We start from the raw sequence: 57,671 nt of genomic DNA on the forward strand, positions 1-57,671 counted from the left end.
GACCGTGCCGATGATGCGCTTTACAAAGCAAAGAAAACAGGTCGTGATAGGTTATGTATTAATAAATAACAACGACTTAACCAAGCAGTTACAGCAAGGAATTTGCCTATGTTAATACAGTTAAACCCGACAGGTGTGTTAGATTTACTGTCGCAATTAGAAGTTGATTTATTAGAGCAATCCTCAGCCAGTGAGCGTTACAAGCTTTTTAGAAATTGCGCCTTGGCCGTTTTAAATGTTGGCAGTCATACTGATTCAAGCCTAGAAATTTATAACAAATACGAAGACTTTGATATCCGTTTGCTAAGTCGTGAACGCGGTATTAAAATTGAACTAGAAAACCCGCCTGCCACAGCATTTGTTGATGGCGAAATTATTGCCGGTATTCATGAGCACATTTTTTCTGTTATTCGCGATATTCTCTTTATCTGTCAAAAATATGAAAAAGATCTTACCGAGCAAAAAACCATTACCCATATGGTGTTTGACATGCTACGTAATGCGGGGGCATTAAGGGTTAATAGCGAACCGAGTATGATTGTGTGTTGGGGTGGTCACTCGATTAACGAAGTTGAATACAAATACACTAAGCAGGTCGGATACGAGTTAGGTTTACGAGGTTTAAATATATGTACCGGCTGCGGTCCCGGTGCGATGAAAGGCCCTATGAAAGGGGCAACAATTGGTCATGCAAAACAACGTAATACAAATAACCGATATTTAGGGTTAACAGAGCCAAGCATTATCGCTGCTGAGCCACCTAACCCTATTGTTAACGAGTTAGTGATACTACCCGATATAGAAAAACGCTTAGAAGCATTCATCCGAACAGCCCACGCCATTATCATCTTCCCTGGGGGTGCAGGTACTGCTGAGGAACTGCTCTATTTATTAGGTATTTTATTACACCCAGATAACCAAAAACAATCGTTACCGGTTATTCTCACTGGTCCTAAAGAAAGTGAAAGTTATTTTACTGAATTGTGTAAATTCATTGAGCTGACATTAGGCCATGAAGCATTAACGAAATTTGAAGTAATCATCGACGACCCACAATTAGTGGGTGTCAAACTAAAGTCAGCTATGGCTAATGTTCGCGATTACCGTAAAAGCCAAGGTGATGCTTATTACTTTAATTGGACTTTAAAAATAGATAATGATTTTCAACAACCCTTTGCCCCAACCCACGAAAATATGGCAGGGTTAGATTTGCATTTAAATCAGCCAAAACAAATTTTAGCCGCTAATTTACGTCGCGCATTTTCTGGTATCGTGGCAGGGAATGTTAAAGATGAAGGTATTCAAGCAATTAAAAACCATGGTCGATTTGTGCTCAGTGGCGAACCTGCATTAATGAAAGATATGGATAAATTACTCCAAGCGTTCGTCGAGCAAGGTCGAATGAAATTACCAGGGAGTAAATATATTCCTTGTTACGAAATAAAAGCTTAAAAGGTTATATGTGTCCGGACAATTACTTTTAATAGATGCGCTAAATTTAATAAGGCGCATCTATGCAGTTGATAGTAACCAAAACAAAGGTAGCGAAGAGCAAATGATTATGACCTGCTGCCAACGCGTTGCACAGGCTTGCCAAAAACTCATTCGCTCGTCGCAAGCAACCCACGCCATTGCGGTATTCGATGGTGATAGAAGTTGGCGTTATCACTATTACCCACAATATAAAAATAGCCGTTCACCAATGCCCCAAACACTCAAAGATAATTTAACCAAATTTAGTAAAGCAATTGAGGAAACCGGCATTGTTGTATTTACCCCTGAAAATGATGAAGCCGATGATATAATTGCAACACTTGCTTTTAAAGCCGCAAAGCACCGCGTATCAAGCACTATCGTTTCAACCGATAAGGGGTTTTTGCCTGCATTAAGTCGCACGATTCATATTTATGACTATTTTAAAAAAGACTACATAGAGCAACAAAGCATCCTCGCTAGATTTAATGTAGAGCAACACAGATTGGTCGACTTTTGGGCGCTTGCTGGCGATAAAACCAATGACATTCCTGGCGTAAAAGGAATTGGCAGCAAAAGTGCGCAGGAGATCATTAATAAACACCAAGATATTACCCAAGCCCTCGATGATGACACTCTCTCTGCAGCTATTCGTAACAAGCTAAGTACAGGAATGGAAATGTTTATTATATCAAAACAACTTGTTAGCTTACGAACAGATATCCATTTAGGCTTTAGTTTAAAGCAATTAAGACTCAATTTATCGCATTAACATAGCTGTTAGTAGCGGCTAGGCGTATACTTGATCACAGAACTTATCTTCATACGATCAATGTAGTGGCGCAGATGTGTCAGACTTTAAGAGAGTAAAATGTTTAAAAAGGTTTTTCGTTACATCATACTAGGCCTAGGTGTTTATGCACTTATAGCCACTTTAGTGATTACCTTTTATAAAGATGATCCTCAGGCTATGATTTGGCAAGACAGAGAAGCATTTAACAAACGTTTTATTGCAAAGTTGAGTATTGAACAACCGACAAATTTAAATCATGTACTAGATGATTTAGGCAGCCCTGATCTAACTTATGCAAAACGCGCCGACGATAACGTATGGCAAGTTATTTTTTATCGCACTCAGCATGTAAAGTCTGACGGCATTACCACTATGGATGAGTGTACTGGGTTACTATTTAAAAATGGTGAGCTAATTTTATGGGGACCAAGTGCTTATGAAACCTATATGCGCCAGGGTTGATTAACTTAATGCAAAATTCATCTTCTGAGCAACTCATTTCCCTATATGAAAAAACGCATCAATTATTACGTTTATATAATGATAAAGAGCAATGGCCTCACGCTTACCCACTATTGAATCAGCTGGCTGAGCAATATTATCTGCTCTATAAAACAAACCCAAACGCCCTACAAGCGCAACTAAGTTTGTATGTTGAAAGTTATGGTTACACCACGAATTTAGTTGTTACTCAATGCACTCTGATCGCCGCTTTTTGTAAGAGCCTTAGTTATAACACACACGTATCTCAACTACTCATCTGTGTGTGTCTCACTAATTACCTATGCGTTCAAGTACAAACAAATAAATTAGCTAAACAACTAACACTCAATTTGCAGGAAAAAAAACAGTGGCAAGCGCGCCACCAATTAGCCATAAAGTTATTACAGACTGCAAAAGTAACCACCCCACACATAGCTCGTATATTGGCACCATTGAATAAATATAAACAAGCTTTATTGAGCACGCCCAAAATCATGATTTATGATGGTGCAACCACGCTTGTCGCACTGGCCAACATTATTGCTATGAACATTACTTGTCGTGATGCAAACGACCATGTAAGTCTATACAAAGCCGTTGCAGATATTTACGTACGTACACCAAATAATTTTGCCCAGCACGCATTAAAATCTCTGATTAGTGAAATTGGCCCTTACCTACCAGGCAGTATAGCTATATTTTCTGATCAGCAATTGATTTATGTGGGTAAAACTACTAATAATAAAACACTCATCGTTAACTTAAACGATGAGAAACGAGCTCGCTGGCATGCAATTTCTGGTAAAATTAATTGTCAAGACAAGCAGCGCCCAACGAAAGATAAACGTTTGATTTACGGCGTTTGGTTTAATGAACACCTTGCAGCCCCTGTAAACACGTCTGTCTATACCCACCAGCAAATTGTTTTATTAATTAGTCAGCTTAAAATCCAAAAAGAATATTCATATCGCGCACTAGAAAAACTGTTAAATAATCACACTGACACCATAAGCAATTTACGAGAAGCCGTTAAACCCTACAACAAAGAACACCTAGCAGGAAAAGATCTACGCCACTGCCTATCTATGGTGGGAATCGATAATGCACCAGCAATTATACAGCGAGTTCTTTTTCAGCAACTTGTACAAATACAAAACCATCCGTTGCAACAACACATACAAATTAGAACAGAAGCAATTATTAAAGTATTAGCATTGCTAGTAAGTAAACATACTAGTTTTCAATTTGAACAACTTGCATTACCGATTTATGCATATGTCGCCTATTTATTCGAGCACTGTAGTAACGCTTTAAGCCGTAAAACCATCAGTGAAGAAGAACCCAAAAGTGATATCAGTCGCCCTCTGGCATGGTTATTTGGTGTAGAAAGTCATAATAGTGAGCAATTATCAATTTCATTATTAAATTTAGTTGGTGACAATCCATGGACCCAACCTTTACTTGATGCTGAGCAGAGTAAAAAACAAAAGCTCAGTGTGGAATCCCAGTTGTGGGTAACGTTAAAACTCGTAATTTTTAATGTTTATCGACCTCAAGTAGCCCTTAGTAGTTGGCAAAAGCAAACTCTTAATGGTGTCTTAGAGAGTTTAGGATGGCAGAGCACTCAGCATTTTTATGCGCACTTGCCAGACTTAAATTTGTCATCTAGCGTCTGATGCCACCATATTATTAGACATATTGCCTATTTTAGCGGATTTTAGTGGAAATTTATTGAATAAATTGTTATAAAAGCCGCTTAAATTTTCATATTCATTCATGTAAATAAATCTAACAAGCAATCGCATAGCTCTTTGCGAATTATTTATGTGCATTTCTAACTTTAATAGGAAAACTTCATGGCTAAACAAACCATCACAGTGATCAAAGGCGACGGTATCGGTCCAAGTATTATTGACTCAGCTCTTGAGATCTTACAAGCCGCAGGATGCGATTTTGATTATGAATTCGTTGATGCTGGTCTAGCCGCGTTAGAAAAAACGGGTGAGTTATTACCGCAAGAGACAATTGAGACTATTGCACGTAATAAAATCACACTTAAAGGCCCGTTAACAACGCCTGTTGGTGAAGGTTTTACTTCAATTAACGTAACACTGCGCAAGCAGTTTGGTCTATACGCTAACGTACGCCCTGTTAAATCATTTGTTGGTACTAAAGCACGTTACGAAGACATTGATATCATAACAGTACGTGAAAACACCCAAGGTATGTACTCAGGCTTAGGTCAGGTGGTATCTGAAGACGGTAATGAAGCCCAAGCTATGTCAATGATCACGCGCGAAGGCGCAGAAAAGATCTTAACATTTGCTTATGAGCTTGCAGTACGTGAAGGCCGTAAAAAAGTAACAGCGGTACATAAAGCAAATATCTTAAAATCAACTTCAGGCTTATTCTTAAAAGTAGCCCGTGAAGTTGCTGAGCGCTACCCTGAGATTGAATCAACTGAAATGATCGTTGATGCAACGTGCATGAAACTTGTTATGAGCCCTGAAGAGTTTGATGTAATGGTCACTACAAACCTATTTGGTGATATCTTATCTGACTTATGTGCGGGTCTTGTAGGCGGTTTAGGAATGGCTCCTGGTGCTAACATTGGTGAAGATGCCGCTATCTTTGAAGCTGTACACGGCAGTGCTCCAGATATCGCAGGTAAAAACCTTGCGAACCCAACATCAGTTATTTTAGCATCTATCCAAATGCTTGAGCATTTAGAAATGGCTGATACAGCTGAACGTATTCGTAGCGCAGTTGCTGACGTTATTAAAACGGGTGACCGTACCACACGTGATTTAGGTGGTAGCCACGGTACAACCGACTTCACTCAAGCTGTGATTGATCGTCTATAATTTAAAACATCGTTTTGAATATAAAAAAGCCAGTTTTCACTGGCTTTTTTCTTACTAATTTCATGCTATTTTCTTCTTAAGCACACACCTAGCAAACCGAGTAATACCCAGCCTAATGAGCCGCCACTTGAACCTGAACTTGTAACTTGTTTTTGTACTGTGACCAATAAGGTAAATTCAGTTGTTTGCGCGCTTGTATCATCAGTAACAGTTAGCGTAACCGTATAACTACCAGCTTGCTGATAAGTATGGCTTGGGTTTGGTGTATCTGCTGTTTCGCTGTCACCAAAATCCCATAAATAACTATAAACTCCGTAACCACCGCGCGTATCACTGTTAAACACAACGGTTAAATCATTTGCAGAGTATTCTCCTTGTGAGATTAATGGCACCTCAGCTACTATATTTTTATTTAAAGTTACATGTTCACCTTGGCTATCTATGACACTTAGAGATAAAGCGTAATTACCGCTCAAGCCATAGTTATGAGACACTGATTTAGTGGTTGCTGTGTTTCCATCTCCGTAATCCCAAGCATAGCTGTATGGTGCTTGACCGCCAGCTACAACAGCCGTTGCAGTTAGTAGGCCTTGATCGATCTCGCTGTTAAGACTTGTGAGTTCTAATGGCTGGACTAGTGTAATAGTAACTTGTTCTTGAGTCGTTTCACCTAATTCAGTAGTGCGTGAAAAAATGATGTTATAGCTGCCATAGTCTGAAAATGTCACGCTTGGATTAAGCTCATTACTTTGTTGCTCGTCACCTAACTGCCAATGAAAGCTATCTGTGGGGCTCAGCTCCATTCCCTTAGATTCAAACGATACCGTTAAGTCATTCACTGAATACGTGATACCAGTTTGAGCACTGTAATTTAAGATAAATTCAACTTGTGAATTATCAGTAGCTTGATCAACTATAGAAAAACTAAAACCAAATGGGCTAAGTGCTACACCCGACTCGGGCTGCGCAGCAAAGCTATAATCAGATGTATCTTTAAATTCACTGATAGCTGTTAAGTGCTCATCGCCCAAACCTTGTCGCTGTGTGTACAAACTAAATGCAGCATCACGTACCTGAATACTTGTTGTTGCCGGTGTTTGCGTAGTGCCTTTTTTGATTGCATTTTGATCAGCATCAACCACAAGAATTAAGCCCTCACCTGCATGATCTGAGGTATTATTATTTTCATAACCAGTATTTGCTAACCATAATATTAAGCCCGGTGAATATTGCTCTGTTTGCAAACCACTATCAATGCCTTCGTAACTACGTAGCTGTAAATAGTAGTGCTCTGGAGTGTCATAAATATACTCACCGATACGGCTGAAACCATTGAGTATAAATGAGCTTTTCAGTTCTGCGTTATCTTGCCAGATTACATTAGCATCTTGACTTATTTTCATATCATCGACGACAAAACCATAGTATTCAACAAGGTTGTCTGTCACATACTTTATTGCAAGATCCACGCTTTGCCCGGCAAATTTAGAAAGATCAAAAATATGTTCCAGGTAATTATTTGGCTGTTGTGCATCAGGGTGAAATAATGAATCCCCTGTAATAAAATGCTGCACACTTGGGTAGTAAGCATTTATCTCAGAAGTGTATTGAGAAGCTATTGCTTGCCCATTAACAGTAACTTGAACGTAATCATATTCATTTTCAATACTATAATGCGCTTTTAGAGTGAGTAAGGTTTGCTTATCTGTCGCAGGAATTGTGATGCCCTGCTCCATTATATTATTTAGGTTATTACCTCTACCGGAGTAATATTGAAATTTTCCTTCTACAGGATGCTTAAATCTTTTTAATGTAGCAGGTAGCACAACTTTAACTTGGTTCAACAATGTATCAGTTCCACTGGCATGACTAATAACGTGGTTATTCATCTCATTCACTTCACTTAAATCTAACGTGAGCTGATTGAGCCAGTTTCCACTATAGCGGTTTTGCAAGTATTCCAGTGCATAAGGGCTGAACATAACTGGCTCTGAACCTTGTGGCGAGCCAGCCCAGCTACCACTTGACATAACTGACCAAGCAGCAACAGGTTCGCCAATATCAGTGTTTGTTAAGTCGTATTCATCTGGCAAACCTAAATCGTGACCAAACTCATGGACAACCACGCCAATACCCGCATCAATGGGGTTAATGGTGTAACCTAATAAATCAATGGGGCTGCTTGATAAATCTGTTGGCTGAAATTGTTCATTATAAACATAGAATCTATGGGACCATATAGCATCAGTTCCTAATATACCCCCACCGACTTCTTCACCAACACTCGAGTGGAAAATCATAACATGATCGATAATTCCATTAGGTTCATTGGTTATCCCATCGCCATCAATATCATCTAAGTCCGTTAAATCATATTCGCTTAAATCTATATCAAATTGGGTTACTGCTTTTTCTACGGCTTCTTTAACTAAACTAGGTGCATCAATATCTTTATCATCGCCTTGTCGTTCACCATAGGCCTTCGCGTTTTTATCCGCCCGCACCCAGCCATAAACTTGTCCTGTAAAGTTAAAACTATTGCCTGATGCTTGTTGGTAGTATTGATACGCACTATTTAAGGTTTGTCCGCTAGGTCCTTCATAACCGGATGTGGAGAACAGCATTTGTTGATAATGTTGCACATCATAGTCGTTATAATACATAGCTGTATCACTGATTTCTAAACCATTATCGTTATAAGGTAAATCGGGAAAATCAACTAAAATAGCCAACACTTTAACGGTTGTTTTTGTATCTGTAGGTAAAAGTGCTGAACTATATGCTTGTTGTTTAAATCTCGTTTGCGCAACTAGTCCAGCATGTTTTTTCACATATTTGGCAGCATGAATAGGAGTTGGTTTACCGATGAACTCAGTAACGGCATCATTTTTATCTGAGGACTCTACCAATTCGTTACGTTTTTCAAGCCAATAGAGAATGCGTTCTTTATTAACAACACCAATATCAGTTGGGCTCGATGAGTATGCTTTGGCATTAACGAAGCCTGTAAACAATGACAAAACAAGTGTGGCACTTAACTTTATATATTTCACAATGAACCCTGATTCATGCTTTTAATAATTTTTATAATAACAAAAAATAGACCGTACACATAACAGTAACATCTGCAGCAACAATCAAAAACACAAAACGCATAACTTCTGCTTTTTTTCAGTGATTTGAAATGCATTTTATTAAAAACAAAATCAAAAACAGAGAAAAAAGAAAAATTAATGCAGATCACACAATTTAATTGTTGACATTAGGTGTTAAAAGACTTAAAAATAAACTATTAAAATAAGTTATGATTTAGTTAAGTGTTATGTACATGCTTCGCTAATCTTTATAAATTAAAAGACACTTATAATGAAATATCAAATTCGCCTTTTTAACGTACTCGTACTGGTCTTAGTCTTAAGCCCAGTGGGGATGTATTGAAAAGTGAATTCGCTTTTTAAAAACCCCCGCCACAAACGGGGGTTTTTTTATGCTTTTAAATTAAATACCTTAGCTACTTTTAAGTAAGGGTCGATGGCACGCAGAGGAATGAGGATGAGTACACAACAATATAATGGATCTGAGCTAGTTGTTCAGTCATTAAAAGAATTAAAGGTAAAGTATATCTTTGGCTACCCTGGTGGGTCTGTTCTTGATTTATACGATGCCTTGTTTCAACAAGATGAAGTAGAGCATATTTTAGTCCGTCACGAACAAGCAGCAACACACATGGCCGATGGTTATGCCCGTGCTACTGGCGAAGTAGGCGTCGTTTTGGCAACCTCAGGTCCAGGCGCAACAAATTGCATTACAGGTATCGCAACCGCCTATATGGATTCAATCCCAATGGTGGTTTTATCTGGCCAAGTGCCGACGAGCTTAATTGGTGATGATGCTTTCCAAGAGACCGATATTGTTGGCTGCTCACGACCTATTGTAAAGCATAGCTTTAACTGTCGTAGTGCAGAAGAAATCCCAGCAATTATGGCAAAGGCCTTTTATATAGCCAGTACTGGGCGTCCAGGTCCGGTTGTCGTCGAGCTGCCAAAGGATATGCTTAATCCTGCACTTAAATATGATTTTAAATTCCCTGCAACGACTGACCTTCGTACCTATAACCCTAATACCAAAGGCCATTCTAAGCAAATTCGTAAAGCTGTCACTGCTATTTTAGAAGCTAAGAAATTAGTAATCTATTCTGGTGGCGGTATTGTTATCTCTAACACCTCAGAGCAGCTTACTCACTTAGTTGAATCTTTAAATGCACCTATCACCAATACATTAATGGGGCTTGGCGGTATTTCGGGCGTACACCCTAATTTTATTGGTATGTTAGGAATGCACGGCAGCCTAGAAGCAAATAAAGCAATGGCCAACGCCGATGTAATTTTAGCGCTGGGTGCGCGTTTTGATGATCGTGTAACAAATAACGTTAAAAAATTCTGCCCCAACGCGACCATTGTGCATGTAGATGTTGACCCTACATCTATTTCTAAAACAATTAAAGCACATATACCCGTTGTAGGTTGCTTAGCCACGGTACTTGAACAATTACAAACCGCCATAGATAAAAGCCCTATAAATATCGATCGCAGTGCACAAGAAGATTGGTGGCGACAAATTATCAGCTGGCGTGAGCAAAAGTGCCTAAGCTATAGTACCGAAGGTGATAAAATTAAGCCTCAAGCGGTTATTGAAGCCATTTATAAAGCAACGAACGGTGATGCCTATGTTAGCTCTGATGTTGGCCAGCATCAGATGTTTGCGGCTCAGTATTATCCATTCAAACACCCTAGACAATGGATCAACTCAGGTGGCTTAGGTACTATGGGCTTTGGCCTACCCGCGGCGATGGGTGTTAAACTGGCATTTCCTGATAAAGAGTCAATTTGTGTTACGGGTGATGGCTCAATTCAAATGAATATTCAAGAGCTCTCAACCTGCTTACAATATAACCTAGCAGTAAAAGTTGTATCGCTGAATAATCGTTCACTGGGCATGGTTCGTCAATGGCAAGATATGATGTATAACGGCAGACACTCGTCTTCTTACATGGAATCATTACCCGACTTTGTCAAACTGGCCGAAAGCTATGGGCATGTAGGTATTCGTGTCGATACGCTCGAAGAGTTACAACCTGCGATAGATAAAGCCATGTCTATCAATGACAAGTTAGTGTTTTTAGATATCTGTGTTGACGAAAAAGAACATGTCTACCCAATGCAAATTAAGCTCGGTGCTATAGATGAAATGTGGTTACGTAAAGGAGTTAAAGCATAATGCGACGTATATTATCAATCTTACTAGAAAATGAGCCTGGTTCACTATCACGTATTGTCGGCCTTTTCTCGCAACGTGCCTATAATATAGATAGCTTAACCGTTGGCACAACTGACGATCATTCATTATCCCGTATAACAATTACGACTATGGGTGATGATAGAATTGTCGAGCAGATCACCAAACAGGTGAATAAGCTCGTTGATGTGCTCAAGATAATCGACTTAACAGAAATGGCGCATATTGAACGTGAACTACTTTTAGTGAAAGTATTTGCGCAAGATGAAACAAAGCGCGCAGCGGTAACGCGTGTAGTGGATGTGTTTCAAGGTGCAATATTAGATATGGGCCGTAATAGTTATACATTACAGCTTGTTAGTAGTATTGATAAAATCGAATCATTTTTAGATACCTTGCGTCATGAGACTGATATTATCGAAGTGGTGCGATCTGGTGCTGTAGGTATTGGCCGAGGAGATAAAGCCTTAAAAGCTTAGTATTTATAAGCTTACAAAAAAAGGGCTAATTAGCCCTTTTTTTATTAATAAGATAAAAGTGCTTATTAAGGATTAACTTGATCTTTAAGACCTTTACCCGCTTTAAAGCTTGGGATAGTTGCCGCTGAAATTTGGATTTCCGCACCAGTTTGTGGGTTACGGCCAGTACGTGCTGCACGCTCTTTTACAGAGAAAGTACCAAAACCAACTAGTGCAACTGAATTACCTTCTTTTAAAGAATTCGTTACTGCGCCAGTGAATGCGTCAAGTGCGCGAGTTGCTGCTGCTTTAGAGATTTCTGCATCAGTAGCGATTTTTTCAACTAATTGAGCTTTATTCATTTGTTAAATTCCTATTCGTTATTATTTTGCCTTCGCAAAACCTATCTTTATGCATTTTTAAAGTATTGGCAACAGCAAATTGCCATTTTTGCTTAAATTCTTAAAAAATGGGTAAAATTTAAATAAATTGCCGATAAAAGTATGATTTTTCATTAATCAATACTGAATAAAGAGGCTTGAAAGCCGTTCAGTTTAGCAATTTCTGTATCATTCAACTTTTTCGATAACTAAGGTCACTTCCCCAACCTCAACGCCAAACTTATCAATAGCTGTGCGGTTAATCAAGCGAGATTGTGTTACCAAGTACATCCAATCATCAAAATCCACTTCTATTTCGCTATCATCCACTTCTAAAACTAGAGAATAAGTCCAATGAAACACACTGCCACTGCTTTTCCCTTGCGCTATACCCAATACATCACTGGCTGTACCCGTTAAGGTATTATCATCGTTTAGTGTAATGTGCCATACACGGCGCTGGGTTTCGCCATCGTCATAAACGAAGTCTTCTTCGATAGTGCCCTTGTTACCTTCCCAAGAGGCATTCATGTCAACAACGAGCTTTCGGGTTAACTCACCTTTATAGTCTTGCACAACACCATACGCTTTGAGTTTACCACTAAAGAATTGCTTAAAATTAAACTCAGGGCTTGTGCCTTGATAGTGTTCAACATCAGGCGCTGCACAACTGACCAATAAAAAACATAAAGTTAAAACAAATACCTTGTTTAAGTATTTCATTATTGCTCTCCTATGAGTTGTTTGCGCATTTGAGGTTGCGAGGTTTTAGGGGATAACCAAATTGCTAAAAAGTCGTTAGCAAAATTGGCATCATCGACACTGCCAAGTTTTTCTCCTTGATGGTAAAAAACACCCACTCCTTTTTTGTCAGTGATAAATGCAAGGGTTTCACCTTCTTTAATATCAGGCCATAGATTAAGTAGCAATTGATCAAATCGGCCAACTAGGTCAGTTTTACCCAGCTGTTGCCATTGTTCATTGGTGGCTTTTACAATGTCTTTGGCAGCAAAATCCCGTAAATAAGTGAGTGATAGTTTCATTGGGTGGTTCTCCGCTTCATAAACACCTGAGGGGGTGAAAAGTTTTGCATCGTATACATCCCAAAAGTAATACTCTAAGCGGCTCTCACCAACTGGTTTAAACTCAGTGGCTACTGCCGGCAACGAGAGAAATAAAATAGGGAAAAACAAAGTAGAGAGTAAATTTTTACGCATATTAGCTCCTTAAAACGGCTGCTACTGATGCAAACTTAATTATTGTGAGGCTTAGCTGGCGCAACATAGAGAGCAACTTTATTATTTACAAAAATAATAAAATTAAACATAGCCGCCCATGCTAAGCCGTAAACTAACCAAAAAAACCATAATGGTTCAGCGATTGTTATCACTTCAAATCGGGCACCAGCCCAATAGCTCATTGGCGCAAATAAAGCGCACACAGCAATAGCTGAGTACCACGGCAACCGCGCTATAAACTGCATAGATGTATTTATAGTCAGCAACAGCGCAGACCAAAGCAATACAAACCATAAAGGATATGGATGAGTGTTAAAACCAATGAGTTCAAGCTTCACCATCATGTACTCAAATAACAAGGCAATCATTAAGCCAATGACTAGAATTAAACTGTCACGTTTGATTTGCCTTGATAAATAGAGCATCAATCCAATAATACAGAGCACGGGGATAACAGCACTGTTCTCAAAAAGTAAGGCCAAAAACCATACCCCTTGAAACAGCAAAAAATTAATAACCGAGTGCAATGTCATCACTTGAATGGGTAAATCGAGGCTTACGTGCAACTAAGTGGACAGTACTCGTAACACGCGTTCTAAAAGCACCTTCGCAGTAGGCTAAATAAAATAACCATAATCGATAAAAACGTTGATCGAATTTTACTTTATCTATTTCAGGCCAGCTCGCGATGAATCGGGTACGCCAATCCGCTAAAGTCCGTGCATAATGAACACCAATGTCTTTAACGCTATGCACAACCATGTCAGACTGTTGCATAATTTGTTTGTTCATTTCATCAATGCATGGCAGACAACCACCTGGAAAAATATATTGCTGAATAAAATCAGAGTTTTTTAAGTAATGTTGATATCGTTGATCTGCAATAGTGATTGCTTGGATCAACATAGCACCTGAATCTTTAAGTAACTCATTACATTTTTTGAAAAAACTTGGTAAAAACTCGTGACCAACAGCCTCAATCATTTCAATCGATACAAGCTTGTCGAAACGCCCTTCTAGTAAGCGGTAATCTTGTTTTAACAACGTGATTTTTTCAGTTAAACCTAGCTGATTAATTTTCGCTTCAACATAAGCATGTTGCTCATCAGAAATAGTGGTGGTTGTTACATGACAGCCATAGTGAGTCGCTGCATAAATTGCGAAAGCGCCCCAACCAGTGCCAATTTCAATGACTGAATCACCTTGTTGTAAGTCGACCTGCTGGCAAATCAGATCTAATTTATGGCTTTGTGCTTGCTCTAATGTTGCATCTTTTGACGGGTATACCGCACTGGAGTACAACATTTCCGTACTTAAAAAAGAAGAATACAATTCATTGCCTAAATCGTAATGAGCAACAATATTCTTTTTAGATCCTGTTTCTGAATTTTTATTTTTTAAATGATTTAACCTAAAGTGAATGTTACTGAGGAAGGCAAATTTTTTCTCAAAAGCATCAAGTTGTGCCTGATTAATGGCAAAGATTTCGATAAGTTTGGTCAAGTCATCGCAATCCCAATGACCTAAAATATAAGATTCACCAGCTCCTACACTTCCGGATAGTGCAAAAGCTTTATACATTGCAACATTATTAACGTTTAGTTTTACTGCACGATGACTATCTGCTTTGTTACCAAAGTGAACAACATCATTGCTTTCTATCAAGGTAATATGGCCCTCTTCAATACTATTAAACGCGCCAAATACCAGCTTTTTATATATTTTTTGTAGCCAACTGTTGCTTTGGCTATTTGACAAACTGGATACTTTTTCCATTACATCACCTAACTAGTTATGGAGCAGGCTTAAATGCCGCTTCCTGAGTGACCTATAAACGGCACTCGCTTTAAAAACAACTTAAAGGCATGAATATAAATACCTTTAAAAATACTCCAAGTCATCGCTGGAAACTGCTTTAAAACAGCGCTTACATGCTGTTTATTTAACGACTGGCGTTTAAGTCTTAGAGTTGCATCAAACAACAGCTCTCGCTCTTTTTTGTTTTCAATATGAATAAGTACATGATCGTTACTAAATCGCGTAGACCAGTGATAATTCATATCTAAATCCATAAAAGGTGATACGGAAAAAACCTTTTTAAAGTTCACTTTCTTTTCAAGTTCAACTAAATAGTAATGGCGTTCATTCCACGGTGTATTGCTTACCTCAGCAACCATGTGCGTATAATCGCCTTCAGCTGTTTGGTACACAAAAAAGTTAACAGGGCTAAAGTAAATACCAAAGCAACGAAGTTGCCCCAACATATATATATTGCTAAATAACTCTGTGACACCAAGCTCGGCTATTTTTTTGAGTGCTCGGGTATAAATAGAATCATTATTTAAGTTTGCGGATTTTAGGTAATCTGATTGCTCAAATTTTAATGCTTTAAAACCTTTCGTACCAAGTTGAGGGTGTATATTATTGAGCATTTCAGGGGCTGATAGATCAACCCACATCATATACAAAGGATATTTAAATTGATGCGATTTCACCGCAAACCGGCGATGCCTGACATCCCCGGTGTAAATCGCGCTATTCAAATTCGATACCTAGTTGGCGAGCTACATCAACAGCACTCTTAACGCCATCTTCATGAAAACCGTTATACCAATACGCCCCACAAAAATAGCTATTATTGTTACCATCTATTTGGTGTTTTTGCTGCTGAGCGGCAATAGATGCTTTGTTAAATACGGGATGATGATAGGTAAATTCACGAAGAATTTTATCTTTATCAATGCCCTCTTTGTGGTTTAAGGTAACGCAAAACTGAGTGGCGCTTTCAATACCCTGCAAAATATTCATTTGGTAAGTCACCACCGCCGCTTTATCGGTATTGTCATTTAGTAAGTAGTTCCAACTTGCCCACGCCGCTTTTCGTTTTGGTAAAATACTCGTATCAGTATGCAATATCACAGAGTTTTCTGAGTATGGGATGGCCCCTAAAATGGTCTTTTCATCATCTGTTGGCGCCTGTAATAGCTTGAGCGCTTGATCTGAATGACAGGCAAAAATCACTTTATCAAACTGCTCAGATTGACCACCTGTAAAATGAATAGTCACTTTATCCACTGTCCTTGAGACCGTTTCAATATGACTGTTTAAGCGAATTTTATCTGAAAAGCCATCAATCAAGGGGGTTATATATTCGCGTGATCCGCCTGGGATCACATACCATTGTGGTCTGTTTGTGATATCTAATAGGCCATGGTTGTAGAAAAACTTAACAAAAAACTCAACACCAACACTACTCATCTCTTTTATGCTGGTTGACCAAATTGCTGCCCCCATAGGCAAAATATAATGATACCTAAAAAACTCATTGAAACCGTGTACATCTAAAAGCTGGCCAAGAGTTTGCTCTTGCTTGTAACTGTTATCACTGTGTAACGCCTTACATAGCTTATTAAAACGAACAATATCGCTGAGTAGCTTATAAAAACGAGGCCGTAATATATTGCGTTTTTGAGCAAACAGACTAGCAAACGTGTGACCATTATATTCAAAACCCGTTTGTTCATTATGAACACTAAAACTCATTTCAGTGGGTTTTCTTTCAATTCCAATACGTGTTAATAGTTTTTCAAAATAAGGGTAAGTGCGGTCGTTAAATACAATAAACCCGGTATCAATCGCATACTCAATGCCTTCTACGTTCACATCAACCGTGGCAGTATGGCCGCCAATATAATTGTTCTTCTCAAAAACAGTGACGTCATGGTACTTATGAAGTAAGTGAGCACAACTTAAACCTGATATACCAGAGCCTATTATTGCTATTTTTTTCAACGGGATAATCCTTTTGCAAGTTTAAGCCAAAGCGGCAAAGGTAAAATACGTAAACATTTTAAAATAAGGGTAAAACGGTATGGAAAATGAACTTCTTTGCGGCGTTTATTTACCCCAGAGACAATGTATTCAGCGGCTTTTTGTGCGCTTACAGCCATAGGCATGGGAAAATCATTTTTATCGGTTAAAGGCGTTTTGACAAAACCAGGGTGAACCAGTGTAACATCAACATCGTTTAGGTCTACCGCTAAGCTTTTAGCTAGGTAGCTTACACCCGCTTTTGACGCGCCATAAGCCTCTGAACGCGGCAATGGAAGATAGGTAACACTTGAACTAACTAGAACAAGTTGCCCACCCGATTTAATTTTAGGCAGTAATGCATCTAAACAGTAACCCATTGACAATAAATTAGTCGTCACAACGCGAGTAAATAAGCTACTGTCAAAGTTTCTTGCATCATCAACGTATTCACAATTTCCTGCATTGAGAATAACTCTATCAAAGTGAGGGTAAGCAATTGTTGCGCTTTTTATAGCCTGTAAGTCTGTCGCATCAAATTCGCAAGCTTCAATGTTGTCATGCTTAGCAAGTTGCATAAGTTTTTGTGTATTTCGCCCGCAAGCAATAACGGTATCGCCCAAATTTGCATACTTCCTAGCTAACTGTTCGCCTATACCGGAAGTCGCACCTGTAATTAAAGTAATCATACGCCAGTTGCTCGCTTATCAATAAGTTTAATAACAGAGCCAATGATTGGAATGTGACGATAAAGTAGCTCCCCTACATCAAAGTAATCTTGATGAGTTATTATTTTATCGCCGTTAAAAACAAGATGGCTGTGACCATTAACGTTTATTTGCTTATGAGCTGCCAATTTCGGGTGGCGATAACTCATAACCCAATACACAAATGCATTATCACCACTACAATGAGACGATTTGATATCAAACTGACACTCAGTGACATTACTGTATAAATCAGCAAAGTATTCATGCAATTGACTCAATCCAGAAACCTTATGAAGGGGATCTGAAAAAACAATATCATGATGGTAAATATCATCTAACAAATGCAACGTGTATTTATTTAACTGCTGGTAAATATTGACGAACGGTTCAACTTTGGCTGTGCTCATCTTAATCCTTGTTATACCTTAAATGCATCAAGTGCTCTTTGTCGTGCTGCTTTGTGGTCAACAATCGCTGGCCAATACACAGAATCGCACCCAATACTTGCTAAATATTTATGCGGAAAATGTATCTGTTTGTCAGGTACATTTTTTAGCTCTGGTACATATTTACGGATAAATTCGCCGTTTGGATCAAAGCGTTCACTTTGAGTAATAGGATTAAAAATTCTAAAATACGGTTGCGCATCACAACCGGTGCTTGCCGCCCATTGCCAGCCACCATTATTTGAGGCTAAATCGCCATCTATTAAATGCTTCATAAAAAAGCGTTCACCTTTTCGCCAATCAATTAGCAGGTGCTTAGTTAAAAAACTCGCGACAACCATGCGTAAGCGATTATGCATCCAGCCAGTTTCTTTTAATTGGCGCATTGCAGCATCCACTAGCGGATAACCTGTCTTTCCTTCACACCACGCATTAAATTCAGGCTCATTTTCACGCCATTGCACACTATCGTATTTTTGATTAAAGTTTTGGTATTTATTTAGTTGTGGGAAAGCAACGAGCAAGTGACGATAAAACTCACGCCACACCAATTCATTCACCCAGGTGAACAGGTTGCTTTTAGCACTGGTTAACACATCAACATGTTGTTGCTGCACCATGGCGACCAGTTGATACGTGCTGACAATACCCAGCGCTAAATAAGGACTTAACCCTGATGTTCCCTTAATCGCGGGGAAATCTCGTGATTCTTTATAGCTGGATAGTTTCTCGTCGATAAAACGCTGAATAACATGACTTAAAGACTCATCATCAACGGGCCACTTTTGTGAACTGTTATCGCTTTTAAGTAGTTCTGGCTCAATCCATTCAATTTCAGAAAAAGTGTCTGGCAATGCTTTGAAATAAAAATGACTATCTTGATGCTGCTTTAACCACTCGTTTTTAAACGGCGTAAATACTTTATACATGTCACCGGATTTTGTCGTAACAGTACCTGGTGGGGCAATAAGATCGCCATCGTATAAATAAACTGAACAATCTTGCTTATCCGCTAAGGATAAAAATTGCGTATCGCGTAGCTGCTCGTTTATTTCATACTCTTTATTAGCAAATATTTTTTTTACCTGATTAGCAGCACAGAACTTTATCAATTGCTCTACACAGCTTTGGTAATCATCACTTTGCAAAACATGCAATTTGATACCATGCTTTGCAAGTAAGTTGCCTAAATAAACGAGACGGCGCTTAAGTAAATCAACTTGTATCGCCGCCACACCATGATTTTTCCACTGCACAGGCGTAATATAAAACACAGCGTGTTTAGCGCCTTGCTCAATCGCATCGTATAAAGCAAAGTTGTTAAAAAGGCGCAAATCGCGCCTAAACCAAAAAATTGTATCCATTATTAAATGCCGTACCGTAATTTGAGCTCATTGGGATATGGGTTAAAAAATACCTGCTTTTCAAGATACTCATTCGGGTGTACTTTTAGATGGTGCTTAACTAATGTGAGTGGCACATATAATGGCACTAGCCCTTCTCTATACTCATCAATCGCATCGCGAAGTTCTTGTTTTTCAACCTTAGAAAGCACTTTTTTAAAGTACCCCTGTAAGTGCATTAATGTATTACTATTATTTTTTCGTGATGCGGGCTTCTTAAGCGCCGTCATCAAACCTAAAATGTAGTCATCTGCCAGTTGATCAAAATCACTGCCTTCATACGTACCGAGTAAATTTCCAAGATCTTTATAAGCTTGATAGTTATGTGCCATCAAAAGATACTTATATTGCGCATGAAACTGCGTTAAACGGTGAACACTAATTGGTTGCTCTGTAAGTTGTTGCCAATTTTTGTATGCGTAAACCCGCATAACAAAATTTTCACGCAGATGCATGTCGTTTAAACGGCCGTTTTCTTCACAAGGTAAGAGTGGGTTATGTGCCATTATTTGCTCTGCAAAAAAACCAACTCCTTCAGAGGTATTACCCGTTCCCGCCTCATTGTAGATTTTTATACGCTCCATACCACAGCTCGGACTTTTTGCGCAAAACACAAAACCGCTCAGCTCTGAAGATTCCTCTGTGGCAACTTTTTTACCATACTCAGTTAATTGCGGCCCAACATCACCACTGCCATCAGGGCGGCAAACTTTAATGGTATCACCTACTCTCACTTGTCTAATGGTAGGCCTTGGTATCGGTAAACCAACGGCGACCTCAGGACAAAAACGTTTATATTCAACATGTTTACCTAATTCATCCATACAGAAGTTAGATTTTTTATGACCTGTATCAAACCGTACTTTTTCCCCGGCAAGACAGGCACTAATGCCAATTTTTATTGTAGATTGCTGCATAGACACCCCTAGTAGATAAAGTTACCAATTGGGTTTAATAGTTTACTCAACCCTTTATTAAAGTGTAGTGCACTACTTACAACTGTGTAGCATAAACACCCTTCTTTGGTAATTGGAGTGTGATTATGTCGTCCATCTAACCACATAAAGTCACCAGCGACATAGTCGCACGTCTCATCGCTGAACTCACCAGCCAATAATAGGGTTAGCTCAAAACCTGTGTGCGTATGTTCTGGTATTTCGCCACCTGCAGCAATATGAAATAGGCTTGATCTTAACGGCCCATCTTCCAGCGCTATACGCGAACGAGATAATTTACCCATTTGCATAAACTTACTGTGGGCGATACGAGAAAGTGCGCGAGGTAACTGGTAACTTTGCTTATTAATAGTTACCTGCTTTGGTTGCACGTCGTAAATATCGTCAACGCCTTCATCCATCATGATGGCTTCGAGCATTAGTGAGCTATTTTCAATTTCATCATCTTGTTCAAAATGAGTATCAGGTTCAGTAAAAATTGCCTTTGCATTTTTTGCTTCAATGGCGGCAACTTTCGCTTTACAGCAAGGGCACATATCAACGTGTATTGCTACAGCAACATTTAAACTGGCAGGTAAAGCAGCACTTGCGTACTGTGCAAGTAAAGCGTCTGATGGATGGTGTTTAATCATGGCTATCTCCCATCTCATTGCGGAGTTTTTGAAGTGCTAAACGTAATCTTGATTTTACAGTACCAACGGGAATACCTAGTTGATCTGCTAATTGCTCTTGCGACATATCTTGAAAATATACACCACGTACTACATCTCTTTGCGCCTGTGGCAAGTTTTCAAGGTACTGTTTAATTTGTTTGTCTTCTAAGTGGTCGCTGAATTCATAGTTTTCGCTTTCATTTTGTTCAATTAGAGGCCAAATATCTTCACTGATACACTCCTCTTTGGTACTTTTCATTTTTCTGAGCATATCAAAAGATGCATTACGCATTACTGTGTAAATCCAAGTAGTAGCAGCGCCTTTGTCATTGTTGTATAGGTGAGCCTTGCGCCATACTGATGTTAGAGTTTCTTGTACAAGCTCCATAGCTTGAGCTTCAGAGTTAAACTGCTTAATACCGAAGCGTTTTATTTTTGGCGAAAAATATGAGAACAAGTAAGCAAACGCTTTTTTGTCTCTGTGTGTTGCAACTGCAAATAGAGCTTCTGCTAGCTCTTTGCTTGGTGTTTGTGCCATGGCAGTGAAGTTACCTGTGTCAGGTGTACAACGTGTTGAGTGTTGTTGACTTACCATTGTTAGTTCCCCTTTGTATTCACTACAAAACAATACGCAGCAAAAAATCTAAAGGATCACTTTATTCAGTAAGTTCGTTATTAATAACAGTATGGAGGAAATTTTGGATGTTGGCAAAGCTAGAACTAAACGCAAGTTGTTGTTTTTTATCATGGGAGATAGGTAGAAGTTCCAACCAACGTGCAGTCACCCAAGATAAATTATCAAAATCAGTTTTCTTGTATAATCCAGAAATATCAGTATCCTGATTAAAAACATGTTCAAGAGATGACTTTAGGTAATCATCTTTTGTAGATACCTGCTGTGGTTGATATAGCCAATTTGGAAGCTCTACAGTACTGACCTCACCATAACGTAATTGATTTTTGTCCTGCATGACATTGGTAAGTTTAACTAAAGATTGAGCAACAATATCAATGAGTAATTGCCCGCTTTCATCTTTATCAAAATCAACTATTTTCACTAAGCAACCATGCTCTGGTACATTTAAATAGGCGTCTTGATCATAATGGCAAAGCACAAAGCTTGAATCAGTTTTAAAAGAGTCTTTAACCATATCGAGGTAGCGCGTCTCAAAAATTCTCAAACGCGTATAGCCCTGCGGTAAAATGAACACCGGTAATGGAAAGATTGCACGTATCATATTGCCCTACTTCTTTAATAAACTATGCATTACGTTACGTGCACCGCAGTGTATAAGATCAACATCAAAACATGTTTTAGTCAATTAGCCTATATTCAACCATTGCCCAACATTACGCAATAATTCAAAAGAGGCATACGCACTTAATAAACTTAATACAGGCGCAATCATTAAAACAAATAATCCTAGCTCACTGCTCATCGTCTTATTCCTCAACGCTTATTGTGTTTGCAACTACAAGTTGATTATCATCCTCAGTCGCAGCATCTGCCGTAAACTGCTCAGTTTGCTGTTGTAATAATTCATTGAGTGTATTTTGTGAATCAGTGAATAAAGACTGTTTTAGTTTTGCTTTTAATTCGTTACTTGAACTTTCAATGTAACTTGCAATGCTATTAGAAAGTGTTTGTGTTAGGTCAAACTGACCGTCATTTGCACTTACTTGTGTAGAGCCAACAACCAAAAGCGCTGCAACCGATAATTTGATAAAGCTTTTCATAATGGTATTCCTTATTGAGTTATTAAGTTAGTCGCTATTACTTAATCAAAGGTTGTGCCAAGTGAAAAATAAAAATTAACTCATTGAAAATTAAAGGTTATAATTTATTAGTTTTAAGCACACGTTCATCGCGTGGTTATTTTAACCAGTGAATTTGGTTAAAATAACTAAAAAATAGTCGAATTTATTGCATTGATAATTTCAGCGTACACTTGTACACTGAAACCACTTTATTTATGTTATGAGTATTTTATGAGTGCTGTACCAGCATATTCTCAAAAAGAAGAACAATTAAATGCCCTTTCGCATGGGGCAGGGGTCATTTTTTCAGTTTATGTCCTGTGGAATTTACTAACAAAATCAAGCAGTTCAGCACACATTGCCAGTGCTTTAATTTATGGAACCAGCTTATTTTTATTGTTTTTATCATCTACGCTTTATCACAGCAGTGTAAGTACACGGGCACGAGCTTTTTACAAAAAATGTGATCACTGTGCAATATATATTCTTATTGCAGGTACCTATACGCCTTTTCTCGTGCTCTCACTAAGCGGCATGTGGTCGGTGCTAACATTGTTATTTATTTGGTCATTAGCCATAGGCGGGCTATGCTATAAGCTCTTAGTTAAAAACCAAAATAAGCGCGTATCGTTGGCCACATATCTATTAATGGGTTGGTTTGCTGTAGCGATTATTTACCCACTTTATATAAACGTCGATGTAAATGCGCTGTGGTGGCTATTAAGTGGCGGCCTATTTTATAGTTTAGGTACTATTTTTTACAGTGCGAAAGAACGTCAATTTAGCCATGCTATCTGGCATATTTTTGTAATTTTGGGGTGTGTTTGCCACTATGTTTCGATTACTAACTATATATTTTAGTTTTACTCCCAGCGGTAAATACGCATATTCACTTTACCATTTTTAAAAATCACTCCCTCACTTTGCAATAACTGAAACTGCTTAACATATTGAGGCGAACCAGGTGCAAAAGAAATTTTCCCTTGGCTATTAATAACACGATGCCAAGGGATACTTGAATCTTTAGGCATTAATTTTAATAGCCTTCCAACTAAGCGAGCATTGCTTGGTAGGCCAGCCATAGCTGCAACTTGACCATAACTTGCCACACAGCCTAGGGGAATATTGGCCATAACGGTGTAAATTTTATCTTCTTTTGATACTTCATTTTCAATCATTTAAAAATTGTTCACTTGCTTGCTTAAAACCCTGCCAAATAGCACGAGCTACCGGGCCATGATGAATAGAGTACTGTCTGAACACCCTAATTTGTGCACTAAATGTGTGCTCTCTATCAAGTACTTCAACTTGTTGTAATAATCCTGACTCAATCTCCGCTTGGCAATGAACTATACTTATCATAGCCCAGCCAGCACCTGACACTAAAAATGACTTCAAAGTTGCTATGTCGTCTATTTTCATCATGGCAGAGCCTTTTGAATATGATAACCGCTCCGAATCAAAACTCAATTCACTCTCAAACATCGCCAAACATGGGTAATGTTGCAGCTGTTCATACTTTACTCGTTTTGGGACCAAGTTACTGGCACATACAATACCAATATCGAGCTTACCAATGGGCAAACTTTCCAAATCACCCGTCGCATGAAATAGATCAAACCAAGGTCCGATCCCCAAATCAGCTTGACCTTTATTGACTTGCTCTAAAGATGTAAAGCGCTTTCCGCTACTTACGCTAAACTCTGTACTTTGATACTGCATAAAAGCATCACAAATAATATCGTTATAATGCGGTGCATGACATAGCTGCTCATAGCAAATCTTAAAATTTGCTTCGTTCCCTAAGGCTAGCTCATTAGCCAGTTGGGTTAAATGAGATTGTGCATTAAGTAATTGCGCTGCCTCTCGGTGAAATAATTTCCCTTTTTCAGTGAGCGTTAACCGGTACTGATTACGATCTAGTAATTGAAAACCGAGTTCCGCCTCTAGCTTTTTTATAGCCAGTGTTAGTGCCGGCTGTGATTTATGCAGCTCACTTGCCGCCCTTGATAAACTTTGGGTACGCGATATAGCATCAAGCATTTTTAGTTGAACTAGGTTCATAGAACACCAAATTTAAATTTCATAATTTTTATTTATGATCTTTTTAAAATTTAATAATTTTTATTTTATATGTTTGCGGCGTATGCTGCACCTAATTTATGTTTTCATAGCCACGGAGAAGACCATGAAACTGTCGCCAGTTTTAATTATATCGGCATTTTTACTGAGCTTAGTCGCCTGTAAAGAATCAAATACCGATACCCCTGTAGAACAACCCGTTCGCCCAGTTAAGTTATTTAAAATTGACGCTAATTCAGACGAAACTATTCGCAGTTTTCCCGCAGAGGTTGTGGCAAATCAAGGGTCGTACTTAGCGTTTAGAGTCAATGGTGAGTTGCTTGAGTTCCCTGCTCTTGCAGGTCAACATGTTGAAAAGGGGGAGCTACTTGCCAAACTAGACCCCGAAGACTTTGAATTACAATATGATGAACGTAAAGCACGCTTCGAACTGGCGCAATCACAGCTAGAGCGAGTTGAAAAATTATTCGAGAAATCCATAACCAGCCAATCAGAACTGGACCAAGCGTTGGCCAATAAGCAAGTTGCTGAGTCGGCATTAAAAATAGCAAAAACTAATTTAGATAACAGTGAATTACGGGCACCTTTTAGTGGCACTGTGGCAAAGGTCTTTGTTAAAAACTATGAAAACATTCAAGCAAAACAAAATATTTTACGCTTAGAAACCCGTGATTTAATGGACGTAATAATCCAAGTACCAGAAAAACTTATCGCCCGCATTGATAAAGACGCAACGTATCAACCAACCGTAGTATTTGATGGTTACCCAGATAAATCATATACACTGACAATTAAAGAATTTGACACCCAGGCAGACCCAGCCACGCTCACTTACAAAGTGGTATTTTCATTACCCGTTCCTGAAGACTTTAACCTACTTGCAGGGATGACGGGACGTGTAGATATTGATTTGAGCAAAATAACCCATTCACAGTCGCATTATACGCTATTACCTGTTGAAGCCGTTTTCTCCGAACCTACAGAATCTGCCAATAGCAGCTACGTATGGCTCTATGACAAAGCAACAGGAAAAGTAACCAAACAAGCCGTTAAGGTTGGGCAACTTCATCGCAGCGGTATTGAAATACTATCAGGCATTGAAAAAGGTCAAACAGTCGTTGCTGGCGGCGTACATTACCTTGAAGAAGGAATGCAAGTTCGCCCTTGGCAAAAAGAGCGAGGCTTATAAAATGAGTTTTGCTGAAGTTGCCATAAAACACAAAGTCGTTAGTTGGATGTTTGCACTGCTGTTACTCATTGGCGGTGCGGTGTCGTATTTAGGCCTTGGCCAACTTGAAGACCCGGAGTTTACCTTAAAAAAAGCCATGGTGATCACTCTCTACCCTGGTGCATCGCCGCAACAAGTTGAAGAAGAAGTCACTTTTCCAATTGAAAATGCCATTCAACAATTGCCATACGTAGACTACGTTACCAGTATTTCATCACCCGGAAAATCACAAATATCCGTGGAAATGAAAAGCACCTATCGCAAACAAGATTTACGACAAATTTGGGATGAGCTCAGACGCAAAATAAATGATAACGCATCATCCCTGCCAAGCGGTGTATACCCAAGCACTGTATTAGATGATTTTGGTGATGTGTACGGTGTTATGTATGCAGTCACTGGCGATGGCTATTCTTATGATGAATTAAAAGACTATGTCGATTATTTAAAGCGTGAACTCGTACTCGTTGAAGGCGTGAGTAAAGTGACCGTTAGCGGTGAGCAACAAGCGCAAGTTATGGTAGAAATATCAACACGCAAACTGGCTCAACTAGGTATTGCTCCCAATCGAATCTATCAGTTGTTGCAATCACAAAATACCGTATCAAACGCAGGTAAAGTGCGCGTGGGCGATGAGTCTATCCGCTTGCACCCTACTGGCGAATTTAACGATGTGACAGAGCTTGAAAATTTACTTATTTCAAAACCAGGCGCAAGCGAATTAATCTACTTAGGTGATGTTGCAACGGTATACCGTGAATACGCAGAAGTACCAAGCAATGTCATGCGTTTTAATCAGCAACAAGCCTTATTAGTCGGTGTTTCCTTTAGTACCGGTGTCAACGTGGTGGATGTAGGCGATAACATTCAAGCGCATTTAGCATCACTAGAATACCAGCGCCCACATGGTATGGAAATTAACACGGTTTACAACCAACCTGTTGAAGTAGAAAAGTCTGTAAGTGGGTTTATTATCAGTTTGCTAGAAGCCGTCGCAATTGTAATCATTGTGTTGCTGGTATTTATGGGCTTTAAAAGTGGTGTATTAATCGGGATAATTTTGTTATTGACCGTACTTGGCACTTTTATTTTTATGAAGCTATTCGCTATTGATTTACAGCGTATTTCACTTGGTGCCTTGATCATTGCATTGGGGATGTTGGTCGATAACGCCATCGTTGTAACCGAAGGTATATTGATTAACTTAAAGCGCGGCCAAACCAAAGTTAAAGCGGCAGCTAATATTGTGCAGCAAACAAAATGGCCTTTGCTCGGCGCAACAGTCATTGCTATCACCGCTTTTGCACCTATAGGTTTGAGCTCTGATGCCAGTGGTGAATTTGCTGGCAGCTTATTTTGGGTATTACTTATTTCATTGCTGTTAAGCTGGATCACCGCAATCACGCTTACTCCATTCTTTGCTGATTTAATGTTTAAACAATCTGAGGTCAAAGAACAAAGCCATGATGAAGACCCTTACCAAGGCTTCATCTTTAATATTTATAAAAGCCTTTTAGGCAATGCTATGCGCTTTCGTAAAACGACCTTGCTATTGATGGTGGTGTTGCTTGTAAGCTCAGTATTTGGCTTTAAATTTATTAAACAAGCTTTCTTTCCGGCATCAAACACCCCTATGTTCTATGTAGATTACTGGCATACACAAGGTGCAGATATTCATGCCACCATGGATGGTGTTGCCAAGCTTGAAGCCTTTTTACAAAAAGATGAGCTAGTCGAAGAAGTCACCTCAACCATAGGCCAAGGCGCGCCACGCTTTATGCTGACCTACGCACCAGAAAAGTCTTACCCAGCCTACGGGCAATTGATTATAAGAGTGAAAGACCGTGAAGCCGTTGCCACTATGATTGCCAAAGTTCGCGACTATGAGTACAGCCATGTTTTTGATGCCAAGCTTAAAATAAAACGGATGGAAATTGGCCCATCCACAGACGCTAAAATAGAAGCCCGTTTTTCAGGTGCAGACCCAGTCGTGCTTCGTAAACTCGCTAAAGAAGCCAAAGAAGTACTCAGCCAAGATGCTGGTGCGTTTAATATTCGTGATGATTGGCGCGAGCGCTCAAAACTAATTCGCCCTCAACTAAATGAGCAAAAAGCACGCCGCTTAGGCATTGCTAAAACAGACTTAGATCAACTCTTACTAACTAGTTTGTCAGGCAAAAAAGTTGGCGTTTATAAAGACGGTACTCAGCAATTACCGATCATTGCCCGCTCCCCTGCTGAAGAACGTTTGAACGTTGAAAGCCTACGCGACTTACAAATATACAGCCCTGTACTTGGCGTGTTTGTACCCGTCACCCAAGTGGTTGATGAGTTTGTAGTAGAGTGGGAAGACAGCCTAATAATGCGTCGCGACCGCAAACGCACCATCACAGTCATGGCCGACCACGATGTCATTGGCGATGAAACGCCTGCTAAACTGTTTGCTAGAGTAAGAGGAGGCATTGAAGCTATAAAACTCCCCCATGGCTATGAGCTACAATGGGGCGGTGAGTATGAATCCTCAACTAAAGCACAAAAAGCCATATTTGGTTCACTGCCTCTTGGCTACCTTGCCATGTTTGCAGTGACTGTGTTGCTATTTAACTCAGTTAAAAAGCCATTAGTGATTTGGGCAACTGTGCCACTGGCCATCATTGGTGTTAGCGCGGGTTTATTATTGATGAATGCAGCATTTAGTTTTATGGCCTTGCTTGGCTTACTGAGCTTAAGCGGCATGCTGATCAAAAATGGCATTGTGTTAGTCGATCAAATAAACCTTGAACTCAGCGAAGGAAAAGCCCCCTACCAAGCTGTATTTGATTCCGGAGTAAGCCGTGTCCGCCCTGTAGCTATGGCCGCTATCACCACAATTCTAGGTATGATCCCACTGTTATTTGATGTGTTCTTCCAGTCAATGGCGGTCACCATCATGTTTGGTTTAGGCTTTGCTACTATACTCACATTAATCGTAGTGCCAGTGCTTTATACCATGGTGTTTAGGATTGAAGTGCCTAAGAACAGCTAACAAAAAAAAGGCCAAGTAATTCACATTACTTGGCCTTGTTCAAAGCTTATCTAACCTGAACTCTAGTTACCGAGTTACTTTTTTAAACTCAGTGTACCTGTTCTGCGTTTTGCAGTTGCACGAGGTTTATTAAAAGACTTATTGGCGCTAGACGGCTGTTGTGACTTTGCTTTTTCAACATGTTTTTGAAAGTCGCGTTTTTTAACTTCGGCTGTGCCCTGTTTGTTTTGATCTACTGAGCGTTCTTCTGTTTTACCAGAATCCGCAATTGAATCATTAATTAACGCCATTTCATGTTCAGTTAAATGACGCCATTGGCCTACCTTTAATCCTTTTAGCGTCACATTCATAATACGCGTACGTTTTAGCGTGACCACCTCATAGCCTAGGTATTCACACATTCTACGTATTTGACGATTCAGGCCTTGGGTCAAAATAATGGTGAACTCTTTAGCGCCTGTTTGAGTCACTTTACATTTTTTTGTGACTGTATCCAGAATGGGGATACCACCACCCATCTTATTAACAAACTGACGGTTAAGGGGTTTATCAACAGTCACTACGTATTCTTTTTCATGATTATTACCAGCACGAAGGATTTTATTAACGATATCACCTTCGTTGGTTAAAAAGATAAGTCCTTCAGAGGGGCGATCAAGACGACCTATAGGGAAAATTCGGTCAGGGTAGTTAACCGCTTTGACAATATTACTTTGAATTTTTCGCTCAGTAGTACAGGTAATACCCACCGGTTTGTTGTAGGCAATGTACGCGCGTTTAGGCACTTTTTTAAGTGGTTTACCGTCAACTAATACATCGTCAGTGACCGCAACTTTTACACCCATTTCAGGGCGTTTACCATTGACAGTTACACGACCATCTTCAATATACTTATCAGCTTCACGTCGAGAACAAAAACCAGTGTCACTTATAAATTTATTTAATCGTTTTAAATCTGTCATGGTCAATTCGTCTTAATTTTAAAGGCCCGTATTGTAAACCAGCGTTAAATTTTTTGCGCGGTTAATTTGCATTTTGTAGGGTATCTTTAGTTAGTTGGGCAACGTCAAATCGATACTTACTTTGTTTAGTATCCAAAAGTGATAGTTGCTTGAAGTCTAGAAAAGACCAATCAGTAATATCAATTAAATAATCATACTGATTAATGTTATCTTGCGTGATGACTGCTAAATCTATTTCTATTTTAGTATTATTTTGCCAAAACGAATGCCCATTATGATAATCCACCAAGGTAGTTAGCGCCCAGCCACCCATTAAATAATGCCCACCAACACTGGCTGTCAATTTTTTTTGTTTTATCAGTAATAAACTATCGCTTAGCCAATCAAATCCACCAATTAGAAAAGGCTGCTTTTTATCTTTAATTGCAGTGTAAGCGCCTAAGGCCATCAAATCAGACGCTGTCCAAATAACATTCATGTTGGGGTATCTTTGGATTAATTTTTCAGTTTTGGTCATGGCTTCTAACTTTGACCAACTAGCGTAAACTGTTTGATTTAATTCTAAATTATGTTGAGTTAAATATTCGATTAGCCCTGCACTACGGCGATCAGACTCTGAGCCATAATGACCATTGATAGCCACTACTTGAGGGGTAAAATTTTGCTCTTTAGCTTTTGTTATTAATGCTTCGGCTAATTGCTTACCCGCGTTAAAATTATCGTGATAAATTTCACCTAGCCAGTTTTTATAAATTTGTTGTGGCTGACCTATCGCTTCTCTTTCTTGTGCGACAATTGTTTGCTCTAAAGTGATAAATTTAACGCCAAAACCTTCAAGTAGTTTCATAGATTGCTCAGCGCCACCGGGGTAGTTTAGCAGCACAACATAGTCAGGTGTTGCTCGGTATTTTAAATATTTTTTAAGCTCTGCCAATTGGATGTAACGATTCCCTTCGCCATAAATAACATCAAGGTTTACATGTTGCTGCGCTGCTGAAACTTCCATGATTTTTTGTACTTTAGTCCAAAAAGGTTCCCCTTCAACAGACGGGTTCACAAATAAAACAGATATGGCCCCAACTGCACCAGTATTAAAGCTAAAAAACAATACCAAAATAACAAATAATTGTTTCATTATATGACCTAAAAAATATGCTTAGTCTTAGCATAGCCGAGAAAGGTTAACTTGACAGTTTTCGCCATAATACTTCAAGTGGCCCATATCTAAAAAAGAGGTTATGCAGCTGACAAAGCAAAAATTGTAAAATTGCTATAAAGGTTACAAGTAAGAAGTAATCGATACGATTAAATATTAAAACCCAACTTGGGTAGAGCACTTTGAACAAAAGCAACAGGATAAGGGTTTGCATAATATAAACTGAGAGTGCTAGACGCCCCATGCATTGAAAGCTTGTATAGAATAAACGTCCCTGAGACCATTTTTTAGCGACTACATGGATAAATAACAAAGCAACAAATAGCGCAGCATACAAATTTACCGGTTCCCTTAATGCTACAGCTAGATGAGATGATTGATATTCTAAAATAACTCTTAGTGCTGTAAAAAATAACGCTGCAACAATAACATGTTTAACATATTGCTTGGGTATTCCTTTTACAAACAGTTCTTTTTTGTAAGCAAATATACCCACAAGCATTAAACTGGCACTCATCCATATAGTAATAAGCGGTACTGCAATAATCATGATGAAAAATGCTATAGTATTGGCGCTCATTAACGCCCCCATGCTCGCATAAGTGTTCTGATAGCTTTGGGTAAACTCTATATCAGCTCGGCTCAAAGGATGGCTAGGCTCGATTAACAACAATAAAAATGAGACTGCAGCTCCTATACTAAGAAACTGCACCGCCCTTTTTACAATAATCTCATCTTCTTGATTGAGGTATTTGCACGTCAACCAACCTGCACATGCATAAATAAATAGGATATCCCCTGCCCAGAATATAAAGCCATGGAACAAACCAAAATAAGCTAAGATTTTAAGACGTTTCTGAAGAATCTGTAAATTTTGATAACGCAGCCATTGAATGTATAAAGCTGCGCCAAACAATACAGAAAATAAACTACGGAATCGGCCATCTATAAAGATGAGACTAATACATTGTATAATGTGATCAGAGACTGGTGGGAACCTAGTCGGCACATAACCGTATTCAAAAAGCCCAAAGAAGTAGGCATTCATGTACATTAAGCCAAATACAGCTACGCCACGAATGACATCCATGTTGTTATTACGCATTATTTTGTCATTAATCGTATTTGTGAGTATTTGACCAGTCTAACGCATTTTCGTATAGCTTAGGTAACCCATCACTTGGAATATTAAGAAAAACAACTGCTTTTTCAAGCGCCCACCAGCTCCCAGTTTCGTAAGCTTTGACGGTTGCTAAAATATAATAAAGCATATTTTTTTCTGCCATCAAAGCCAATTTGATTGGTTCAGGAAACGGCAACTTTTCTAGCAGCTGCTCCATAGGCCTGTCTAGAATTGCATCTAGCAATGAAAATAACCCAGTTAAAAAAGCACTGTTAGACTGACTCGGCGCAACTTTTTTCGCTATAAGCTCACAGAATCGTGCCCTAATAATACACATTTTAACCAGTTCAGTTGGCTTTGATTGCGACACATGAGCGGTAATGATAAGGCTAACAAACTTACGAATATGATCTTGCCCCAAGTAAACCAATGCCTGCTTAATCGATTCTATTTCTTTTTGTACAGGGAAAACACCACTATTAATTAATCTTAATAACTTAAATGCCAAGGCTGTATCGAGCTGAAACAGCGCTGCTAAAGTATTTATATTTGGATGTTCTTTCATCGATTGAGCGTAAATAGATAGAGCGAGCGCATAGTTCATATCAATATCTTTTTGCTCGACGACGACAGGTTTTGCAAAGAAGTAGCCCTGAAAATAGTCAAACCCCATGAAATGAGCGAGTGCAAACTCTTCACTGGTCTCTATTTTTTCGGCTAATAATCGAATATTTTTATATTTTTTTAAATGCTTTATGACACAGCTAATTTCTTCGAGCGGCGTAATACGAATATCAAACTTGATTAATTTTACAAATTTGAGGAAACGGTCCCATCTCGGTTCATAAATAAAATCATCAAGTGCTAAGGTATATCGTTTATGGAACAACACACGGCATAATTGATAGTTTTCTTCTGTGGGTTCTATGGTTTCAAGTAGCTCTAAAACAACATCACTAGTTGGTAAAAACGTGCAGAGATCCATTTTTAATGAGTCAGGCCCTATGTTGATGAGAGCCTTTTTACCTGATGTTATATGGCGAGTGCCAAAATTAAGTTGATTCTCCATAATCAACTTTGCAGTCGCAACACTTTCATCAATATCAGGAAAGAAATTATCGTTACTATTACGAAACAACAATTCATACGCAACTACATGTTGGCGGCGATTGAATATTGCTTGACGCGCAACAAATACTTGCACCAGCGTGGCCCTTATTTACGACTTTTTAATATATAAGTAATAACTCACAAATAATAAAAAGTCATTATATTAGTTATTATTAGCCAAACATTATAACTATTTTATTCTAAAAAAATAGTTCTTTTAGTCATTATTGGTACAAATCTTTAATATACTTCTTTGCAACACTATGCCAAGTAAAGCGCGACTCAAGGGCTTTGTTCACTATGTTCTGCCATAATTGTGGATTATGGTGATGGGTTTCAAGCGTCTCGTTAAAGCAGTTTACCAGCTGATGACATTGAGATTGCAGGTTATCAGCAGTAAAACAAAAACCATTCTCTAAATGTTTTACAGTATCCTTTAAACCGCCCACTTGATGAACTAAACAGGGCTGGCCATCACGCATAGCTAACATCTGGCTTATTCCACACGGTTCAAATGAGCTTGGCATTAAGAATAAATCACCGAGCTGATACAGTAGTTCGCCTATTTTTTGTCCATACCCTTTTAAGTACAATAAATTACTGTTACGCGCCATAGCCTGCGTAAACGTTTGCTCAAGTAACTCATCACCTGAACCGAGAATAATCATTCTCCCTTGATAAGTTGCAAGTTGTGAGCAGAGTTTATCAATTACCATTTCTCCCTGATATGCTTGATGCAGGAGTAAAACTTTTTGTTCTGTTAAACGTCCCACGCTGGTGGTCAATGGGCCCTGATTTTCATTTTCAATGAACTGCAATAAACGCTGATGGGCTATGTAATAACCAGGCTCTAGTTGTTGATTTTTAGCCATCCACTTAAATAGATCAGCTTCAATCTCATTGTACAAATCAGCTAAAGATGCTTCATTCCTGTGATTTTTAGCAGCGTAATCACAGCCATTTAAAATACCCACCAACTTATTCCTCGCATGGGCATTTTGTAAATCTTGCTCTAGTCCTTCACCACCAAAAAAACCATTTTCGGGATCGCTTGGGCAAAGTACTTCATTTGCATAAGTGGGAGATACCAAATGTACTTTATCGGCAAGATTAATCGCACTGCGCATTGGGTTAAAACAATGTGGGTAACGTGGATCGCACAACACTTGCCCATCGTAACCAAGTGACGGATACCAGGCTTCTAAGCTAGATTCATCATCTTTAAAAGGCCGTATTCCTTGCAGTGCCAAATTATGCACGGTATAAACCAGTTTTGTATTTGCGTATTGCGTAAAACGGCCATCAAATTTTAGCAACACAGCCACACACGCACTATGCCAATCATGTAAATGAATCACATCTGGGACAGGTATTACACCCTGTAACAACCCCTCGCACACTGATGCACTAAACAAGGCAAACTTAATTGCATCTGTGGCAAAAGGACGTCCAGGTGCATCATTACAATACACCTGCCCGTTACCTTGACTAAAATAATGATGAGACAACACAATTTGCCTAACAGGTTGATCATCTATTTTAAGTTGCCATACATCAACATGATGGATTTGGCCTGCAAAAGGAACACTTAACTGCCCCAAATGAATACGCTCTAACGTGTCAAAACCATAATCAGGTATCACTACGTCAATCTTAAGCCCTTCTTTACAAAGCGCCTTTGGGCAATCACGTATTACATCTGCAACACCGCCAACCTTGGCATTTGGGAGTGCGTCATTTTCGGCCGCAACCATCAGTACATGCATTATTATTTTACTTCCTACTACTTAAGCTAATTGTTTGTTTTCGCGCTCTTGGCGATCAATTTTTTTTGCGAGTTCTGTTAACATGTCTCGTGTTACTAAAACAATACCCTTCTTGGAAACCCTAAACCCATTTTCTTCATCGGCCTTTTTATCAAAGCCAATTTCTACGCCTGCTGGGATTTCACAGCCTCGGTCAATGATGGCACGGCGAATTCGGCAATTTCGCTGAATAATCGCGCCCGGTAAAATAACCGACTCCTCAATTTCACAGTATGAACGAATATGCACATTAGAAAATAGTAACGACTTACGTACGATAGAGCCAGAGATAATACACCCGCCAGATACTGTTGAATCTACTGCCATGCCACGCCTATCATCATTATCAAAAATGAATTTAGCCGGTGGTAGCTGCTCCTGGTAAGTCCAAATTGGCCAAGTTGGATCATATAAATCTAGCTGTGGCTCTGGCATTACCAGCTCCATATTCGCTTCCCAAAATGAGTCAAGTGTACCCACATCTCGCCAATAAGGCTGACCTTCATGGCCTGGATCTCTAAATGGGAAAGCAAATACATTATGCTCTTCGATAATGGCTGGAATGATATCATGACCAAAATCACGGCCAGAACCTTCGTTTTCAGCATCTTTTTTAAGTTGTTCAAACAAAAAATCGGTATTAAAAACATAGTTGCCCATAGAGGCTAAACAAGTGCCTGGCTTACCTGGAATTGAGCTCGGTGTTGCTGGCTTTTCATCAAAGCGTTTTACTCGTTTTTCTTCATCAACAGTCATAACACCAAATGTGTCAGCGGCTTCTTCACAGTCAACTTCAATACAGCATACGGTCATATCAGCGCCTGTTTCAACATGTTTTGCAAGCAAAGCACCGTAATCCATTCGATATACATGATCCCCTGACAAAATCATTACATACTTAGGTAGCTCATGACGAATAATATCCATATTTTGAAACACCGCATCTGCTGTTCCACAGTACCATTCATCGCCATAACGTTGAGATGCAGGTAAAATTTCTACCGATTCACCCAATTCTTTTTTAAAGTGGCCCCAGGCACGATTAACATGGCGTATTAAAGAGTGAGACTTATACTGTGTTGCGATACCAACTCGACGAATACCAGAGTTAATACAGTTTGACAGTGGAAAGTCGATAATTCGATGTTTCCCCCCAAAATACACCGCAGGCTTAGCTCGCCAGTTTGTTAATTCATGTAGCCGAGAGCCACGCCCTCCAGCCAGAATTAACGCGTAGGTTTCTCTTGTTAAACTACTTATGTAGCGATTTGCATAACTTGGCATAATTTATCTCCGTATTAATCTGTGCTGTTGGTTGTCGTGTTTGGTTTAAGCGGTGTTAAATGCCAAATATCTTCACTGTATTGGCTTATCGTTCTATCACTTGAAAACACACCACTGGCAGCCGTATTTAAAATACTCATTTGCGTCCAGTGCTGTTGATTAAGGTAGGCACTTTCAACATCCCGTTGCGCACTGACATAGCTTTCAAAATCATGTGCGACTAACCAAGGATCTTGTGGACTTTTAATGGCACCAATGATGTCGTCGAATAATCCTGGTTCAAATAAATTGAAGTGTCCGCTTTCAAGTAGTTGCATCACATTGCATAAATCAGGTGTTGAATGAATAATATGTAAAGGGTTATAACTTTGTTTAATTGATTCTATTTGCTCTGCTTTAGCGCCAAACAAGAAGAAGTTATCTGCACCGACAGCATCACGAATTTCGATATTTGCGCCATCTAACGTCCCTATCGTCAATGCCCCATTCATCATAAACTTCATGTTGCCGGTACCAGATGCTTCTTTACCAGCAGTTGATATTTGCTCTGATAAGTCTGTTGCTGGGCATATCGTTTCCATTGCTGTTACGTTGTAGTTAGGTAAAAAAGCAACACGTAAATAGGGTTTAGCAAGCGGGTCTTTATTAATGACCTGGGCAACATTATTTATAAGCTTAATGATGCGTTTTGCCATGTAATAACCAGGCGCGGCTTTGCCACCAAGCAGCACACAACGTGGGACTAAGCTTTCAGTGTCACCTCGACGAATACGGTCATACAAGTGAATCACGTGTAATACATTGAGTAGCTGGCGCTTATATTCATGAATGCGTTTTACTTGCACATCAAACAACATACTTGTATCAAATTGCACATCACAACGCTGTTTGACCAAGTCAACTAACCGTTGTTTGTTTTCTAATTTGACTGCTTGCCACTGTTGATGAAACGTCGCATCATCAAAATAGCGACGTAGCTGGCTTATCTGAGAAAATTCCCCCACCCAGCTCTCGCCAATTTTGTCACTGATCAATTGGGTCAATTTAGGATTACAGTGAGCCAACCAGCGCCGTGGTGTCACGCCATTAGTTTTGTTATTAAATTTCTCAGGCCATAATTCATAAAACGTTTTGAACAAACCTTCTTTGAGTAACTCCGTATGAAGTGCTGCAACACCATTGACTGAAAAGCTGCCGACAATGGCTAAATAAGCCATTCTTACTTGCGGCTCTGCACCTTCTTCAATCAGTGACAATGCTTGTTGCTTTGCTACATCTCCAGGCCATGCTTGTGCAACTAGGGCTAGAAAACGCGCATTGATTTCATAGATAATTTCAAGAATACGAGGTAATAAACGTGCAAATAGTGACACTGACCACTTTTCAAGAGCTTCAGGTAGTAACGTATGATTGGTGTAAGCCATGGTTTTGGTGGTAATTTGCCATGCTTCGTCCCAATCGAGTTCATGTTCGTCAATTAATAACCGCATTAATTCTGCAACAGCAATACTAGGGTGTGTATCGTTTAATTGGAACACATGATAATCAGCGAAATCACTAAACGATTCACCATGTTGTGATACCCAAGTTGCGATTGTATCTTGCAAGCTGGCAGAAGAGAGAAAGTATTGTTGACGAAGTCGCAGCTCTTTACCATTTTCACTACTGTCATTAGGATACAGCACCATGGTAATTTGTTCGGCAAGGTTTTTATGCGCTACTGCTTCGGTGTAACTACCGGCATTAAATTCACTTAAATCAAATTCATCGGTGGCTTCTGACTTCCAAAGTCTTAATGTATTTACAATGTCATTTTTATAACCTGGTACTGGTACATCGTAAGGCACTGCTAATACATCATGACTATTTAACCATTGCCTGTGCTCACGCCCATGTTTATCAATATAACTTTCAACATGACCAAAAAATTTCACACGTTGAGATTGCTCAGGAGCACTTAGCTCCCATGGGTGGCCCTCGCGTAGCCAATTATCAGGTTGTTCTATTTGATGACCATTTTCAATTGATTGATTAAACATGCCGTATTCATAGCGAATACCATAACCGATAACCGGTAATGCTAAACTTGCACAGCTATCTAAAAAACACGCGGCTAAGCGGCCGAGGCCACCATTACCTAACCCTGCATCATGCTCTGCTTGCGCGACATCTTCAATATTGGTGCAATATTGCTGAAGCGCTTGACTGACTTGTCCATCTAAATCAAGGTTCAAAATTGCATTGCCCATAGCCCTACCCATCAAAAACTCTAATGAAATGTAGGCCGTTTTGCGTTTTTTCTCGCTGTGCATTTGTTGTTTAGTTGCTCTGCACCGTGCCACTAAACGATCACGAATGGTCAAGGCTAGCGCGTTATATAAGTAAAGTTGTGATTTCCCGACTTTGTCACGCCCAAGGGTATAATAAAAATGCCGAGATAAATCATCTTCCAACGTACTTTCATCAATCAAAGGAGCATCTTGCCATCCTTTTGCAATACACATTTGTTCACCATTATTAGCCATGACATTCGCCTTCTAAATTAGCTGAAAAACCCAACTGCTCTGCGCAGTAACGTTAAGTTGTTTAGTACTTTTTACTGTAATTTTCTCGACACTTGACACTTCTAGTTGCCAACTCCCTTGCTCTACCTTTGGCAGTGAACATTCAACGACTACATCACTTGCATTTAAAATAATCAGCAACGTAGTCTCAAGCTGTCTATCATGCAGGCTATACATCAAAAACTGCTTACTGCCATCGTGCCAATCGCTTTCTTGCATGGTTTCACCATGCTCAGTAAACCAATTCACAGCAAAGCGCTTATCTGAATCATGTAAAAATACACTGTGTTTAAATACGCAATGTTTTTTACGCAACGTAAGTACATCATCAATAAACCGAGTTAACGGATGACGCCGTTGCGAGTCCTTCCACGCCAACCAGCTTGTCCTATTATTTTGGCAATACGCATTATTATTGCCTCCTTGTGAATGCGCCATTTCGCTGCCCGAAGCAAGCATAGGTACACCTTTGGATAACAATAACGTGAGCAACATATTTTTTTGTTGCTGCAATCGCAGTGCAGTAATTTCGGGATCATCGCTAAAACCCTCAACGCCGCAGTTAAACGAATAATTTGCACTGTGCCCATCACGATTGTGTTCACCGTTCGCCTCATTATGTTTTTCTTTATAACTGACCGAATCTGCAAGCGTGAATCCATCATGGCTGGTAATAAAATTAATACTATTTAATGGTCCGCGTAAGTTATGTTCAAACAAATCAAACGAGCCATGTAAACGTTTAGCAAGCTCAGGTAACATATTATGCTCACCGCACCAAAAGCGCCTTACAACATCTCTATATTTATCATTCCACTCTCGCCACGGCGCTGGAAAAGCCCCTAATTGATACCCACCAGGGCCAATGTCCCAAGGCTCAGCAATCAATTTTACCTGACTTAATACTGGGTCCTGATTAATAGCTTGAATAAAGCTATGAGCTTGAGTAAAACCATGTGCTGTACGCCCTAAGATAGTGGCTAAGTCAAACCTAAAACCATCAACGCCCATTATCTCAACCCAATATCGCAAACTATCAAGTACCATTTTTAAGCTGTACGAGTCGTCAATATTCAGCGTATTACCGCAGCCGGTATCATTTATGTACACTTGAGGATTATCGTGTAATGAACGGTAATAACCTGGGTTATTTAAACCCCGCCACGATAATAAAGGTCCATCAGTGCCTGCCTCAGCAGTGTGGTTATAAACAACATCTAAGATAACTTCGATCTGGGCTTTATGTAATTGCGAAACCATTTCTTGAAACTCAGCTATTTCATCATTAACTAAGTAATCTTTATGCGGGGTAAAGAAGTTTAAGGTGTTATAACCCCAATAGTTTTGTAGGCCTTTACCCGTTAAAAACTGCTCACTAATAAAGGTATGTACAGGTAAAAGCTCTAATGTGGTAATGCCTAAATCACGTAAATGTTCTATAAATACAGCATGACTCAAGCCCAAGTATTTACCTTGTAAATGCGCCGGAATATCGGGATGTCGTGCAGTCGCCCCTTTAACGTGACATTCGTAAATAATAGTTTTGCCCCAACTATGCTGTGGTTTAGAGCCCGTATAAGGCTGCAGTTCGCTGACCCTAGACTTTGGCATATCAATCGCATTATTCACAGAGCTGAGTGTACCTATGGGCATTTGACTATAATGGCGCTCACTCCAGGTAAATTCACCAAATAAGTCTTTTGCATAAGGGTCTATCAATAGTTTTTGACTATTGAAATACAGCCCTTGCTTTGGCTGATACTCTCCCTCAGCACGATACCCGTAAAGCGTTCCTGCTGGTAAAGGGGTAATAAATAAGCTCCAAATCCCCCCTTCATTATTGTTCATTGCAAGTTTAAGCACTTCTGTATGGCCACTTGAATCAAATAAACATACATAAAGTTGTTTTGCTAAAGGGGCATAAACCGCAAAGTTAATGCCATTGCTGTTTATTGATGCACCTAAAGGCGACGTTTTACCTTGGTTTAATTCAATTGATAGACTCATTAGAGACCTTTTTAAGGTAGACAGTAGCAAGTGGAGGTAATGACAATAAAATGCTGTGGTTATGACCATGACTAGGCTGTGCTTGAGCACTCAACAATGAATTACTTACCTCAAACCCTGAACCAAAATAGTGTTGTTCATCGGTGTTTAAAATCACCTCAAAATCCCCTTTTGATGGCACCCCTATTCGATACTGTTGATAGCTGTTTGGCGTTAAATTACAAATCACAATGACATAATCACTGGTGTTTTTTGCGTATCGGACAAAACTGAAAATACTTTGTTGTGCGTTTTGGCTATCAATCCAACTAAAACCTATTGAGTCATTATCAAGTTCGTACAATGCAGGAATTGATGTGTAAATTTGATTCAGATTTTGCACCACTTTTTGCATCCCTTCATGACTAAGATGCTCAAGTAAATGCCAGTCAAGGGATTTATCATGGCTCCACTCGCTACGTTGAGCAAACTCGCCCCCCATGAAAAGTAACTTTTTGCCAGGATGTGCCCACATAAATGCATAATAAGCACGTAAATTCGCAAATTTTTGCCAATCATCGCCAGGCATTTTCTCAATGAGAGAACCCTTACCATGGACAACTTCGTCATGACTTAATGGTAAAATATAGTTTTCACTATAGGCATAAACCATTGAGAAGGTCATTTCATGATGATGATGTTGACGATATAAGGGATCACGGTGCATATAATGCAAGCTGTCATTCATCCAACCCATGTTCCACTTATAGCCAAACCCTAACCCATCATGGTCAACTTGGCGTGTGACACCTGGCCAAGCCGTGGACTCTTCAGCAACCATAATAATGCCAGGGTTATTCGCATAACTGCGCAGGTTTACCTGCTTTAAACATTCAATTGCACCCAAATTCTCGCGGCCACCATAGCAGTTAGGTACCCATTGACCTTCTTCGCGGCTATAATCTAGATATAGCATCGATGCAACGGCATCAACTCGTAGCCCGTCAATTGCAAATTCTTCGAGCCAAAACATCGCATTCGCAATTAAAAAACTGCGTACTTCAGGCCTATCATAATTATAAATATAGGTGTTCCAATCTGGGTGAAAACCTTGCCTAGCATCAGCATGCTCATATAAATGGGTGCCATCAAAGCAATGTAGTCCGTGAGGATCACTTGGAAAATGACCAGGTACCCAATCAATTAATAGCCCAATGTTTGCTTTATGACACTGCTCAACAAAATACCTAAAGTCTTCTACCCCGCCAAAACGACTCGTTGGAGCAAATAACCCAACAGGCTGATAACCCCAAGAGCCGTCAAACGGGTATTCACTGATCGGCATAAGTTGTATATGGGTAAACCCTTGCTGCAAAACATAGGTTATTAACTTATCGGCTAACTCATGATAATTAAGGTAGTTATTTTCGTTTTTTCGCTGCCATGAACCTAAATGAACTTCATAAATGCTCACGGGGGCATCAATCGCATTACGTTTTATCCGTTGCTGGCGCATTGTTTCTGTTAACTTTATGGCGCTATTTCTGTGTTGTAGTACCGAGGCTGTGCCTGGTGCTTGCTGCATTTTAAACGCAAACGGATCTGCTTTTTCAACAACACCGCCACTGATTGTGGTAATTGCATATTTATAACACTGCCCTTCTTTTAACTCAGGAATAAATATATCCCATACACCACAACTTGGATTAAAACGCATAAAATGCTGATTTTTCTGCCAATGGTTAAACTCACCAATTACAGAGACACTACTGGCATTCGGAGCCCAAACACTAAAACGCACACCCGCGACACCAGCTGAAGTGATAAAGTGTGCACCTAAATGACGATACGCGTGCTCAAGGGTACCCTCGTTAAATAAATACATAGCATCGTGATCCAATAAACTTGGAAAACAATAGCTATCGTGTGCCTCTATTTGACAATCAGGGTAATCAACTACAAAAGTGTAGGCATCTTCAGCTGTGGCCGATACCTGGGCAATATATAAGTCAGAATCGCGGTAACGCACACACTGTATAAGCTGTTCGTTGAGCTTAATAGCGACCTTACTTGCACCTGGCAAGTAGCTTCGAATTTCAAGCCTTCCTACTCCAGCACTATGAGGTCCTAAAAAACTAAATGGATCTTTAAAGCAGCCTTTTTCTAGTGCGCTCACCTGTTCATCATACTGGTTAGTTATTAAATTCGTTTGAACAGAACTGTTCATTAACACGTCCTTATTAGATTAATTTCATTCAGCAAAGCAGCATGTTGAGTAAGAATATCGGCAGATGAATGGTTAAGTACACGACGCCAGTTAGGATACTCTTTATCTGTGCCAGGAATGTTAACCGGCAAAATTTGCTCATCAAGGTCATCTAATTGAATTGCGAAAAGTTGCGCGGGGGAATGCGCTAAACTAATAGTTAGCGCCGAGTATACTTCTTTTGCGCTACTATCGACTGAGTACCCTATATGCCCGCTTTGTTCTAAAAACCTTAACATTCGCTGCTTTTCGATATCTCTTTGCATGCAACTTGTACTGTATTGCTCGTCACCTATTAACTTGTAATCACGTTTTAAACACAAGTCTTGTGCTTGCCACCAACCAAAAAAAGGGGGGACATCGTGATTAGCAATCATCAGTAAGCAGTGCCGAGAAAAAGCCTGCGCGGGTAGAAATTCGCTGTGTTGATCTTTTTCAAAATAAAATAAGCTATTAGAAAAAATAGCCTTATCTGCCAAGGCAGTTTTTACTTCTGGTGGCACCACGCCTAAATCTTCGCCTATAACGATACATTCGTTTAGATGCGACTCAATAGTTAGAATAGACAATAAGTGTTCAAACGGATAGTACACATAACAGCCATCTTGTTGGCCTTGGTTTTCAAAGCACCACCAAAGCCGCCTAATAGCCATAACATGATCAATGCGTAAACCACCTACATCTTCCATATTTGCACGTATTAGAGCGCGATAAAAAGCAAACTTGTTATCTCCCATTTTTATGGGGTTTAAAGCCGGCAGTCCCCAATTTTGGCCTTGTTCAGCCCACGGATCGGGCGGTGCGCCAACATAAGCGGACTCCGTGAATAAATGCTGTTGTGTCATATGCTCAGTACCGTCACTGGCACAACCAACGGCCAAATCATTGATAAGGCCGATAGACATACCGTTTTTTCTCGCACTTTGCTGACATTGATTTAACTGTAAATGTGCCTGCCATTGTAAATAACATGCAAACTCATAATTTTCGTTTTTCAAAGTAGCTAAAGTAGTTTGGTGTTGTGCGCAAAAGTGCTGAAACTGCGCTAAGCGCTCATCGGTTGCGCTGGTGATAAACTGCTGAAAAAGAAAGTTGTACAGGGTATATTTGAATTCACTCACCTGAGCATAATCTATGTACTGTGATGCCGACTCTGGCGGTTTATGCTCATTTATATAGCTAATTAAAGCGGTGTTACTCTGGCTGTCTTCACATAGGCCAATCGAAATATAAAGCGGATTTAATAAAGCGCGATTATTAGGACTATAAGGACTCGCTCGTTCTGGTTCATCTGCAAATAATAAGTGCAGTGGATTTAGCAAAATATAATCGAGTTTCAATTTTGCAGCCTGAGTTACCAAATCAAGTAAGTCAGCAAAGTCGCCGACACCTAAGCCTGCATTATTTTTTAAACTATATAGTTGAATAGATAACCCAGTACGCTTTGCATCGGATATCTGAAAACTCTGCTCAGGCGTAACCCAAAGCTCAGTATTCGCTTGCTGTGAAGCCACTTGAACACTTACGTCATGGTAACCAATAGGTAGCTTCGGTAAAGCAATTTCAAACTCGAGATAGGTAATATCGTTAAAGCCGTAGTCACCTGTGCAAGGTAACTCATTGAACCCTATTTCAATAGTAGGCACATTAATTGATTCAAATTCAATTAGGCATGTTTGGTCTTGTAAACGTTGATCAATTCTAATTTTTAATGATGGCTGTTCAGCATCGACAATGCTACAACTAGGCACAAGCTGCAGCCATTTAGCCGCATCTAATGCTATATTCAAGTGTGCTATCTGGCTACTATCAGCGGGGTCGACACCACACGCCCTTAATGCAGCACAGCGGGTATCTTGCCCAAAAAGTATTTGCTCACCAGTATATTTAGTGTATTCATAGCCAATACCGTGCAGATAAAACAACTGCGAAAGTGACTCCATTACACCACCTTATGCGCGTTGCGTATTAACGATACTATTCTCTGTGCCGAAATTGTTAGCTATATAGCCATCAGCTTGGTGATCATTATCCCAGATGCTGCCATTGACTAAGTATCTAAAATGAAATTGCTGATCATTAGGTAAGCGTTGTTTAATCTTAAAACACTGTTGTTTTTTATTAAACTTCATGGCAACAGGTTGCCAATCAGTAAATTCAGCGACAAGTTGTACATCTTCTGCCTCTGGGTGGCTGAATTCAAACGTTACTTCTGCTTCATCTTTGGTTTTAAAAAATCGTTTACTTAACATAGCGGGCTCCAACTAAACTCAAGGTTTATTTATCTGTGCACCGTGCTTTGTTCAACTGCTCAACATCTGCCGGGGTGTATAGTATTAGTTAACCAGATTAATATTTATGCATTATGACAGTGCAATAAAAATAATTGCGCACTAAAACTGTGCAAAAAATAGTAAATCGGCTTTCTTTCATGATGAATGAAACAAGATCTGCAAGAACTAAACCAGTGTTTAGTTATTAAACAAAACCGAGTTTACAAAGTAGATAAAACTTTGCCATTGGTAAAGTGAAATAAACTAATGCGAAAAGATATAAAATCTCAATCAACACAGTAGATTATCTACTCGAATTTATATTCGTACCTTTTCTAGTCATGAAGCTACTGAAACATTTGTCTCTTTTACTCACACGCTATATACTAAAAAAAAGTACCACCCCCATAAGCAAGTATTAATAATAAATTGGGGTCACAATGGCTTAATGGAATGACTAAAATTTTTCGTACTCTCAGTATTGCCGTAATAATCCTCATTGTTTTTTGTTATGGGTTAAATATTTTATTAACAAAACAGATTAATAATATTAATCCACAACAATCGAGCATTGCTTTGCGAACATTTGCAGTTACCGATACCCAGCTTACTTTGCCTCCTTGGTACAATCCGATTTTAAGTGGGCATCACGTAATTTCCAGCAACGATGGCGACTTTCTTTTAGTTAAAATAACAGATACTGAATTTGTCACCGCTAAATCTTCAGCTTTACTAACAGCCACCTTACTTTCCCCTGCCAATATCATCATTTTAATCTTAATGGGACTCTGGATTACTTGGTATTTAGGGAACTTAAAGCGACTTAAACAGCAGAATACGAACATCGAGCAACTAAACTTACAAACAGATAAATTATTATCATCTTTCAATATTCAGCTTTCTTCGCTTGAAGTAACTAATTCTGTTGCTCGTTTAACCCAAGCTCTAGCCGCCTTAAACACCCATATTTCAACCTATGCTAGAGAAACACAAACCAGTATAAGCCAAGATAAACTTACCCAACTTATCGATCGCCATGCCTATATTGAGCATTTAGATAGACAACTAAACAATGCTGAGATTGAAAAAATACACTGTGCTCTGCTATTTATTGATTTAGATGGCTTCAAACAAGTAAATGACTCATTTGGTCATAGCTTTGGCGATGAAGTACTAATTCAAGTTGCCGAGCGTTTAGCTAATGTATTACGTAATCATAACCTTAACGACGTGAACCCTACGAGTATGTTGGAGCAAAACCTTGCTCGTTTGGGTGGTGATGAATTTTCTATATTTATAAATAATATTGATTCTGACACTAAGACTTTGGATGTAGCACAAAGCGTATTAAACGAGATTGAACGCGATTTTGTATTAGGTAATAAGCTTATAAAAATTAGTGCTAGTGTTGGTATTGCAGTTTATCCAGAAAGCGCATCAAGCCCTCATGCTTTGTTGCAAATGGCCGATGTTGCAATGTACCGTGCAAAAACAGACGGTCGTGGCATTTTCAAGGTCTACTCCCCTGAAATGGGCAATAAAATGCGCCGCTATCATTACTTACTTGAAGAGTTGCGTTTAGCCATTGCATGTCAAAACTTCCACCTTTCGTTTCAGCCGATTGTTCATGTTGAGGACTGTGCCATTGATTACTTTGAAGCCCTAGTTCGCTGGGATCACCCCGTTGAAGGGCTCATTTCTCCGGTCGAATTTATTCCAATTGCTGAAGAGTCCAATTTAATTTTAGAGCTCGGTGATTGGATTATGCTTGAATCTTGCCGACAAATGTCCGCATGGCACAATGCAGGTATGCGTAAAGTAAAGATTTCTGTCAATGTATCAGGTATTCAACTAAAACACCGTCCAATCTTTGACTGGGTTATGGCAAAGCTTACGAAAACGGGGCTTCCGGCTACAGCTTTGATGCTTGAGATAACTGAGTCAACACTTATTACGGCCAGCGACAGTATTATTAATGAACTTGAAAAACTACGTAAAGAAGGGGTAACAATTGCCATTGATGACTTTGGTACAGGTTTTAGTTCGTTAAGTACCCTGGCCGATTTACCTATAGATGTCATTAAAATAGATAGACTCTTTATTGCCCAAGCCAATGAGAATCCTAAGTATAATCAAATACTCGACTCAATTAGTGAACTCGGAGCAAAACTCGGCCTGAAAATAGTAGCAGAAGGTGTAGAACAATTAGAGCAATTTGAATTAGTTAAAAGAATGGGCATAAGTAGCGTACAAGGCTACCTTGTTAGCCGTCCGCAATCATCAGTGAATGTTGGCTGTAAAGTATTGCAAGGAAACGTTAATCACATTGCAGCAACAGGTACAGGCGTCTGGCAATTAGAAAGTGACGCAAAAGAGCTCTAACATAGTAATTAAACACAAAATACAGCATAATAGTCAAAAATTAATATCTCCTTCAATCGTTTATGCTTAAAAAAAGCTTTTATGTCACATTAATCATTTTTATCATTGGTGCAAGCGCCGTAATAGGCACTTCTATTTATACTCTTTATAGTAAAAAGAAAGTCTCTGTTGATCCGCGCTTAAAAGAAATTTCTGGTATTGAGTTCGATAAATCCATGCAACTTTGGGCTATAAACGATGGCGGGGATGACGCTAAACTTTACCGCCTAGCTGATGATGGCTCCATTTCTAAAGAAGTACTTGTTACCAATGCCAAAAATATTGACTGGGAAGATATGACTCAAAATGATTTTGGTCATTTCTTTTTAGGTGATTTTGGTAATAATAAACAAGAGCGAAAGTGGCTAACAATCTATAAAATAGAAAACCCTATTGATATAAAAGGCAATACGACTCAAGCTGAAATTATTAAATTCACTTACCCCGAGCTCGACGATAAGCCTGTAGCCCCAGATAAACGAAATTTTGATTTAGAAGCATTTGTTTCTTTTGGTCGACATTTATATTTATTTACTAAAAACAGAACCAAACCCTTTGATGGCATCACCAATGTTTATAAAGTGGGAGACCACGCTGCAAATTTTGATGCCCAATTAATTGATTCATTTCAAACCTGTACTACCATGGAAAAGCTTTGCTGGATCACATCAGCAGCCTTGAGCCCTGATCGTAAAAAGCTGGTGCTACTTGATTCTACCAGCATTTGGCTTTTTGAAAACTTTGAAGGCGACAAGTTTTTCTCTGGTGACGTGTCATTAATAGATTTAGGTATTGTTACACAAAAAGAAGCTATTACCTTTTATGACGAAAACACGCTAATTTTTACCGATGAAGAGTTCAAAGGCATTGGTGGTAATGCATATGTAGTGAAGCTTGATGAAGTAGAAAAAAAAGTTATTCGCTCAGCTCCAACACAATAACAGCATCACTACTATTATTTAACTCATTACATCAATTAACGATTAAACTTAGTTTCTAAAATAACCGATGATGTAGTTCTTTCGACGCCGTCTAGATTACCTATATCATCCAGTAAATGGCTTAGCTTTTCCAAGTTCTGAGCTTGTACAACGGCTATTAAGTCAAACTCACCACTAATGGCGTACAATTGAGAAATAGCGTCAATTTGCTTAAGTTCTAAGTTTGTTTTTGTGGTGAGCTTTTGTTTAACTTTAATAGACACATGCGCTGCAACCATGGCATTTAAATACGCCTCACCGTAATCAACACTGTAACCTTTTATGACTCCTGTTTCCTCAAGCTTCAGCATTCTACTTTGAACTGTTGAACGCGATAAATTCAATGCCCTGGCTAAGTCTGAAATACTAGCTCTGGCGTTAGTGCGTAAAATAGCGAGTAACTTCTCATCTTGCTTACTAATCATTTTGATAACTCAATTCATCAATATGACTTTTATTATAATCATTTTACACAATTTAGCACTGCAAATTTAACTAACGAAACTAGATAATAGGGTTATAAAAATAACCTAGCCCTTAGGGCAATATTAATTTGGTTGCAAATAAACAATAAAATAGTTTAGCAATCAATATCTTTTTTCAATTTAAGGTGCGTCAAATGCAAGTAACAAGAGATTTATTCAACGATGTTATGGTCCCTAACTATAATCCATCTGAAGTTATCCCCGTTCGTGGAGAAGGCTCTCGAGTGTGGGATCAAAATGATAAAGAGTTTATTGATTTTGCCGGTGGTATTGCCGTTAACTGTTTAGGCCATTGCCACCCTGCACTTGTAAATGCTTTAAAAGAGCAAGGTGAGAAGATTTGGCACTTATCAAATGTTATGACCAATGAGCCAGCACTGCGCTTAGCTAAAAAAATCACTGACGCTACATTTGCAGACAAAGTTTACTTTGCTAACTCTGGCGCAGAAGCCAACGAAGCTGCGCTAAAACTTGCTCGTCGTTTTGCATTAGATGTACATGGCGAAGACAAAACCCAAATAATCGCATTTAATAAAGGCTTTCATGGCCGTACATTCTTTACAGTCACTGTAGGTGGACAAGCAGCCTATTCAGATGGTTTTGGCCCTAAACCTGCCGCTATTGATCACTGTGACTACAATGACCTTGCAGCATTTGAAAAACTAATTAGTGATAAAACCTGTGCCGTTATGATGGAACCACTGCAAGGTGAAGGGGGGATTATTTCGCCCTCTGCTGAGTTTATAAAAGGTGTTCGCGCATTGTGTGACAAACATAATGCACTGCTTATTTTTGATGAAGTACAAACAGGTGTAGGCCGCACAGGTTCTCTCTATGCATATCAAGACTTAGCTGTAACACCTGATATTTTAACTACAGCTAAAGCACTTGGCGGCGGTTTCCCTATCGGTGCAATGATCACTACAACAGATATCGCTGCGCATTTAAAAGTAGGTACTCATGGCTCAACTTACGGCGGAAACCCACTAGCGTGTGCAGTGGCCGAAGCTGCCTTTGACACAGTTAATACTGAACACGTGCTTGCAGGCGTAAAAGAACGTGAACAATTATTCCGTGCTGGATTTGCTGCTATCAATGAAAAATATGATGTGTTTAGTGAAGTGCGTGGTAAAGGTCTACTATTAGGTGCAGTTCTCAATGCACAATTTGAAGGTCGCGCACGAGACTTTTTAGTTGCCAGTATCGAACAAGGTTTAATGAGCTTAGTAGCCGGCACTAATGTGATTCGTTTTACACCATCTTTAGTCATCCCACTTGAAGACATAAAAGAAGGTTTAGCGCGTTTTGAAAAAGCGGTTGCGGCTGTTGTAAAAGGTTAATCTATTTTAGCGCCCTAGTGAAATGCTGGGGCGCTAATGGAGCAAGAAAGAATGCAAGTATTACGTCCTATAACGGCCAACGATTTTGATGCACTTAAACAGATTGCGATTGAGTCTGGTCATGGGTTTACATCACTCCCTGTAGACGATCAACTTTTACAAGAAAAAATTGCGCGTGCTGAAAGTAGCTTTTCTAAAGATATTAATCAGCCCCACGATGAGAGCTACCTTTTCGTACTCGAAGACAGTGAAACGGGCGATGTTGTTGGTACAACCGCAATAGAAGCTGCGGTTGGGCTGAACGTCCCTTTGTATCATTACCACCTAGGCAAAACCGTTCATCACTCACGTACTCTCAACGTTTATAATACAGTTGATATACTCAGCATGTGTAACGACTACACAGGTTGTTCTGAAATCTGTACCTTATTTTTACGTGAAGCTAGCAGACAAGGCCTCGTCGGGCGATTTTTGTCCCGCTCTCGCTTTTTATTTATGGCACAACACAGTGAACGCTTTGCCGATACCATTATTGCCGAAATGCGTGGGGTAAGTGATGAAGATGGTCACTCACCTTTTTGGCAATGGTTAGAAGAGCATTTCTTTAGCATTGAATTTCCTCAAGCTGATCACCTTGTCGGTTTAGGTGATAAGGTGTTTATTAGTGAATTAATGCCCAAATACCCTATTTATGCCAATTTACTTAGTAAAAAAGCACAAGCAGTAATCGGCAAAGTACACGAAAAAACAAAGCCCGCACTTAAACTTCTTGAAAAAGAAGGTTTTGAGCACCGCGGCTATGTAGACTTATTTGATGCAGGACCCACCGTAGAAGCCAAGCTAGGTAACATTCGCAGCGTACGAGAGTCACTTGTATGCCCAATATCAATTGGAGAGCTTGATTACGTAGATGAGCAAAGTTCTGATACTTTAGCGATTTGTAATCAAGGGGTGAGCGACTTCAGAGCGACCTTCACCAAACATGCCCATTATAATCATGCCAAGCATACCTTAATTATAAGCCAAGACGTTGCTCAAGCACTTAAATTAAAACAAGGGGATGCAGCGCGATTTTTCCGCCTGTAACCGCAGTAGGACTATTATGAGTACAGAATCAATCAATACACAGTTAATCAATAACCAATGGCAAGCAGGCCTGGGTCATTCATTTAATTCAATCAACCCAAGTAATGGTGACATTATTTGGCAGGGTGCTGCTGCAAGCCCTGCACAGGTTGATAGCGCCATTCTAGCCGCACGTAACGCGCAGGTTGAATGGGCTGACAAACCAATTTCAGAACGTATTAACATCCTTGAAAAATTTGCAGCTCTGTTAAAAGACAATAGTGAAGAACTCGCTATCATTATTGCTAAAGAAACTGGCAAACCATTGTGGGAAACCCGTACTGAGGTGGGAGCAATGGCGGGTAAAATCGCTATTTCTATCAAAGCACATAATGAGCGCACAGGCACTACTGAAAATCCTATGCCTGGTGCAAAGGCATTTATACGTCATAAACCACATGGTGTAGTGGCTATATTTGGCCCTTACAATTTCCCTGGTCACTTACCAAACGGGCACATTGTGCCGGCCATTTTAGCGGGTAATACCGTGGTATTTAAACCCTCTGAATTAACCCCTTACGTTGCACAGTTTACGCTAGAATTATGGTTAAAAGCCGGCTTACCCCAAGGTGTGATCAACCTTGTCCAAGGTGAAGTCGAAACAGGTAAAGCGCTTGCTAGCCACAAAGACATTGATGGCTTATTTTTTACCGGCAGCTCAAACACAGGTCATATATTACATAAGCAATTTGCCGGCCACCCAGGTAAAATTTTAGCCTTGGAAATGGGTGGTAATAACCCACTAATTATTAAAGATGTAGCTGATATTAGCGCAGCAGCTCACGATATCATTCAGTCTGGCTTTATCACTTCAGGGCAACGCTGTACCTGTGCTCGCCGTGTCTTTATCGAAAAAAGTCAAAATGGTGATGCGATTTTAGCAAAACTTATTGAAGCAACTAAAAATATCGTGGTGGCTGACAGCTTCGCTGAGCAACAACCATTTATGGGGGCGATGATCAGTGAGCAAGCAGCGCTTGGCATGCTAAAGGCTCAGCAAAGCCTGATTGATTTAGGCGCTAAGCCATTAGTTGAACTACAACACTTAGAGGCTGGTACGGGCTTTGTCAGCCCGGGAATTATCGATGTTACCCACATCAGCGAAATGCCCGATGAAGAGCATTTTGGTCCACTGATAAAAGTATATCGTTATGACAACTTTGATAGCGCTATTATGGAGGCAAATAATACCTCTTTTGGCTTATCAGCAGGGTTATTAAGTGATTCAGCCACAGATTACCAACATTTCTTAAAGCGTATACGTGCTGGGATTGTTAACTGGAACCGCCCTATCACAGGTGCATCAAGTGCCGCGCCATTTGGTGGTATAGGAGCCAGTGGTAATCATAGAGCAAGCGCCTACTATGCTGCTGATTATTGCTCATACCCTGTTTCATCAGTAGAGGCAGATCACGTTAATTTACCAGCAACCCTCGCGCCGGGCTTAATAATAGAATAATTAGCAGACGAAATAGTCAAAAAATTAAGGAATTAAAATGCACACAGATGTAAATACATTATTTGAAAACTTATGGCAAAACTACTTAGCTGTTACACCATCAGCCGTAAAAGTACATGAGTTACTTGGATCAACGCAAAAAGATGACATCATTAACGATCACATTGCACTGCGTACCTTTAACCATGAAAAAATTGGCCTTGAAAAACTAGCGGCCCATTTTTTAGCCGTTGGCTATAAAGAGTGTGGTGAATACCACTTTGAAGCAAAAAAACTGTATGCTAAGCATTATGAGCACCCAGATACGACACAGCCTAAAGTATTTATCTCTGAATTGCTGGTAGATAAATGCTCTCCAGAGCTACAGGCTATCGTTACTGATATGGTTGATAGTATTGATGCTGATGCTGTTACTAACGATAACTTTTTATACTCAGGCACGCATTGGCAAGTAAGCTCTGATACGTATAAAAAATTACTAGCTGAAAGCGAATATGCTGCATGGATGTCAGCATGGGGTTACCGTGCGAATCACTTTACGGTGAATATTAATGAACTTGCAAAGTTTGATAATATTGAAGATGTAAACCAGGCCCTTAAAGATGCAGGCTTTGCATTGAATACATCTGGTGGTGAAATTAAAGGATCTGCTGAGGTTTTATTAGAACAATCATCAACTCTCGCGGATGACTTTGCGGTAGAGTTTAGCGATAAAAAAATGACTGTACCTAGCTGTTTTTATGAGTTTGCCCTGCGTTATAACAAACCCGATGGCGAAATCTATACTGGTTTTGTTGCAGCCTCAGCAGATAAGATATTTGAAAGCACTAACGCGCGTTAACAAAATAGAATATCCTTTAAGCCCCTTACGGGGCTTTTTTATGTCATACTATAATTCTACTGTTAATTAATTGGGGTATCTCAGAATGAGACTCTTAAGTATCATAAGCTGCTTAATTGTTTTTATTTTATCGTGCTCATCAGCAGTAGCAAAAGATTCTTTAGTTATTCTCTCTCGCGCATTAAAAGATGATAATATCGAGAGGACATCAGATAAACTCTTCTATGATACCTTTTCCCATGCACTAAAAGATGAATTTACCACTACGTTTCAATGGACAAATCATGCCCGTTTGATACGCCGTCTCGAAAGTGACGAAGCTGTATGCAGTTATAATATAATCAAAACTCCCCAAAGAGAGAAGCTATTTGAGTTTTCTCACATACCAACATCAATGCATATTCAACGCAAAATATATGGTGATAAAGAAACACTTAAAAACCTGCCTGAAACCGTATCAGTGTCTAAACTACTTGCTCAGTATAAAACGTTTGGCGCTGTATCATCAGTAAGTTATGAGCAGCTTGATAAAATGTTTAGCAATTATCATGATCAAGTAGTGTCACTTCATGGCGCAGATAGCTTTACTCAATTAGCTCAACTATTACTTCACAAACGAGTCAATCTTATAGTCAATTACGATTCAGTAATGAAAACATTATTAACAAATGAACAATTAGCCACTCTCGATAGCCGAAAAATAGCTGAGTATCCGGAGTTTGTAACTGGCCACTTTGTTTGTAGCCGCCCCCCAAAAGGCAGTAAAGCACTCGATATTATTAATGCTTATATGTCGACACCTCAGATGTATAATTTTATCAAAAAAACACACTTTTCTGCATTTGATAAACAAACCGCAACTAATATGTTGTCAGAATTCAAAAACAAATATAATTTGTCACCGTCTGAATCAATCTATTAATATTATTGTTCGCCACTATAGCGACTAAATCTCCCTATATGCCAAGATGCAAACTAAATTACATAAAACTCAAAATAACTGTTGCATAAATTATAAACCGAGATTAATATCTCGCCGCTTCTTGATGATAGCCAATCCGAGTACATTACAAATCTAGTTTGTAGCAAGGCAATAGAGCAACTATCCAAGAGTGAATTTGACTGTATGAAATCAATCATTGTTCGGTTTCAACGCACTTAATGACACTCAACTGCCATGTGGATAAAACATACCCCTGCAGTTGCTTTACTCGGAGAATATAATGGCTTTATCAATTGACGTAACAATCAAAGTACCTGCATCAACGGTTGCTGCAAACCAACCTATTCATGATGAAATTGCACAACCGTCTAACACATTAATTGAACGATTAGTTGCCCAGCACGGTGCGCCTTTAATGGTGCTAGACTGCGAAGCTGTCCGCACTCAATATCGTTCACTTAGCAATGCATTACCAGGCGTTACGCTACACTTTGCATTAAAACCATTACCTCACGCCGCTGTTGTACGCACTTTATTAGAAGAAGGTGCGTGCTTTGATTTAGCCACCAGCGGTGAAGTTGCTTTAGTTGCCAGCCAAGGCGTACCAAGCGAGCGTACGATTCACACTCACCCAATCAAGCGTGATGCTGATATTCGTGATGCCCTTGAATATGGTTGTAATGTGTTTGTTATTGATAACATCAATGAGCTTGAAAAATTTATAGCTTACAAAGAAAGCGTTGAGCTTTTAGTTCGTTTGAGCTTTCGTAACGCCGATGCCTTTGCCGATCTTTCGAAAAAGTTTGGCTGTAGTCCAGCAATGGCCATTGAAATTATTACCTATGCCAAACAGCTTGGTATTCGTATTAAAGGTCTATCGTTCCATGTTGGCTCACAAACAGCTAGCCCAACAAAATACGTTAGTGCTATTGCAGCGTGTAATCTTGTAATACAGCGCATTGCTGAGTTAGGCTTACCTGCCCTTAGCACCTTGGATATTGGCGGTGGTTTCCCGGTACCTTATAGTAAAGATGTACTGCCTATTGATGTGTTCTGCGCGCCAATAAATGACGCATTGGCAAAACTGCCAGAAACAGTAAGGGTTATTGCAGAGCCTGGCCGCTTCATTGTTGCAAGTTGTGTAACAAGTGTAGCATCTGTCATGGGGCAAGCTGTTAGAGAAGGCAAACCTTGGTACTATTTAGATGATGGCATATATGGTTCTTTCAGTGGTTTAATATTTGATGAAGCCGCATACCCTATCGACTCTCTAAAACAAGAAGATGAGCGCGTAGAATCAGTATTAGCAGGCCCAACATGTGACAGCATCGATGTCATAAGTGAAGCAATTATGTTACCTAAATTAAATAACGGTGATTTAATCATCAGCCGTATGATGGGGGCATACACATTAGCCACCGCGACAGACTTTAATTTTTTTAAACGTGCAGAAGTGGTTGTATTAAATGAGCAAGTACAAAGCCAAGTTTTAACGGGCTGAATTGCTAACTAGCTTCTTAACCCTGTATACGTAGGTCTGTTTTCATATACATAAAACGCAGTTGCTCATTCCAGCTGCGTTTTTTCAAGTCTTAACCAGGCCACTAAGTCCACAAATTTAAAATATTTAACGTAAAAGTTGCCACCTAAACTTTTATCATCAAGCAAAAGAAACTACAGTTACAAATATTTGCACTCACACGAAAAATCCTATTTTATTTATTAAGAAAACGTCTTACTTTGAACCAAATACCGCTGATTAACGTATTAAATTATCGGGAGGCATTATGAAAAACGAAATTGACGGAAAACAAATACTAGCTGTTTACGAACGCATTATACAGCTTGGTAAAAATACTGACGACGGTAAACACTACATGGGCCTAACCGCCTTTTCTGATATTGATGGGTATACCATCTACCTTAAAGGCAGTGGTGTACTCCTTAGGTTTGGTTTTCATAACACCTATCACTTAGGTTATGAACACGATAAACACAAAGATGACTTTTTAAAAAAGCTGAGTAATATTCTTAATGAGGTATAGGAGAGTATGTGACTACAGAGCACCGAAAAAGACGCACAACACCAACTAGAAACACCGCATTCATTAATCAAGTTATTGCAGCACTGCAAGCCGATCCGGGTAAACTTGCAATCATCCGCAACAATTTAAATGAATACCGCCAACAACAGTTTCTAAAACGCGGTTTCTTGCTCGCAATTGAGCGTTTTGACTGGGTGTTTGAAGCAACCGATGATGTAAAGCAAATTTGCGACCAAATAATGGCTGATGATTATATTGGTAACCGCCTAAGGCGCTACCCACTGCTATTTAAAGGGGTTATCAACTAGGCCTATTCAACGTACCTGATTGGCAAACTATCGTTTATAGATGATTGATGCGGTGAAAAATGCTAGATTGCGGCAATTTTATTATTTTGAGAACCTTGCTATGTCAAAAGCTGTCGACACTGCAAACTCAACAAACCCAG

The 57,671-nt window shown here is 39.4% G+C and carries 51 protein-coding genes and 1 pseudogene (2 of these 52 cut by a window edge); 22 read left to right on the forward strand and 30 right to left on the reverse strand.

The features are described from left to right. The 6 genes from AAEU30_RS12295 to AAEU30_RS12320 form a co-directional block, all read left to right on the forward strand. Positions 1–69, forward strand: the end of a protein-coding gene (locus AAEU30_RS12295) for a diguanylate cyclase (RefSeq protein WP_421960750.1). 1,482 nt of this gene lie to the left of the window's left edge; only the last 69 of its 1,551 coding nucleotides appear in the window; its start codon lies beyond the left edge, outside the window; the stop codon is at positions 67–69. A 39-nt stretch (positions 70–108) separates the two neighbouring features. After that, the gene (gene ppnN, locus AAEU30_RS12300) at positions 109–1,452 is read left to right on the forward strand and encodes a nucleotide 5'-monophosphate nucleosidase PpnN (RefSeq protein WP_421960751.1); all 1,344 of its coding nucleotides are present in this window, start codon (positions 109–111) and stop codon (positions 1,450–1,452) included. Between the two features lie 10 nt (positions 1,453–1,462). Next, positions 1,463–2,245 (forward strand): flap endonuclease Xni, encoded by a 783-nt coding sequence (gene xni, locus AAEU30_RS12305; protein ID WP_421960752.1) that lies wholly within the window; start codon positions 1,463–1,465, stop codon positions 2,243–2,245. Positions 2,246–2,344: 99 nt separating this feature from the next. Next, complete coding sequence (locus AAEU30_RS12310) at positions 2,345–2,728, forward strand: DUF3192 domain-containing protein (RefSeq protein WP_421960753.1); 384 nt, start codon at positions 2,345–2,347, stop codon at positions 2,726–2,728. Between the two features lie 8 nt (positions 2,729–2,736). Further along, positions 2,737–4,425, forward strand: a complete 1,689-nt coding sequence (locus AAEU30_RS12315) for a hypothetical protein (protein ID WP_421960754.1) — start codon at positions 2,737–2,739, stop codon at positions 4,423–4,425. Positions 4,426–4,605: 180 nt separating this feature from the next. After that, the gene (locus tag AAEU30_RS12320; protein WP_421960755.1) at positions 4,606–5,613 is read left to right on the forward strand and encodes an isocitrate dehydrogenase; all 1,008 of its coding nucleotides are present in this window, start codon (positions 4,606–4,608) and stop codon (positions 5,611–5,613) included. A gap of 65 nt (positions 5,614–5,678) precedes the next feature. Here the strand turns inward: AAEU30_RS12320 and AAEU30_RS12325 are convergent, their stop codons facing one another. Then, entirely contained in the window at positions 5,679–8,657 is a 2,979-nt protein-coding gene (locus tag AAEU30_RS12325; RefSeq protein WP_498049585.1) for an immune inhibitor A domain-containing protein, read from the reverse strand. Positions 8,658–9,165: 508 nt separating this feature from the next. On the opposite strand from AAEU30_RS12325, the gene AAEU30_RS12330 reads away from it, so the two are divergent. Beyond that, on the forward strand, positions 9,166–10,890 hold the full coding sequence (locus tag AAEU30_RS12330) for an acetolactate synthase 3 large subunit (RefSeq protein WP_421960757.1): 1,725 nt from the start codon (positions 9,166–9,168) through the stop codon (positions 10,888–10,890). Beyond that, a complete protein-coding gene (gene ilvN / locus AAEU30_RS12335; protein WP_087531526.1) occupies positions 10,890–11,387 on the forward strand; it encodes an acetolactate synthase small subunit in 498 nt (165 codons plus the stop codon). The genes AAEU30_RS12330 and ilvN overlap by 1 nt, the downstream gene beginning before the upstream one ends. A gap of 65 nt (positions 11,388–11,452) precedes the next feature. Here ilvN and AAEU30_RS12340 read toward each other — a convergent pair whose 3' ends face one another. The 15 genes from AAEU30_RS12340 to AAEU30_RS12410 all read right to left on the reverse strand — a co-directional run bounded on the left by AAEU30_RS12340 (position 11,453) and on the right by AAEU30_RS12410 (position 22,699). Further along, the gene (locus tag AAEU30_RS12340) at positions 11,453–11,728 is read right to left on the reverse strand and encodes an HU family DNA-binding protein (protein ID WP_087531527.1); all 276 of its coding nucleotides are present in this window, start codon (positions 11,726–11,728) and stop codon (positions 11,453–11,455) included. A gap of 207 nt (positions 11,729–11,935) precedes the next feature. Beyond that, positions 11,936–12,469, reverse strand: coding sequence for a DUF3833 domain-containing protein (locus AAEU30_RS12345; protein WP_421960758.1), 534 nt, complete (start codon positions 12,467–12,469; stop codon positions 11,936–11,938). Further along, positions 12,469–12,963, reverse strand: coding sequence for a chalcone isomerase family protein (locus tag AAEU30_RS12350; RefSeq protein ID WP_421960759.1), 495 nt, complete (start codon positions 12,961–12,963; stop codon positions 12,469–12,471). The genes AAEU30_RS12345 and AAEU30_RS12350 overlap by 1 nt, the downstream gene beginning before the upstream one ends. 35 nt (positions 12,964–12,998) lie before the next feature. Beyond that, on the reverse strand, positions 12,999–13,466 hold the full coding sequence (locus tag AAEU30_RS12355) for a DUF2878 domain-containing protein (protein WP_421960760.1): 468 nt from the start codon (positions 13,464–13,466) through the stop codon (positions 12,999–13,001). Positions 13,467–13,494: 28 nt separating this feature from the next. Beyond that, on the reverse strand, positions 13,495–14,760 hold the full coding sequence (locus tag AAEU30_RS12360; protein ID WP_421960761.1) for a class I SAM-dependent methyltransferase: 1,266 nt from the start codon (positions 14,758–14,760) through the stop codon (positions 13,495–13,497). Positions 14,761–14,789: 29 nt separating this feature from the next. Then, a complete protein-coding gene (locus tag AAEU30_RS12365) occupies positions 14,790–15,527 on the reverse strand; it encodes a DUF1365 domain-containing protein (protein WP_421960762.1) in 738 nt (245 codons plus the stop codon). After that, on the reverse strand, positions 15,520–16,776 hold the full coding sequence (locus tag AAEU30_RS12370; RefSeq protein WP_421960763.1) for an NAD(P)/FAD-dependent oxidoreductase: 1,257 nt from the start codon (positions 16,774–16,776) through the stop codon (positions 15,520–15,522). Before AAEU30_RS12370 ends, AAEU30_RS12365 begins: the two co-directional genes overlap by 8 nt. Further along, positions 16,773–17,483, reverse strand: a complete 711-nt coding sequence (locus AAEU30_RS12375) for an SDR family NAD(P)-dependent oxidoreductase (protein ID WP_421960764.1) — start codon at positions 17,481–17,483, stop codon at positions 16,773–16,775. The genes AAEU30_RS12370 and AAEU30_RS12375 overlap by 4 nt, the downstream gene beginning before the upstream one ends. After that, the gene (locus AAEU30_RS12380; protein ID WP_421960765.1) at positions 17,480–17,911 is read right to left on the reverse strand and encodes a nuclear transport factor 2 family protein; all 432 of its coding nucleotides are present in this window, start codon (positions 17,909–17,911) and stop codon (positions 17,480–17,482) included. The genes AAEU30_RS12375 and AAEU30_RS12380 overlap by 4 nt, the downstream gene beginning before the upstream one ends. Positions 17,912–17,922: 11 nt before the next feature. Then, on the reverse strand, positions 17,923–19,314 hold the full coding sequence (gene phrB, locus AAEU30_RS12385) for a deoxyribodipyrimidine photo-lyase (protein ID WP_421960766.1): 1,392 nt from the start codon (positions 19,312–19,314) through the stop codon (positions 17,923–17,925). Positions 19,315–19,316: 2 nt separating this feature from the next. Then, a complete protein-coding gene (locus AAEU30_RS12390) occupies positions 19,317–20,270 on the reverse strand; it encodes a YbgA family protein (protein ID WP_421960767.1) in 954 nt (317 codons plus the stop codon). Between the two features lie 8 nt (positions 20,271–20,278). Further along, positions 20,279–20,941 carry a ChrR family anti-sigma-E factor gene (locus AAEU30_RS12395; protein WP_421960768.1) on the reverse strand — a complete coding sequence of 221 codons (663 nt, stop codon included), beginning with the start codon at positions 20,939–20,941 and terminating at the stop codon, positions 20,279–20,281. Next, the gene (locus AAEU30_RS12400; protein WP_087531539.1) at positions 20,934–21,557 is read right to left on the reverse strand and encodes a sigma-70 family RNA polymerase sigma factor; all 624 of its coding nucleotides are present in this window, start codon (positions 21,555–21,557) and stop codon (positions 20,934–20,936) included. Before AAEU30_RS12400 ends, AAEU30_RS12395 begins: the two co-directional genes overlap by 8 nt. 61 nt (positions 21,558–21,618) lie before the next feature. Then, positions 21,619–22,200: an LON peptidase substrate-binding domain-containing protein gene (locus tag AAEU30_RS12405; RefSeq protein ID WP_421960769.1), complete on the reverse strand. Its 582-nt coding sequence runs from the start codon at positions 22,198–22,200 to the stop codon at positions 21,619–21,621. A 205-nt stretch (positions 22,201–22,405) separates the two neighbouring features. Next, positions 22,406–22,699, reverse strand: a complete 294-nt coding sequence (locus tag AAEU30_RS12410; RefSeq protein WP_421960770.1) for a hypothetical protein — start codon at positions 22,697–22,699, stop codon at positions 22,406–22,408. Between the two features lie 252 nt (positions 22,700–22,951). Here AAEU30_RS12410 and trhA point away from each other — a divergent pair, with 252 nt between their 5' ends. Next, complete coding sequence (gene trhA / locus AAEU30_RS12415; protein ID WP_421960771.1) at positions 22,952–23,581, forward strand: PAQR family membrane homeostasis protein TrhA; 630 nt, start codon at positions 22,952–22,954, stop codon at positions 23,579–23,581. A 2-nt stretch (positions 23,582–23,583) separates the two neighbouring features. On the opposite strand, the gene AAEU30_RS12420 is transcribed toward trhA, so the two are convergent. Both AAEU30_RS12420 and AAEU30_RS12425 read right to left on the reverse strand, forming a co-directional pair. After that, a complete protein-coding gene (locus AAEU30_RS12420; protein WP_421960772.1) occupies positions 23,584–23,898 on the reverse strand; it encodes an MGMT family protein in 315 nt (104 codons plus the stop codon). Beyond that, positions 23,891–24,784, reverse strand: a complete 894-nt coding sequence (locus tag AAEU30_RS12425; RefSeq protein WP_421960773.1) for a LysR family transcriptional regulator — start codon at positions 24,782–24,784, stop codon at positions 23,891–23,893. Before AAEU30_RS12425 ends, AAEU30_RS12420 begins: the two co-directional genes overlap by 8 nt. Before the next feature lie 124 nt (positions 24,785–24,908). Between AAEU30_RS12425 and AAEU30_RS12430 the strand changes: the two genes are divergently transcribed. Together AAEU30_RS12430 and AAEU30_RS12435 are read left to right on the forward strand one after the other, a co-directional pair. After that, positions 24,909–25,991: an efflux RND transporter periplasmic adaptor subunit gene (locus AAEU30_RS12430; protein WP_421960774.1), complete on the forward strand. Its 1,083-nt coding sequence runs from the start codon at positions 24,909–24,911 to the stop codon at positions 25,989–25,991. Position 25,992: 1 nt separating this feature from the next. Further along, positions 25,993–29,055 (forward strand): efflux RND transporter permease subunit, encoded by a 3,063-nt coding sequence (locus AAEU30_RS12435; RefSeq protein ID WP_421960775.1) that lies wholly within the window; start codon positions 25,993–25,995, stop codon positions 29,053–29,055. Positions 29,056–29,129: 74 nt separating this feature from the next. Here AAEU30_RS12435 and rluF read toward each other — a convergent pair whose 3' ends face one another. From rluF to AAEU30_RS12490, 11 genes and pseudogenes are all read right to left on the reverse strand, one after another. Then, entirely contained in the window at positions 29,130–30,017 is an 888-nt protein-coding gene (gene rluF, locus AAEU30_RS12440; protein WP_421960776.1) for a 23S rRNA pseudouridine(2604) synthase RluF, read from the reverse strand. Positions 30,018–30,078: 61 nt separating this feature from the next. Further along, on the reverse strand, positions 30,079–31,152 hold the full coding sequence (locus AAEU30_RS12445; RefSeq protein WP_421960777.1) for an ABC transporter substrate-binding protein: 1,074 nt from the start codon (positions 31,150–31,152) through the stop codon (positions 30,079–30,081). 46 nt (positions 31,153–31,198) lie between these two features. Further along, positions 31,199–32,278, reverse strand: coding sequence for a DUF418 domain-containing protein (locus AAEU30_RS12450; RefSeq protein ID WP_421960778.1), 1,080 nt, complete (start codon positions 32,276–32,278; stop codon positions 31,199–31,201). Between the two features lie 10 nt (positions 32,279–32,288). Further along, on the reverse strand, positions 32,289–33,500 hold the full coding sequence (locus AAEU30_RS12455) for an EAL and HDOD domain-containing protein (RefSeq protein WP_421960779.1): 1,212 nt from the start codon (positions 33,498–33,500) through the stop codon (positions 32,289–32,291). A gap of 130 nt (positions 33,501–33,630) precedes the next feature. Then, a complete protein-coding gene (locus AAEU30_RS12460; RefSeq protein ID WP_421960780.1) occupies positions 33,631–35,172 on the reverse strand; it encodes a glycogen synthase in 1,542 nt (513 codons plus the stop codon). A gap of 21 nt (positions 35,173–35,193) precedes the next feature. Continuing rightward, on the reverse strand, positions 35,194–36,495 hold the full coding sequence (gene glgC / locus AAEU30_RS12465; protein ID WP_421960781.1) for a glucose-1-phosphate adenylyltransferase: 1,302 nt from the start codon (positions 36,493–36,495) through the stop codon (positions 35,194–35,196). A 14-nt stretch (positions 36,496–36,509) separates the two neighbouring features. Then, the gene (locus tag AAEU30_RS12470; RefSeq protein ID WP_421960782.1) at positions 36,510–39,020 is read right to left on the reverse strand and encodes a glycogen/starch/alpha-glucan phosphorylase; all 2,511 of its coding nucleotides are present in this window, start codon (positions 39,018–39,020) and stop codon (positions 36,510–36,512) included. After that, positions 39,013–41,066, reverse strand: a pseudogene (glgX, locus tag AAEU30_RS12475) (glycogen debranching protein GlgX). The gene AAEU30_RS12470 and the pseudogene glgX overlap by 8 nt, the downstream one beginning before the upstream one ends. Further along, a complete protein-coding gene (glgB, locus tag AAEU30_RS12480) occupies positions 41,050–43,272 on the reverse strand; it encodes a 1,4-alpha-glucan branching protein GlgB (RefSeq protein ID WP_421960783.1) in 2,223 nt (740 codons plus the stop codon). Before glgB ends, glgX begins: the two are co-directional and overlap by 17 nt. After that, the gene (gene malQ, locus AAEU30_RS12485) at positions 43,272–45,254 is read right to left on the reverse strand and encodes a 4-alpha-glucanotransferase (RefSeq protein WP_421960784.1); all 1,983 of its coding nucleotides are present in this window, start codon (positions 45,252–45,254) and stop codon (positions 43,272–43,274) included. Before malQ ends, glgB begins: the two co-directional genes overlap by 1 nt. A gap of 9 nt (positions 45,255–45,263) precedes the next feature. Continuing rightward, the gene (locus AAEU30_RS12490) at positions 45,264–45,563 is read right to left on the reverse strand and encodes an isoamylase early set domain-containing protein (protein WP_290210601.1); all 300 of its coding nucleotides are present in this window, start codon (positions 45,561–45,563) and stop codon (positions 45,264–45,266) included. A 474-nt stretch (positions 45,564–46,037) separates the two neighbouring features. Here AAEU30_RS12490 and AAEU30_RS12495 point away from each other — a divergent pair, with 474 nt between their 5' ends. Continuing rightward, positions 46,038–47,966 carry a putative bifunctional diguanylate cyclase/phosphodiesterase gene (locus tag AAEU30_RS12495; protein ID WP_421960785.1) on the forward strand — a complete coding sequence of 643 codons (1,929 nt, stop codon included), beginning with the start codon at positions 46,038–46,040 and terminating at the stop codon, positions 47,964–47,966. 62 nt (positions 47,967–48,028) lie between these two features. Beyond that, complete coding sequence (locus AAEU30_RS12500; RefSeq protein WP_421960786.1) at positions 48,029–48,946, forward strand: hypothetical protein; 918 nt, start codon at positions 48,029–48,031, stop codon at positions 48,944–48,946. Between the two features lie 35 nt (positions 48,947–48,981). Here AAEU30_RS12500 and AAEU30_RS12505 read toward each other — a convergent pair whose 3' ends face one another. Then, positions 48,982–49,410, reverse strand: coding sequence for an Lrp/AsnC family transcriptional regulator (locus AAEU30_RS12505; RefSeq protein ID WP_087531560.1), 429 nt, complete (start codon positions 49,408–49,410; stop codon positions 48,982–48,984). A 194-nt stretch (positions 49,411–49,604) separates the two neighbouring features. Between AAEU30_RS12505 and AAEU30_RS12510 the strand changes: the two genes are divergently transcribed. The 9 genes from AAEU30_RS12510 to AAEU30_RS12550 form a co-directional block, all read left to right on the forward strand. Next, the gene (locus tag AAEU30_RS12510; protein ID WP_421960787.1) at positions 49,605–50,810 is read left to right on the forward strand and encodes an aspartate aminotransferase family protein; all 1,206 of its coding nucleotides are present in this window, start codon (positions 49,605–49,607) and stop codon (positions 50,808–50,810) included. A 51-nt stretch (positions 50,811–50,861) separates the two neighbouring features. Next, entirely contained in the window at positions 50,862–51,896 is a 1,035-nt protein-coding gene (astA, locus tag AAEU30_RS12515; protein WP_421960831.1) for an arginine N-succinyltransferase, read from the forward strand. 31 nt (positions 51,897–51,927) lie between these two features. Further along, positions 51,928–53,394, forward strand: coding sequence for a succinylglutamate-semialdehyde dehydrogenase (gene astD, locus AAEU30_RS12520; protein ID WP_421960832.1), 1,467 nt, complete (start codon positions 51,928–51,930; stop codon positions 53,392–53,394). Positions 53,395–53,431: 37 nt separating this feature from the next. Further along, positions 53,432–54,235 (forward strand): DUF1338 domain-containing protein, encoded by an 804-nt coding sequence (locus AAEU30_RS12525; protein ID WP_421960788.1) that lies wholly within the window; start codon positions 53,432–53,434, stop codon positions 54,233–54,235. A gap of 85 nt (positions 54,236–54,320) precedes the next feature. Then, positions 54,321–55,157 carry a hypothetical protein gene (locus AAEU30_RS12530; protein WP_421960789.1) on the forward strand — a complete coding sequence of 279 codons (837 nt, stop codon included), beginning with the start codon at positions 54,321–54,323 and terminating at the stop codon, positions 55,155–55,157. Positions 55,158–55,458: 301 nt separating this feature from the next. Continuing rightward, complete coding sequence (locus AAEU30_RS12535) at positions 55,459–56,679, forward strand: type III PLP-dependent enzyme (RefSeq protein ID WP_421960790.1); 1,221 nt, start codon at positions 55,459–55,461, stop codon at positions 56,677–56,679. A gap of 286 nt (positions 56,680–56,965) precedes the next feature. After that, a complete protein-coding gene (locus tag AAEU30_RS12540; RefSeq protein ID WP_421960791.1) occupies positions 56,966–57,223 on the forward strand; it encodes a DUF3081 domain-containing protein in 258 nt (85 codons plus the stop codon). Positions 57,224–57,231: 8 nt separating this feature from the next. Beyond that, the gene (locus AAEU30_RS12545) at positions 57,232–57,531 is read left to right on the forward strand and encodes a hypothetical protein (protein ID WP_421960792.1); all 300 of its coding nucleotides are present in this window, start codon (positions 57,232–57,234) and stop codon (positions 57,529–57,531) included. A gap of 100 nt (positions 57,532–57,631) precedes the next feature. Continuing rightward, positions 57,632–57,671 carry the beginning of an AbgT family transporter gene (locus tag AAEU30_RS12550; protein WP_421960793.1) on the forward strand. 1,559 nt of this gene lie beyond the right edge of the window, so only the first 40 of its 1,599 coding nucleotides appear in the window; the start codon lies at positions 57,632–57,634; its stop codon lies beyond the right edge, outside the window.

It is taken from the genome of Pseudoalteromonas mucoides, from assembly GCF_049257175.1.
In the GTDB taxonomy this organism is placed as follows: domain Bacteria; phylum Pseudomonadota; class Gammaproteobacteria; order Enterobacterales; family Alteromonadaceae; genus Pseudoalteromonas.

Bases quoted from the DNA above. Each gene is read 5' to 3' on its own strand.
- ppnN (WP_421960751.1), top strand. From the start codon at position 109: ATGTTAATACAGTTAAACCCGACAGGTGTGTTAGATTTACTGTCGCAA.
- AAEU30_RS12310 (WP_421960753.1), top strand. From the start codon at position 2,345: ATGTTTAAAAAGGTTTTTCGTTACATCATACTAGGCCTAGGTGTTTAT.
- AAEU30_RS12315 (WP_421960754.1), top strand. From the start codon at position 2,737: ATGCAAAATTCATCTTCTGAGCAACTCATTTCCCTATATGAAAAAACG.
- AAEU30_RS12320 (WP_421960755.1), top strand. From the start codon at position 4,606: ATGGCTAAACAAACCATCACAGTGATCAAAGGCGACGGTATCGGTCCA.
- AAEU30_RS12330 (WP_421960757.1), top strand. From the start codon at position 9,166: ATGAGTACACAACAATATAATGGATCTGAGCTAGTTGTTCAGTCATTA.
- ilvN (WP_087531526.1), top strand. From the start codon at position 10,890: ATGCGACGTATATTATCAATCTTACTAGAAAATGAGCCTGGTTCACTA.
- AAEU30_RS12340 (WP_087531527.1), bottom strand. From the start codon at position 11,728: ATGAATAAAGCTCAATTAGTTGAAAAAATCGCTACTGATGCAGAAATC.
- AAEU30_RS12345 (WP_421960758.1), bottom strand. From the start codon at position 12,469: ATGAAATACTTAAACAAGGTATTTGTTTTAACTTTATGTTTTTTATTG.
- AAEU30_RS12350 (WP_421960759.1), bottom strand. From the start codon at position 12,963: ATGCGTAAAAATTTACTCTCTACTTTGTTTTTCCCTATTTTATTTCTC.
- AAEU30_RS12360 (WP_421960761.1), bottom strand. From the start codon at position 14,760: ATGGAAAAAGTATCCAGTTTGTCAAATAGCCAAAGCAACAGTTGGCTA.
- AAEU30_RS12375 (WP_421960764.1), bottom strand. From the start codon at position 17,483: ATGATTACTTTAATTACAGGTGCGACTTCCGGTATAGGCGAACAGTTA.
- AAEU30_RS12380 (WP_421960765.1), bottom strand. From the start codon at position 17,911: ATGAGCACAGCCAAAGTTGAACCGTTCGTCAATATTTACCAGCAGTTA.
- phrB (WP_421960766.1), bottom strand. From the start codon at position 19,314: ATGGATACAATTTTTTGGTTTAGGCGCGATTTGCGCCTTTTTAACAAC.
- AAEU30_RS12390 (WP_421960767.1), bottom strand. From the start codon at position 20,270: ATGCAGCAATCTACAATAAAAATTGGCATTAGTGCCTGTCTTGCCGGG.
- AAEU30_RS12395 (WP_421960768.1), bottom strand. From the start codon at position 20,941: ATGATTAAACACCATCCATCAGACGCTTTACTTGCACAGTACGCAAGT.
- AAEU30_RS12400 (WP_087531539.1), bottom strand. From the start codon at position 21,557: ATGGTAAGTCAACAACACTCAACACGTTGTACACCTGACACAGGTAAC.
- AAEU30_RS12405 (WP_421960769.1), bottom strand. From the start codon at position 22,200: ATGATACGTGCAATCTTTCCATTACCGGTGTTCATTTTACCGCAGGGC.
- AAEU30_RS12410 (WP_421960770.1), bottom strand. From the start codon at position 22,699: ATGAAAAGCTTTATCAAATTATCGGTTGCAGCGCTTTTGGTTGTTGGC.
- trhA (WP_421960771.1), top strand. From the start codon at position 22,952: ATGAGTGCTGTACCAGCATATTCTCAAAAAGAAGAACAATTAAATGCC.
- AAEU30_RS12420 (WP_421960772.1), bottom strand. From the start codon at position 23,898: ATGATTGAAAATGAAGTATCAAAAGAAGATAAAATTTACACCGTTATG.
- AAEU30_RS12425 (WP_421960773.1), bottom strand. From the start codon at position 24,784: ATGAACCTAGTTCAACTAAAAATGCTTGATGCTATATCGCGTACCCAA.
- AAEU30_RS12430 (WP_421960774.1), top strand. From the start codon at position 24,909: ATGAAACTGTCGCCAGTTTTAATTATATCGGCATTTTTACTGAGCTTA.
- AAEU30_RS12435 (WP_421960775.1), top strand. From the start codon at position 25,993: ATGAGTTTTGCTGAAGTTGCCATAAAACACAAAGTCGTTAGTTGGATG.
- rluF (WP_421960776.1), bottom strand. From the start codon at position 30,017: ATGACAGATTTAAAACGATTAAATAAATTTATAAGTGACACTGGTTTT.
- AAEU30_RS12445 (WP_421960777.1), bottom strand. From the start codon at position 31,152: ATGAAACAATTATTTGTTATTTTGGTATTGTTTTTTAGCTTTAATACT.
- AAEU30_RS12450 (WP_421960778.1), bottom strand. From the start codon at position 32,278: ATGCGTAATAACAACATGGATGTCATTCGTGGCGTAGCTGTATTTGGC.
- AAEU30_RS12460 (WP_421960780.1), bottom strand. From the start codon at position 35,172: ATGCATGTACTGATGGTTGCGGCCGAAAATGACGCACTCCCAAATGCC.
- glgC (WP_421960781.1), bottom strand. From the start codon at position 36,495: ATGCCAAGTTATGCAAATCGCTACATAAGTAGTTTAACAAGAGAAACC.
- AAEU30_RS12470 (WP_421960782.1), bottom strand. From the start codon at position 39,020: ATGGCTAATAATGGTGAACAAATGTGTATTGCAAAAGGATGGCAAGAT.
- glgB (WP_421960783.1), bottom strand. From the start codon at position 43,272: ATGAACAGTTCTGTTCAAACGAATTTAATAACTAACCAGTATGATGAA.
- malQ (WP_421960784.1), bottom strand. From the start codon at position 45,254: ATGGAGTCACTTTCGCAGTTGTTTTATCTGCACGGTATTGGCTATGAA.
- AAEU30_RS12490 (WP_290210601.1), bottom strand. From the start codon at position 45,563: ATGTTAAGTAAACGATTTTTTAAAACCAAAGATGAAGCAGAAGTAACG.
- AAEU30_RS12495 (WP_421960785.1), top strand. From the start codon at position 46,038: ATGACTAAAATTTTTCGTACTCTCAGTATTGCCGTAATAATCCTCATT.
- AAEU30_RS12500 (WP_421960786.1), top strand. From the start codon at position 48,029: ATGCTTAAAAAAAGCTTTTATGTCACATTAATCATTTTTATCATTGGT.
- AAEU30_RS12505 (WP_087531560.1), bottom strand. From the start codon at position 49,410: ATGATTAGTAAGCAAGATGAGAAGTTACTCGCTATTTTACGCACTAAC.
- AAEU30_RS12510 (WP_421960787.1), top strand. From the start codon at position 49,605: ATGCAAGTAACAAGAGATTTATTCAACGATGTTATGGTCCCTAACTAT.
- astA (WP_421960831.1), top strand. From the start codon at position 50,862: ATGCAAGTATTACGTCCTATAACGGCCAACGATTTTGATGCACTTAAA.
- AAEU30_RS12525 (WP_421960788.1), top strand. From the start codon at position 53,432: ATGCACACAGATGTAAATACATTATTTGAAAACTTATGGCAAAACTAC.
- AAEU30_RS12530 (WP_421960789.1), top strand. From the start codon at position 54,321: ATGAGACTCTTAAGTATCATAAGCTGCTTAATTGTTTTTATTTTATCG.
- AAEU30_RS12535 (WP_421960790.1), top strand. From the start codon at position 55,459: ATGGCTTTATCAATTGACGTAACAATCAAAGTACCTGCATCAACGGTT.
- AAEU30_RS12540 (WP_421960791.1), top strand. From the start codon at position 56,966: ATGAAAAACGAAATTGACGGAAAACAAATACTAGCTGTTTACGAACGC.